This is a genomic window from Saccharopolyspora sp. NPDC050642 (assembly GCF_040654735.1).
GTDB classification, from domain to species: domain Bacteria; phylum Actinomycetota; class Actinomycetes; order Mycobacteriales; family Pseudonocardiaceae; genus Saccharopolyspora; species Saccharopolyspora elongata.
Window position 1 is genome coordinate 6,962 of record NZ_JBFAIN010000045.1, and the last position, 55,833, is coordinate 62,794.

At 69.9% G+C, this 55,833-nt stretch carries 49 protein-coding genes; 25 read left to right on the forward strand and 24 right to left on the reverse strand.

All coding sequences use genetic code 11. From position 1 onward, the window contains the following. Positions 1 to 270 precede the first annotated feature (270 nt). Together AB0H93_RS38330 and AB0H93_RS38335 are read left to right on the forward strand one after the other, a co-directional pair. Positions 271 to 870: a YbaB/EbfC family nucleoid-associated protein gene (locus tag AB0H93_RS38330; RefSeq protein WP_358580394.1), complete on the forward strand. Its 600-nt coding sequence runs from the start codon at positions 271 to 273 to the stop codon at positions 868 to 870. A gap of 45 nt (positions 871 to 915) precedes the next feature. Continuing rightward, positions 916 to 5,775, forward strand: a complete 4,860-nt coding sequence (locus AB0H93_RS38335; RefSeq protein WP_358580396.1) for a DUF6531 domain-containing protein — start codon at positions 916 to 918, stop codon at positions 5,773 to 5,775. Positions 5,776 to 5,942: 167 nt separating this feature from the next. Here AB0H93_RS38335 and AB0H93_RS38340 read toward each other — a convergent pair whose 3' ends face one another. Next, the gene (locus AB0H93_RS38340; protein WP_358580399.1) at positions 5,943 to 7,160 is read right to left on the reverse strand and encodes an ROK family transcriptional regulator; all 1,218 of its coding nucleotides are present in this window, start codon (positions 7,158 to 7,160) and stop codon (positions 5,943 to 5,945) included. A gap of 119 nt (positions 7,161 to 7,279) precedes the next feature. Here AB0H93_RS38340 and AB0H93_RS38345 point away from each other — a divergent pair, with 119 nt between their 5' ends. From AB0H93_RS38345 to AB0H93_RS38355, 3 genes are read left to right on the forward strand one after another with little or no spacing between them, the layout of a single operon-like run. Next, entirely contained in the window at positions 7,280 to 8,617 is a 1,338-nt protein-coding gene (locus AB0H93_RS38345; protein WP_358580401.1) for an extracellular solute-binding protein, read from the forward strand. An 11-nt stretch (positions 8,618 to 8,628) separates the two neighbouring features. After that, a complete protein-coding gene (locus AB0H93_RS38350; protein WP_358580403.1) occupies positions 8,629 to 9,501 on the forward strand; it encodes a sugar ABC transporter permease in 873 nt (290 codons plus the stop codon). Continuing rightward, positions 9,501 to 10,340 carry a carbohydrate ABC transporter permease gene (locus tag AB0H93_RS38355; RefSeq protein ID WP_358580405.1) on the forward strand — a complete coding sequence of 280 codons (840 nt, stop codon included), beginning with the start codon at positions 9,501 to 9,503 and terminating at the stop codon, positions 10,338 to 10,340. The genes AB0H93_RS38350 and AB0H93_RS38355 overlap by 1 nt, the downstream gene beginning before the upstream one ends. 179 nt (positions 10,341 to 10,519) lie before the next feature. On the opposite strand, the gene AB0H93_RS38360 is transcribed toward AB0H93_RS38355, so the two are convergent. The 3 genes from AB0H93_RS38360 to AB0H93_RS38370 form a co-directional block, all read right to left on the reverse strand. After that, complete coding sequence (locus AB0H93_RS38360; protein ID WP_358580407.1) at positions 10,520 to 12,343, reverse strand: alpha/beta fold hydrolase; 1,824 nt, start codon at positions 12,341 to 12,343, stop codon at positions 10,520 to 10,522. Positions 12,344 to 12,481: 138 nt separating this feature from the next. After that, complete coding sequence (locus tag AB0H93_RS38365) at positions 12,482 to 13,453, reverse strand: CU044_5270 family protein (protein WP_358580409.1); 972 nt, start codon at positions 13,451 to 13,453, stop codon at positions 12,482 to 12,484. Further along, entirely contained in the window at positions 13,450 to 14,085 is a 636-nt protein-coding gene (locus tag AB0H93_RS38370) for an RNA polymerase sigma factor (RefSeq protein WP_358580411.1), read from the reverse strand. Before AB0H93_RS38370 ends, AB0H93_RS38365 begins: the two co-directional genes overlap by 4 nt. A gap of 255 nt (positions 14,086 to 14,340) precedes the next feature. Between AB0H93_RS38370 and AB0H93_RS38375 the strand changes: the two genes are divergently transcribed. After that, complete coding sequence (locus AB0H93_RS38375; RefSeq protein WP_358580413.1) at positions 14,341 to 15,969, forward strand: alpha/beta hydrolase; 1,629 nt, start codon at positions 14,341 to 14,343, stop codon at positions 15,967 to 15,969. 94 nt (positions 15,970 to 16,063) lie between these two features. Here AB0H93_RS38375 and AB0H93_RS38380 read toward each other — a convergent pair whose 3' ends face one another. The 5 genes from AB0H93_RS38380 to AB0H93_RS38400 form a co-directional block, all read right to left on the reverse strand. Then, positions 16,064 to 16,228, reverse strand: coding sequence for a hypothetical protein (locus AB0H93_RS38380; RefSeq protein WP_358580415.1), 165 nt, complete (start codon positions 16,226 to 16,228; stop codon positions 16,064 to 16,066). A 282-nt stretch (positions 16,229 to 16,510) separates the two neighbouring features. Continuing rightward, on the reverse strand, positions 16,511 to 18,325 hold the full coding sequence (locus tag AB0H93_RS38385) for a phosphoenolpyruvate carboxykinase (GTP) (protein ID WP_358580417.1): 1,815 nt from the start codon (positions 18,323 to 18,325) through the stop codon (positions 16,511 to 16,513). Between the two features lie 396 nt (positions 18,326 to 18,721). After that, entirely contained in the window at positions 18,722 to 19,516 is a 795-nt protein-coding gene (locus AB0H93_RS38390) for a DUF6802 family protein (RefSeq protein ID WP_358580419.1), read from the reverse strand. 173 nt (positions 19,517 to 19,689) lie between these two features. Further along, complete coding sequence (locus AB0H93_RS38395) at positions 19,690 to 19,935, reverse strand: DUF397 domain-containing protein (RefSeq protein WP_358580421.1); 246 nt, start codon at positions 19,933 to 19,935, stop codon at positions 19,690 to 19,692. Next, complete coding sequence (locus tag AB0H93_RS38400; protein WP_358580423.1) at positions 19,935 to 20,786, reverse strand: helix-turn-helix transcriptional regulator; 852 nt, start codon at positions 20,784 to 20,786, stop codon at positions 19,935 to 19,937. The genes AB0H93_RS38395 and AB0H93_RS38400 overlap by 1 nt, the downstream gene beginning before the upstream one ends. A gap of 133 nt (positions 20,787 to 20,919) precedes the next feature. On the opposite strand from AB0H93_RS38400, the gene AB0H93_RS38405 reads away from it, so the two are divergent. The 3 genes from AB0H93_RS38405 to AB0H93_RS38415 all read left to right on the forward strand — a co-directional run bounded on the left by AB0H93_RS38405 (position 20,920) and on the right by AB0H93_RS38415 (position 22,456). After that, positions 20,920 to 21,126, forward strand: a complete 207-nt coding sequence (locus AB0H93_RS38405; protein ID WP_358580425.1) for a zinc finger protein — start codon at positions 20,920 to 20,922, stop codon at positions 21,124 to 21,126. A gap of 82 nt (positions 21,127 to 21,208) precedes the next feature. Continuing rightward, on the forward strand, positions 21,209 to 21,427 hold the full coding sequence (locus AB0H93_RS38410; protein WP_358395605.1) for a hypothetical protein: 219 nt from the start codon (positions 21,209 to 21,211) through the stop codon (positions 21,425 to 21,427). A 183-nt stretch (positions 21,428 to 21,610) separates the two neighbouring features. Continuing rightward, on the forward strand, positions 21,611 to 22,456 hold the full coding sequence (locus AB0H93_RS38415) for an NmrA/HSCARG family protein (protein WP_358580490.1): 846 nt from the start codon (positions 21,611 to 21,613) through the stop codon (positions 22,454 to 22,456). Between the two features lie 180 nt (positions 22,457 to 22,636). Here AB0H93_RS38415 and erm read toward each other — a convergent pair whose 3' ends face one another. Continuing rightward, a complete protein-coding gene (gene erm / locus AB0H93_RS38420; protein WP_358580427.1) occupies positions 22,637 to 23,374 on the reverse strand; it encodes a 23S ribosomal RNA methyltransferase Erm in 738 nt (245 codons plus the stop codon). A gap of 298 nt (positions 23,375 to 23,672) precedes the next feature. Here erm and AB0H93_RS38425 point away from each other — a divergent pair, with 298 nt between their 5' ends. From AB0H93_RS38425 to AB0H93_RS38455, 7 genes are all read left to right on the forward strand, one after another. Next, a complete protein-coding gene (locus AB0H93_RS38425) occupies positions 23,673 to 24,623 on the forward strand; it encodes a MerR family transcriptional regulator (RefSeq protein WP_358580429.1) in 951 nt (316 codons plus the stop codon). 52 nt (positions 24,624 to 24,675) lie between these two features. Beyond that, positions 24,676 to 25,506 (forward strand): M55 family metallopeptidase, encoded by an 831-nt coding sequence (locus AB0H93_RS38430; RefSeq protein ID WP_358580432.1) that lies wholly within the window; start codon positions 24,676 to 24,678, stop codon positions 25,504 to 25,506. Positions 25,507 to 25,673: 167 nt separating this feature from the next. Beyond that, complete coding sequence (locus AB0H93_RS38435; protein ID WP_358580435.1) at positions 25,674 to 27,737, forward strand: PhoX family phosphatase; 2,064 nt, start codon at positions 25,674 to 25,676, stop codon at positions 27,735 to 27,737. A 105-nt stretch (positions 27,738 to 27,842) separates the two neighbouring features. Further along, positions 27,843 to 28,481: a hypothetical protein gene (locus AB0H93_RS38440; RefSeq protein WP_358580437.1), complete on the forward strand. Its 639-nt coding sequence runs from the start codon at positions 27,843 to 27,845 to the stop codon at positions 28,479 to 28,481. Positions 28,482 to 28,487: 6 nt separating this feature from the next. Further along, positions 28,488 to 29,438 (forward strand): GNAT family N-acetyltransferase, encoded by a 951-nt coding sequence (locus AB0H93_RS38445; RefSeq protein ID WP_358580438.1) that lies wholly within the window; start codon positions 28,488 to 28,490, stop codon positions 29,436 to 29,438. Positions 29,439 to 29,576: 138 nt separating this feature from the next. Beyond that, complete coding sequence (locus tag AB0H93_RS38450; protein WP_358580440.1) at positions 29,577 to 30,116, forward strand: cupin domain-containing protein; 540 nt, start codon at positions 29,577 to 29,579, stop codon at positions 30,114 to 30,116. Positions 30,117 to 30,167: 51 nt separating this feature from the next. Next, positions 30,168 to 30,797: a TetR/AcrR family transcriptional regulator gene (locus AB0H93_RS38455; protein WP_358580442.1), complete on the forward strand. Its 630-nt coding sequence runs from the start codon at positions 30,168 to 30,170 to the stop codon at positions 30,795 to 30,797. A 34-nt stretch (positions 30,798 to 30,831) separates the two neighbouring features. Here the strand turns inward: AB0H93_RS38455 and AB0H93_RS38460 are convergent, their stop codons facing one another. Then, positions 30,832 to 32,181 carry an MFS transporter gene (locus tag AB0H93_RS38460; RefSeq protein WP_358580444.1) on the reverse strand — a complete coding sequence of 450 codons (1,350 nt, stop codon included), beginning with the start codon at positions 32,179 to 32,181 and terminating at the stop codon, positions 30,832 to 30,834. A gap of 101 nt (positions 32,182 to 32,282) precedes the next feature. On the opposite strand from AB0H93_RS38460, the gene AB0H93_RS38465 reads away from it, so the two are divergent. Further along, positions 32,283 to 32,966: an SDR family oxidoreductase gene (locus AB0H93_RS38465; protein WP_358580446.1), complete on the forward strand. Its 684-nt coding sequence runs from the start codon at positions 32,283 to 32,285 to the stop codon at positions 32,964 to 32,966. 248 nt (positions 32,967 to 33,214) lie between these two features. Here the strand turns inward: AB0H93_RS38465 and AB0H93_RS38470 are convergent, their stop codons facing one another. The 3 genes from AB0H93_RS38470 to AB0H93_RS38480 all read right to left on the reverse strand — a co-directional run bounded on the left by AB0H93_RS38470 (position 33,215) and on the right by AB0H93_RS38480 (position 37,402). Continuing rightward, entirely contained in the window at positions 33,215 to 34,546 is a 1,332-nt protein-coding gene (locus tag AB0H93_RS38470) for an amidohydrolase (protein WP_358580449.1), read from the reverse strand. A 403-nt stretch (positions 34,547 to 34,949) separates the two neighbouring features. Then, a complete protein-coding gene (locus tag AB0H93_RS38475) occupies positions 34,950 to 35,606 on the reverse strand; it encodes a response regulator transcription factor (RefSeq protein ID WP_358580451.1) in 657 nt (218 codons plus the stop codon). Then, positions 35,603 to 37,402, reverse strand: a complete 1,800-nt coding sequence (locus AB0H93_RS38480) for a histidine kinase (RefSeq protein ID WP_358580453.1) — start codon at positions 37,400 to 37,402, stop codon at positions 35,603 to 35,605. The genes AB0H93_RS38475 and AB0H93_RS38480 overlap by 4 nt, the downstream gene beginning before the upstream one ends. Before the next feature lie 269 nt (positions 37,403 to 37,671). On the opposite strand from AB0H93_RS38480, the gene AB0H93_RS38485 reads away from it, so the two are divergent. Further along, a complete protein-coding gene (locus tag AB0H93_RS38485) occupies positions 37,672 to 38,379 on the forward strand; it encodes an ABC transporter ATP-binding protein (protein WP_358580455.1) in 708 nt (235 codons plus the stop codon). Further along, on the forward strand, positions 38,376 to 40,601 hold the full coding sequence (locus AB0H93_RS38490) for an FtsX-like permease family protein (RefSeq protein ID WP_358580458.1): 2,226 nt from the start codon (positions 38,376 to 38,378) through the stop codon (positions 40,599 to 40,601). The genes AB0H93_RS38485 and AB0H93_RS38490 overlap by 4 nt, the downstream gene beginning before the upstream one ends. Before the next feature lie 291 nt (positions 40,602 to 40,892). On the opposite strand, the gene AB0H93_RS38495 is transcribed toward AB0H93_RS38490, so the two are convergent. Continuing rightward, the gene (locus tag AB0H93_RS38495) at positions 40,893 to 42,113 is read right to left on the reverse strand and encodes a nitric oxide synthase oxygenase (RefSeq protein WP_358580460.1); all 1,221 of its coding nucleotides are present in this window, start codon (positions 42,111 to 42,113) and stop codon (positions 40,893 to 40,895) included. Positions 42,114 to 42,363: 250 nt separating this feature from the next. On the opposite strand from AB0H93_RS38495, the gene AB0H93_RS38500 reads away from it, so the two are divergent. Both AB0H93_RS38500 and AB0H93_RS38505 read left to right on the forward strand, forming a co-directional pair. Continuing rightward, positions 42,364 to 42,795, forward strand: a complete 432-nt coding sequence (locus AB0H93_RS38500; protein WP_358580493.1) for a nuclear transport factor 2 family protein — start codon at positions 42,364 to 42,366, stop codon at positions 42,793 to 42,795. An 87-nt stretch (positions 42,796 to 42,882) separates the two neighbouring features. Next, the gene (locus tag AB0H93_RS38505) at positions 42,883 to 43,473 is read left to right on the forward strand and encodes a GNAT family protein (protein ID WP_358580463.1); all 591 of its coding nucleotides are present in this window, start codon (positions 42,883 to 42,885) and stop codon (positions 43,471 to 43,473) included. Here AB0H93_RS38505 and AB0H93_RS38510 read toward each other — a convergent pair. The 3 genes from AB0H93_RS38510 to AB0H93_RS38520 form a co-directional block, all read right to left on the reverse strand. Further along, on the reverse strand, positions 43,470 to 43,823 hold the full coding sequence (locus tag AB0H93_RS38510; RefSeq protein WP_358580465.1) for a nuclear transport factor 2 family protein: 354 nt from the start codon (positions 43,821 to 43,823) through the stop codon (positions 43,470 to 43,472). The two genes, AB0H93_RS38505 and AB0H93_RS38510, sit on opposite strands and share 4 nt — an antisense overlap. A gap of 114 nt (positions 43,824 to 43,937) precedes the next feature. Continuing rightward, positions 43,938 to 44,582, reverse strand: coding sequence for a tRNA (guanosine(46)-N7)-methyltransferase TrmB (gene trmB, locus AB0H93_RS38515; RefSeq protein WP_358580495.1), 645 nt, complete (start codon positions 44,580 to 44,582; stop codon positions 43,938 to 43,940). Between the two features lie 143 nt (positions 44,583 to 44,725). Continuing rightward, positions 44,726 to 45,298: a hypothetical protein gene (locus tag AB0H93_RS38520; RefSeq protein ID WP_358580467.1), complete on the reverse strand. Its 573-nt coding sequence runs from the start codon at positions 45,296 to 45,298 to the stop codon at positions 44,726 to 44,728. A gap of 232 nt (positions 45,299 to 45,530) precedes the next feature. Here AB0H93_RS38520 and AB0H93_RS38525 point away from each other — a divergent pair, with 232 nt between their 5' ends. Further along, on the forward strand, positions 45,531 to 45,998 hold the full coding sequence (locus AB0H93_RS38525) for a universal stress protein (RefSeq protein ID WP_358580470.1): 468 nt from the start codon (positions 45,531 to 45,533) through the stop codon (positions 45,996 to 45,998). A gap of 361 nt (positions 45,999 to 46,359) precedes the next feature. On the opposite strand, the gene AB0H93_RS38530 is transcribed toward AB0H93_RS38525, so the two are convergent. The 5 genes from AB0H93_RS38530 to AB0H93_RS38550 all read right to left on the reverse strand — a co-directional run bounded on the left by AB0H93_RS38530 (position 46,360) and on the right by AB0H93_RS38550 (position 50,964). Beyond that, complete coding sequence (locus AB0H93_RS38530; RefSeq protein ID WP_358580472.1) at positions 46,360 to 47,085, reverse strand: hypothetical protein; 726 nt, start codon at positions 47,083 to 47,085, stop codon at positions 46,360 to 46,362. Further along, the gene (locus AB0H93_RS38535) at positions 47,082 to 48,029 is read right to left on the reverse strand and encodes an ABC transporter ATP-binding protein (protein WP_358580474.1); all 948 of its coding nucleotides are present in this window, start codon (positions 48,027 to 48,029) and stop codon (positions 47,082 to 47,084) included. Before AB0H93_RS38535 ends, AB0H93_RS38530 begins: the two co-directional genes overlap by 4 nt. 168 nt (positions 48,030 to 48,197) lie before the next feature. Then, positions 48,198 to 48,998, reverse strand: coding sequence for an HAD hydrolase family protein (locus AB0H93_RS38540; protein WP_358580476.1), 801 nt, complete (start codon positions 48,996 to 48,998; stop codon positions 48,198 to 48,200). A 52-nt stretch (positions 48,999 to 49,050) separates the two neighbouring features. Continuing rightward, positions 49,051 to 49,707 carry a response regulator transcription factor gene (locus tag AB0H93_RS38545; protein ID WP_093261049.1) on the reverse strand — a complete coding sequence of 219 codons (657 nt, stop codon included), beginning with the start codon at positions 49,705 to 49,707 and terminating at the stop codon, positions 49,051 to 49,053. Positions 49,708 to 49,743: 36 nt separating this feature from the next. Next, complete coding sequence (locus AB0H93_RS38550) at positions 49,744 to 50,964, reverse strand: histidine kinase (RefSeq protein WP_358580478.1); 1,221 nt, start codon at positions 50,962 to 50,964, stop codon at positions 49,744 to 49,746. Positions 50,965 to 51,182: 218 nt separating this feature from the next. Between AB0H93_RS38550 and AB0H93_RS38555 the strand changes: the two genes are divergently transcribed. The 3 genes from AB0H93_RS38555 to AB0H93_RS38565 all read left to right on the forward strand — a co-directional run bounded on the left by AB0H93_RS38555 (position 51,183) and on the right by AB0H93_RS38565 (position 55,178). Continuing rightward, the gene (locus tag AB0H93_RS38555; protein ID WP_358580480.1) at positions 51,183 to 52,733 is read left to right on the forward strand and encodes a dynamin family protein; all 1,551 of its coding nucleotides are present in this window, start codon (positions 51,183 to 51,185) and stop codon (positions 52,731 to 52,733) included. Positions 52,734 to 52,858: 125 nt separating this feature from the next. Further along, positions 52,859 to 53,197, forward strand: coding sequence for a nucleotide exchange factor GrpE (grpE, locus tag AB0H93_RS38560; protein WP_358580482.1), 339 nt, complete (start codon positions 52,859 to 52,861; stop codon positions 53,195 to 53,197). 127 nt (positions 53,198 to 53,324) lie between these two features. After that, positions 53,325 to 55,178, forward strand: coding sequence for a dynamin family protein (locus AB0H93_RS38565; protein WP_358580485.1), 1,854 nt, complete (start codon positions 53,325 to 53,327; stop codon positions 55,176 to 55,178). Positions 55,179 to 55,407: 229 nt separating this feature from the next. Here the strand turns inward: AB0H93_RS38565 and AB0H93_RS38570 are convergent, their stop codons facing one another. Continuing rightward, positions 55,408 to 55,689: a hypothetical protein gene (locus tag AB0H93_RS38570; RefSeq protein WP_358580487.1), complete on the reverse strand. Its 282-nt coding sequence runs from the start codon at positions 55,687 to 55,689 to the stop codon at positions 55,408 to 55,410. Positions 55,690 to 55,833: the final 144 nt, after the last annotated feature.

A 55,833-nucleotide genomic window follows, 5' to 3' on the forward strand; every position in this document is an offset into this window, starting at 1 on the left:
TGGCTCGGCAGGCGCCGACAGGGTTTAGCGCGCCGGAGGGTGAGACGGTGGCTCGGCAGGCGCCGACAGGGTTTAGCGCGCCGGAGGGTGAGACGGTGGCTCGGCAGGCGCCGACAGGGTTTAGCGCGCCGGAGGGTGAGACGGCTGCTCAGCAGGCGCCGACGCGTTTTCAGCGTGGCTGAGGGCGGAACGGTGGTCGCTCCGACGCAGTGGTCGGCGGCTCAGCGCAGCAGGCAGACCGCGGAGTAGCAATTCTTTGGAGGTAGTGCGATGCCGGGCGAAAGCCGAGGCGGGTTCGCCGCGATCGGGTCCGACCCCGACGAGGCCGAGCAGCGGATCCAGCAGTGGGCGCAGGGCTTCGCCGACAAGGCGCGGCGTTACCAGGAAGTGCAGCAGCAGACCGAGCAGCTGCGGCTGACCGCCGCCAGCCCGGACGGCCGCATCAAGGTGACGGTCCGCGCCGACGGCAGCGTGACGGACCTGGAGTTCACCGACAAGGTCCGCACGATGGCGCCGTCCGAGCTGGCCGCGCAGATCCTGTCCACGATGCACCGGGCGCAGTCCGACATCGCGAGCAAGGTCGGCGAGACGATGGCCGCCCACCTCGGCGACGAGGACCTGCAGACGCGCGCGATGATGCTGGACAACCTGCGCGAACGGTTCCCCGAGCAGCCCGAGGACCCGGAACCCGAACCGTCGGAAGCCTCGTCGAAGTGGGCGCTCCCGGACGACGAGGAAGCCCCGAAGCCGCCGCCCGCACCGCCCGCACCGCCGGCGGCCGGGCCGACGCCGCCCGCCGCGCCGCCGAAGCGGCCCCGCTTCGAGGACGACGACGAGTTCGGCCCCGACTTCGATCCGCTGCGGGACTGACCTCCCGCCCTTTCCTTCCCGTTTCCTGTTACCTGGGGTGATGTCGTGACGAATCCGTTGGTTGCCCAGCGTGAGGACTCGACGCAGTCGTTCAGCGGTGTGCCGATCCTGGAGTCGGTCAACGACACGAAGAAGGCGATCGAGTCCGGGGACTGGGCGTCGGGCGTCATGGGGGCGGTGAGCACCGGCCTGGACGCGCTGGGCATGGCGATGGATCCGTTCGGCTCGATCCTCGCTGCCGGCGTGGGCTGGCTGATGGAGCACGTCGGCCCGGTCTCGGACGCGCTGGACGCCCTTACCGGCGATCCGGACGAGATCAAGGCGCACTCGGAGACGTGGAAGAACATCTCGGCGGAGCTGGGCGAGATCGGCACCGAGATGACCAACCTGGTCAACAACGACACGGGGAGCTGGATCGGCGAGGCCGGTGATGCCTACCGGAAGCGCAGCGAGGACACCGCCAACCTGATCGCGGCCGCGCAGGCGGCGGCCGACGGCGCGTCGAGCGGCATCGGCACGGCGGGCGAGGTCGTCGCGGCGGTGCGGACGCTGGTGCGCGACATCATCGCCGAGCTCGTCGGCCACCTGGTGAGCTGGGCGTTGCAGGTGCTGGCCACGCTGGGCATCGCGATGGCCTGGGTGGTGCCGCAGGTGGTCGCGGAGGTCGCCAAGGTCGCCGCCCGCATCGCCGACATCACCACGAAGCTGGTCAAGGCGATCAAGGCCCTGGCCCCGATGCTGAAGAAGCTCGGCTCCTCCTTCGGCGACGCCAAGGACGCCCTGAAGAAGATCAAGTCCGGCGACGGTTCGGCCCCGACCCCGAAGGGCCCGGCGTCGACCAAGTCGACGTCCAGCGACGGTCCGCCGACGAAGAACAGCCCCGACGGCCCGCCCCCCAAGTCGTCGCCGAACGACGGCCCGGCCTCGACGTCATCGACGTCCAGCGACGGCCCGCCGACGAAGAACAGCCCCGACGGCCCGCCGTCGAAGTCTCCGAACGACGGCCCGCCAACGAGGTCGGGGCCGGAAACGGGCCCGACGCCGAGCGGCAACTCCCCTGCTTCGACGCGGTCGAACAACAAGCCGGATGGTTCCAGCAACAAGCCGGACAACCCCAGGGACCGGTCGGTCAAGGGTGAGGACATCTGCACCGGGGGCTCCGAGCCGGTCGACCTCGCCACCGGTCACATGGTGATGACCGAGAAGGACCTGGAGATCCAGGGCCCGCTGAGCCTGGTGCTGCAGCGGATGTACGTCTCGTCGTACCGGGCGGGGCGGTGGTTCGGCCAGTCGTGGGCCTCGACGCTGGACCAGCGGCTGGAGGTCGACGCGGAGAACGTCTGCTACTTCTCCCCGGACGGGATGATCCTGGTCTACCCGCTGCCGTCGGCGGAAGCCCCGGCGCTGCCGGTCGAAGGCCCGCGGTGGCCGTTGCACCTGGACGAGGACGGCGGCTACAGCCTGGAGAACACGCAGCTGAACCAGATCCTCCGATTCGGCTCGCCGACCGGGCGCGACCCGGTGCTGCCGTTGCTGTCGGTCGAGGACGAGGACGGTCGCCGGCTCGACGTCGAGCACCGCCGGTTCGGCCCGCCCAAGGCGATCCAGCATTCCGACGGGTACCGGGTGGAGATCGACAGCGAGCAGGAGCGAATCACCGCGCTCCGCGTGGTCGACCCGGAACGCGACCTCGACGTGCTGGTGATGCGGTACGGCTACGACGCCAAGGGCCGCCTGGCCGAGGTGGTCAACTCCTCGGGCAAGGCGCTGCTGTTCCAGTACGACGGCGCGGGCAGGCTGACGGAGTGGCAGGACCGCAACGGGTTCTGGTTCCGCTACATCTACGACGAGCACGGCCGTTGCGTCCGGACGGTGGGCGACAAGGGCTTCTTCGACTCCACCTTCACCTACGACGGGTCGATCACCCGGTACACCGATTCCCTGGGCGGCGTCAAGGAATTCGAGTTCAACGACGCGAAGCAGCTCGTGCGGGAGTCCGACGCGCTCGGCAACACCACGCTGTCGACGTGGGATCGCTACGACCGGTTGCTCGACCGGACCGATCCGCTGGGCCGGACCACGTACTACCAGTACGACAGCCTGGGCAAGCCGCGGTGGATCACGCGCCCGGACGGAAGCACCGTCCGGCTGAACCTCGCCGACGACGGCACCGTCTCCTCGATCGAGGTGAAGGACGGTGAGCGCACCTGGGCGCGTGCCTACGACGGCGAGGCGTTGGACCCGTTCAGCGGAAAGGTCGGCGTAGCACCGCGACTCAGCGTCGAGAGCATCCGATCCGGACGCGCCGAGACCACCGAACCGGAACTCACCGAGCCCGATCCCCGGCTGCTGGACCTGTTCGGACGCCCCCGGGAGACGACGACGCCGGGTGGCGGGCGGATCCAGCTCGGCTGGACCGTGGAAGGCCGTCGTTCCTGGCGCGTCGACTCGTTGGGCAACAGGGTGCAGTGGCGCTACGACCCCGAGGGCAACCAGATCGCGCAGGTCGACGAGATCGGCGGGGTGACCGCCACCGAGTACGGCCCGTTCGAGGTCGAGCTGGCCAGCGTCGACCAGACCGGGGCGCGCACCACGCGCACCTTCGACACCGAGCGGAGGCTGACCTCCGTCACCAATCCGCAGGGCCAGACCTGGCGCTACGTCTACGACCTCGCGGGCAGGGTGGTCGAGGAGCACGACTTCGACGGCCGGGTGCTGCGCTACGCCTACGACCCGGCGGGACAGCTCGTGCGCTCGGTCAACGGCGCGGGCGAGGAGACCGAATACGTCTACGACGCGCTCGGCAACCTGGTCGAGTGGCGGGCTCCCTCGGGCGTCACCAAGTACGCCTATTCACCCGTCGGCCACCTGATCCGGGCGACCAACGACGACGCCGTCCTCGAGTTCGAGCGGGACGACCAGGGACGCATCACCGCGGAGACCATCAACGGCCGGTCGGTCACGTTCGCCTACGACAGCGAGAACGGCGTGATCCGGCGGCAGACGCCGTCCGGGGTGGCCAGTGCCTGGAACTACGACGCCGCCGGCCGGGCGACCGGCCTGTCCTTCGCCGGGCATTCGCTGAACTTCGGCTACGACGCCGCCGGTCAGCAGATCAACCGCTCGATCGACGGCGCGGTGACCCTGGTGCAGTCGTACGACGGCGAGCAGCGGCTCACCTCGCAGGCGGTCACGGGACGCTCGGGCCAGCAAGTGCTGCGGCGACGGTTCGTCTACCGACCCGACGGCAAGCTGATCGGCACCGACGACGGGCTCTCCGGGAGCATTCGCTACCAGATCGACCCGTCCGGCCGGGTGGTCGAAGTCATCGCACCGGACCGGCGGGAGAGCTACCGGTATGACGGGTCGGGGAACGTCGTCGCGTCCAACGGCCTCAACGATGCCGAGACCGGTCCGCGGCGCTATGCGGGCAACAGCCTGATCGCCGCGGGGGCGGTCACCTTCCAGCACGACGCGCAGGGCAGGCTGGTCCTCCGCGCCGACAACACCGGCCGGAATTGGCGCTATGCGTGGGATTCCTACGACCGGCTGGTCGCGGTGACGACCCCGGAGGGCGTCATCTGGCGGTACCGGTACGACCCGGTCGGCCGGCGGATCGCCAAGCAGCGACTCGCTCCCGACCTGTCCACGGTGGCCGAGCAGACCGACTTCGTCTGGGACGGCGGGACGCTGATCGAGCAGGTGCACACCGACGCCGGCGGCCGCCGCACGGTGACGACCTGGGCGCATCATCCGGACGACGACGCGCCCGTCGCCCAGCTCGAGCGCGGCGCGGGTGCGCAGGAGCGGTTCCACTCGGTCATCACCGACCAGGTGGGGACGGCGACCGATCTGGTCGATCCCAGCGGAATGCTCACCTGGCACGGCCGGAACAGCCTGTGGGGCAGGGAATTGCCTGCTCCGCCGGCCGCCGCCGGCACGCCGCTGCGGTTCCCCGGCCAGTACGCCGACCGCGAAAGCGGTCTGAACTACAACGTCTACCGCTACTACAACCCGGCCACCGGTCGTTACCTCAGCCAGGACCCGCTGGGACTCGCCCCGGCCCCGAACCCCGTCGCCTACGTCGGCAACCCGCACAGCGCCAAGGACCCGCTGGGGCTGATGCCGAAGAAGGGCGGCGGCGGGAAGGGCGGGCAGGGCCAGGGGGCCACCGCGGGGTCGAAGGACAAGACCGGGCGCAAGCACGGGGCCCCGAACACGCCGGAGACCGGGAACAACGGGCAAGGCCCTTCGAACCAGGGCGGCAGCAACACGGACCGGCCGGAGCCCAAGGCGCTCGAGCAGAAGCCCGTGGGGACGTACGACGTGAACGGCAAGAAGTACAACGTCGAGGTCGAAGCCCACCAGAACAAGCACCAGACCACCCACATCACCGGGATGGACAACAAGAACGTCAGCAACTCCGGCGCCAACAAGTTCCCGGAGAACGTCGGCGATCAGGCGCACAAGGACTACTTCGGCAAGAACGCCGCGGAGATCGCGGACCTCAAGCGCCAGGAGAAGCTGGAGGCCTACAAGGACGGGGGCACCGCCGACGCTCGCTTCGAGGCGAAGCGGGAGCGGGATCAGGCCTGGGAGGACCTCCGGAAGGGCGAGAAGTCCTACGCCGAGTACAAGGCTGCGAACGACCGCTACCAGGAGGCCGCGAGGAAGGACGACGCGGCGTACAAGAATCTCGAGAAAATCAGCCACGACGGCTTCAGGCGCCCGGACGGATCGATCTACGAGGGCGCCAATCCGGCGCAGAGCGTCGATGGCGTCCGCTACCAGGTGTCGGGCAACTTCAGCGGCGGTTCCAACGACGTGAGCTACCACTGCTACCCGGGCACCAAGAAGCAGTCGGTCTGGGACAACCAGTACGGCGACATGTTCAAGAAGTTCTAGTTGGAAATCAGAGCTCCGATTTCCATTGAAGTTGCGAGAGTTGTCCACAAGCGTCGGCGTGTCGGGGTGCGACACGCCGACGGTCCGCAAGTTCCATTGAAATTGAAGGTCCGATTTCCATTGAAATTGCGGGCGTCAAGTGGTTCGCCGCTGGGTCCGGGGGTCGGTCAGGAGCCGAGGAGGGTGGTCAGGCGCGGCGAATAGGCGTGGTCGAGCACCAGCGACGCCGCGCCCACCGCTCCGGCGTCGTCGCCGATCAGCGCCGTCTCGACGCGCACCGGCCGCACCTTCGGCGCCCACACCTGCGCGTCGACCACCTTCGCCACGCGGGCCCGCACCAGATCCGCCACGTGCCGGAGCGCGGGCCCGCCGAGCACCACGCGGTCGACGTCCAGCACGCTCACCACCGATGCCAACGCCTGGCCCAACCGGGTTGCCGCCACGCGCAGCACCCGGGTCGCCGTGGCGTCACCGTCGGCCGCCGAGCGGCACAGGCGCTCGTAGGTCGCCGCGACCGGTTCCCCGTTCGGCTCCTCCCGGGTCGCCGCCCGCCAGTCGGCGACGATCGCGCGCATCGAGCAGTACGCCTCCAGGCATCCCTTTCTGCCGCAATGGCATTCGCGCCCGCCGCCGCTGTGCACGTGGCCGATCTCGCCGGCGTTGTTGCTGACCCCGCGATGCACCTGATCGCCCAGCACCACGCCGATGCCGACCCCGGAACCCAGGTAGACGTAGACGAACGAGCCCGCGCGGTCCGCGCGGCCGGCCCACCGCTCGCCGATCGCCGCGGCCGTCGCGTCGTTGTCCATCACCACCGGCAGCCCGGCGCGGCCCTCGACGATGTCGGCGAGCGGAACATCCGCCCACCCGGCCAGGTTCGGCGGCCCGAGCACCCGCCGGTTCGCCGCGTCCAGCGGACCGGGCACCGCCAGTCCGACGCCGAGCACCCGGCCGTCGGCGATGCCGGAACGCCGCACCAGCTGGTGGAAGGTGCGGGCCAGCGCCGCCCCGACCGCCTCGGGCGAGGCGTCGTCGGGCACGCGGCGGCGGCTGCGCATCCGCACGCCGCCCGCCAGGTCCAGCAGGACGCCGGTGATCCGCTCCGGATCGAGGTGCAGGCCGACCGCCGAGTACGCGTCCGGCACGACCTTCAGCAGTACCCGGCGCTTTCCTCCGGTGGACGGCGCGTGGCCGTTCTCGGTGACCAGTCCGTCGTCGATCAGCGCGCGCACGATGTTGGACATCGTCTGCGCGGTCAGCCCGGTGCGCCGCGCCAGCTCCACGCGGCTGACCTCGCCGTGCTGCCGGATCGCGTCGAGCACGACCGCCCGGTTGAACCCGCCCACCCGCGGCAGATTCGTGCCCTGCCAGGACGCTTTCGCCATCGACGCTCCTCGTCTGGGGCAGCAAGATCGTTGACTTGTTCCATCGAATGGAATTATCTTGCCCAAGAGTGTGATCCGGATCTCAGGTCAGGCGCAACCACTGTCGGCGGGAGGCCGCGATGCGTCGGAACAGGGCGATGTCCGCGTTCATCACCACCACCCTGCTCGTCGTGCTGGCCGCGTGCGGCGGCGCGGCCGACGACCCGAACACGATCAGCGTGGCCTACCACCGGTACGGCAACACGTTGCAGGTCGACCAGTGGATGCAGCGGGTCAAGCAGCAGTACGAGCAGGCGCATCCGGGCAAGGTCGTGAAGCTGGATCCGGTGGTCGCGCCGGAGAGCGAGTACCTGTCGAAGCTGCAGCTGCGGATGCGCTCGCCGTCCACCGCGCCGGACGTGCTCTACGAGGACAGCTTCAACGTGAACTCCGACGTCGCGGCCGGATACCTGGCGCCGCTGGACGACCGGCTGGCGCAGTGGCCCGACTGGGACAACTACATCGACACCACCAAGCAGGCGGGCCGGGCGCAGGACGGCAAGACCTACGGCGTTCCGCTGGACACCGATACCCGCGGCCTCTGGTACAACCGCGAGCTGTTCGCCGAGGTCGGGTTGCCCGCCGAGTGGCGGCCCCGGACCTGGGACGACGTCCTCGCCGCCGCCCGGCAGGTCGAGCAGCGCCGCCCGGACGTCATCGCCCTGGACCTCGCGCTGGGCAAGGCCGAGGGCGAGTCGGTGAGCATGCAGACCGTCGAAATGCTGTTGTACGGCACCGAAACCGGCACCCTCTACGACGACCGGCAGCAGAAGTGGATCGCGCCGAGCAGCGGTTTCGCCGATGCGATGGGCTTCCTGTCCACCGCGTTGGCCGAGGGCCTGACGCAGAGCGGAGCGCAGATCGCCGACGCCCAGTACGACAAGGTGTTCCGCGATGACCTGACCCGCGAGGGCAAGGTCGCGATCCGGCTGGACGGCAGCTTCGCCTCCGGGAACTGGGTGGATTCCGGCTGGCAGGACTGGAGCCGGACGATGGCGGCGACGCCGATGCCCACCCAGCACGGGCAGCCGCCGGGCACGGTCACCCTCTCCGGCGGCTGGACGCTGGCGATCAGCTCGTCCAGCGGCAAGCAGGACGACGCGTTCGAGTTCATCAAGCAGGCGATGACCAAGGACAACGTCGTGGCCTACGCGGCGGCCAGCGGCAACCTGCCGGCCCGCGCGGACGCCGCCGCCGATCCGCGGGTGGTCGGCGCCAACCCGCTCAACCCGTTCTGGATCGGCCTGCTGGACAACACGCACTACCGGCCCGCGCTGCCGGAGTACCCGAAGGTCTCCGAGGCGATCCAGCAGTCGGTGCTCGACGTGGTGGCGGGCAAGCCGCCCGCCGAGGTCGCCGATCGCTGGTCGGAGCAGGTGTCGCGGATCGTGCAGCCGGCGAACACCCGGCCGGGCTGATGGCGGCGCGGGTGGGGCGCTGGCTGGTGCCGATGGCACCCGCGCTGCTGTTGCTCGGCCTGTTCGTCGCCGGTCCGATCCTGTGGAGCGGCTACGTCTCGCTCACCAACGCGGCTTTGACCGGGGCCGCGGCGACCGCGCCGGAGTTCGTCGGGCTGGAGAACTTCCGGCGGCTGCTCACCGATCCGGCGCTGTGGCATTCGGCCTGGCTGACGGTGGTCTTCACGGTGGGCTCGGCGGTCATCGGGCAGAACTGCCTGGGCATGTTCATCGCCGTGCTGACGCAGCACCGGAGCCGTTGGGTGCGCAGCGCGGTCGGCACGGTCGTGGTGTCGGCGTGGGTGCTGCCGGAGCTCGTCGCGGCCTTCGCCGTGTACGCGTTCCTGAACGCCGACGGCACGCTGAACCGGCTGCTCACCGGCCTCGGGCTCGGCGCGCAGGACTGGCTCTACAGCGCGCCGATGGTGGCGGTGATCCTGGGCAACGTCTGGCGGGGCACCGCGTTCTCGATGCTGGTGTACCAGGCGTCGCTGTCGGAGGTGCCGACCGATCTGGTGGAGGCCGCGGAGGTCGACGGCGCCGGGGTGTTCCGCCGGTTCTGGCACGTCACGCTGCCGATCATCCGGCGTTCGGTGCTGACCAACCTGATGCTCATCACGCTGCAGACGATCGGGTTGTTCACGATGATCTACGTGCTGACCGCCGGCGGCCCGGGCGCCGCGACGCAGACGCTGCCGCTGCTGATGTACGACTCGGCGTTCGAGTTCGACGAGATCGGCTACGGCGCCGCGATCTCCCTGGTGCTGCTGCTGATCGGCGGCATTTTCGCGGTCGTGTACGCCAAGAGCCTCAGGGAGCCGGGAAACTGGCGGGAAGGTGCCTGATGGTTTCGGTGACCTCCGCCCGGCGGCGCTCGGTGTCCACTGTGGTCAACCTGGTGCTCGCGGCCATCGCCCTGGCGTTCCTGGCTCCGCTGCTCTGGCTGGTCACGGCCGCGTTCGACGCCGATGCGCCGCTGGCGGCGCAGCTGCCCGCCGCGCTCACCCTCGACAACTTCGGCCAGGTGCTCGACTGGGAGACCAGCGTTCGTCCACTGTGGAACGGATTGCTGATGAGCGGCGGTGCGGCGCTGATCTCGGTCGTCGCCGCGGTGCTGTGCGCCTATCCGCTGTCGCGCTACCAGCTGCGGTTCCGGCGGCCCTTCCTGTACGTCGTGCTGTTCGCCTCCGGCCTGCCGATGACCGCGGTGATGGTCCCGGTGTACAGCATGTTCGTGCGGCTGGAGCTGATCGACTCGATGTTCGGCACCACCCTGTTCCTGGCGGCGACGTCGCTGCCGATCGCGATCTGGATGACGAAGAACTTCATGGACGGCGTCCCGATCGAGCTGGAGGAGGCGGCGTGGGTGGACGGCGCGTCGGCGATGCAGGCGCTGCGCGCGGTGGTGCTGCCGCTGATCGTGCCCGGCATGGCGGTGGTCGCGATCTTCACGTTCATCACCGCGTGGGGCAACTTCTTCGTGCCGTTCGTCCTGCTGCTGGACCCGGCGAAGCAGCCCGCGTCGGTGGGCGTGTTCACCTTCTTCGGCCAGGGCGGCCTGATCGCCTACGGCCAGCTGGCGGCCTACTCGATCCTCTACACGGCCCCGGCGATCGCCCTGTACCTGATCGTCGGCCGAACCCTCGGCGGCGCCTTCAACCTCGCCGGCGCCATCAAGCACTGATCCGTTCGCATTGAGCCGTTTCATCCTTGCCAGTGCTGGTGGCGGCATGCGTGTGCGGCACCCGGGGTCGTGAGTGCGCATGGTCGCTATAACGACCATCGCCACTCACGAGGCTCGTTGCAACCGAACCGTCGATTTCAAGGGAAATCGCGGGAAGGGGCGGGCGCGTGGGTGACTCGTCAAGCACCGATCCGCCGCAGGACGGCGGCGACCGCGGCGGGGTGGGTGAGCTGCGGGTTGTGCCCGGCGCCGGGGATGGTGGTGACGGTGGCCGATCCCGGGTCGTCGAGCAGCGGATCCTGTTGTCCGGCAACGATGTGGACCGCGGTGTCGCCGAGCAGGGCGCGGAGGGCGGCGCGTTCCTCGGGCCGGTTCGCGTCCCTGAGCCAGCGGGCGGTGCGGCGGGCGACGGCGGGCCGACGCAGCTGGGCGGTGGCGCTCGCAACGGCCTGGCGGGCTTCGGCGGGCGGAGCGTCGCCGAGGAGCGAAGCCGTGAGGCGCTGGACGGAGATCCGCTTGAGCAGCGGCGCGGCGAGCGCGCGGAGCAGCTTCGAGGCTTCGGCCTGGAGGAAGTAGGGCGAAACCAGGAGCACTCCCGCGATGCGGTCGGGATGCGCGGCGGCGAAGCGCAGCGCCGGCGCGGTGGCCGCCGAGTGGGCGACGATCACGGGCCGGGTTCGCACGGGTGCCAGCAGGTCCGCGAGCCAGTCCAGCGGCGTGGCCCCGGTCGGGGCCGAGCGGCCGAGGCCCGGCAGATCGGCGACCAGGGCGCGAGAGTCCCCCAGTTCGCCGAGCACGCCCCGCCAGGACTCGCCGTCGAGCGGAAGCCCGTGCAGGAGCACGAAATCGGGCGAGGTCCGGTCGCCGGCGAGGTAGGTCCGGGAGCCTGCGACGTCGTGGAAGCCGCCGGGGAGCGCGGCGGAAGTCGCGCCGAACCGGTCCGCCACGAGCCGGTCCGCCCAGCGGCGCAGCGCGGTCCCGGCGGGCGGCTGCCGGAGCCCGGCGGCCTCGGCGACCCGCTCCGCCGAAGCGGTGTCGTAGCGGTCCTCGATCAGGAAGTCCAAGGTTTCCGGGTCGGCCCCGGTCAGCGCGGTCGGGAGGCGGCGGACCAGGGACACCGGCACGCGGGTCCGCGGCACGCGCACGCCCAGGTGGTCGGCGAGCATCCGGACCACATCGGGCAGGTCCGGGGTGTCCGCGTCGAGCACCCAGTGCCGGCCGCCGGGCTCCGGATCGTGCTCGGGGACGGCGGCCATGAACCTCGCGAAGTGGTCCACGGTCACGACGGGGACGAACGTGCGCGCGGTTCCGGGCAGCGCGGGCAGCCGCCCGGTCCACAGCTGGCGGACCAGTTCGGCCAGGCCGATGTACTGACCGGCCTCGCCGGTGGCCGAGTGGCCGATCACGCTGCTGGGGTTCACCACCGTCAGCGGGACCGCCAGCCGGGCGGCGACGACCCGCACGGCCGCATCCGCCTCCAACTTGGATCCCTCGTACGCGCCCTTGTCCCGGTAGAGCGCCGCGAGTTCGGCCTCGGGGAGGGGATACCGCGCCTGCCGGTCCAGCCCAGCCCGGTAGCCCGACACGTGGACCAGCCTGCGCAGATCGCGGCGGGCGGCGGCCCAGCGCAGCACGTTGAGGGCGCCCTCGACGTTGACCGCCCTGGCCTCCTCGCGCTGCAGCCCGAACCGGTAGAGGGCGGCGGTGTTGAACACGTCCCGCACGTCGGCGAGCCGCTCGTCGTCGGCCGCGCTGAGCCCCAGGCCGGGACCACCGGTGAGGTCACCGGCGACGACCACGAGCCGGTCGTCGGCCGCGCCGCGATCGCGCAGCCACCCGCGCAATTCCGCCTCCCGGCTCATCCCGCCGCGCTCCCGGAGGACGGCCGCGACCGTCCGGCCCTGGTCCAGCAGGTGCAGCACCGTCCACCGGCCGATGAAGCCGGTCGCACCGAACACCACTGCGTCCGGTGCCCCGATGGGCCTGCCGCTCTCGATCATCATGCAGAAAAACTAGACCGGTCTACATATTTTGTCCAGCATCTGACGCCGAACTCCCTTGCCGTCGGAAGCGGCGCCGCGCCCGACGGATCTCGTGAGGGGTGGCGGCGGTTTCGCGCGAAACCGCCGCCACCGGCGCTCCTACCGCCCGCCCGGAACCTGCCCGATCCCGTCGACCACGCCCCGCTCCAGCACGGCCTTCGTCTCCACGAGCGATCCGCCCGCGCCCAAGCTGCTGTCCTCGGCGAGCACGGTCCGCTTCCCCAGGTACTCCAGGGTCTGCGGGTCGAAGATCCACTGCTTGCGCATGCTGGCGTCCTCGTCGAGGTAGCTCACCACCAGACCGGTGCGGCCCTCGGCGTCCTGCGCCTGGCCGCCCAGCTCCACGCCGGGGATCTTCGCCGCCGCCTGGTACACCGCCGCGGCCAGGTCCGGCGGCAGCAGGGCTTCCTGGATCAGGTCACCGAGCTTGTCGAACGTCCGCCGGTCCTTCGAACCGCCGCTGCCGGAGTTCTCGCGCGCCCAGGCCAGCAGTGCGTCGGGATCGGTCGGCAGCTTCTTGAGCTCCTCGTAGGTGGGCGTCTGGTCGGCGTGCTTGATCAGCTCGAACATCGGCTCGGAGCCCTCGCGGATCGCGCCGACGGGCGCGCCGGGAGCGACCTGCCGCTGCGCGAACCAGATCTCCCGCTCCTGCACCGGTCCCAGCACGAACGGCCCGCCGGTGTCGCCGTCGGCGGTGGAGTCCGCGCCGACGCTCTTGATGTAGACGTACTGGTCGGGCCGGACCTGGGGCTCGGGCTTCGCGGCGGCCGCCGCCGAGATCCGGCCCAGTTGCTCGGCCGCTGCGGCCTGACCGGCGTTCGGACCGGACTGCAGCACGAACACGCCGGCGGTGATGGCGGCGATCGTCAGCGGAACGGCGGCCAGGGCCCACCGCCTGCTCCGCGCCGGGCGGGCGTGGGTCCGGGGCTGCTGGTGGATCTCCTGCATGAGGTTCTCCCTGAGGACGGTGAACCGCTCGCCGGACAGCTCGGGCTCGGCCGGGGATGGCAGCAGGTGAGCGAGTTCGGCGCGGTCGACCTCTTCGCGCGACCCGCGTCGCATGGCCTTCATCGGTTCCTCCCTTGCGGCGAACGGGACGCCATCGGGCGTCCACCCCCTTCCTGTCCGGCTGCGGTCGCGGGTTCCGCCGCCACGCGCAGGTTCTGCATTTCGGCGTCGGCGAGCTTCTGCAGCCGCGCACGGGCGCGCGACAGCCGGGAGCGCACCGTCCCGACCGGGACGCCGAGGGCTTCCGCAGCGGCCGCGTAGTCCAGGCCGGACCAGACGCACAGCGTGAAGACCTCGCGTTCGCCGCGGCGGAGCTTGGCCAGCGCGCGTCGCGCGGCCGCGACGCGTTCGGCGTCGTCCATCCGGCCCGCCACGTCGTCGGCGAAGTCCGGGACGGTGTCCTGCGGCCGGGTCCGGGCCAGCGCGGCCTGGTGCCGCCGCGCCGCGCGGGAGACGTTGCGCTGGACGTTGGTGGCGATGCCGAGCAGCCACGGCAGCAGCGATTCGCCGTCGGCGTGCACCCGGTCCCGGATCCGCCAGGCCTCCAGGAACGTCAGCTGGGTGATGTCCTCGGCGGTGGCGTGGTCGGTGAGCCGGGCGGCGTGGCGGAAGACGGCCCGGGCGTGTTCGTCGAATAGCCGCGCGAATGCGGCCGGATCCCCGGCCCGCACCCGGCTGCGCAATGTCTCTCCCACGCCCAGTCCTGTCCGCGACGACCCCCGAGTTCCAGGTGACCTGGATCACTTTTTGAAGTCGGGGTGCGATTTCCCGAGAAATCGACGTTCATCGGGGTGAACGTACATTTCTCGATCGAGAAATTGCGTTCCGGCGGCCGAAAGCTCCTGACATTTGTCACGGATAGTTTCGACAAGCGGCAGTACCTCGCTGTTGTGTTCACCTGATCGAATGATCTTGCAGCTTTAAGTGAACGCAACGTGAGAGGGGATCCGATGCGAAAATCCTTGCGCGCGTTAGGGGTTACCGCAGCCCTGGGGGTGCTGCTGGTCGCCGCCCAGCCCGCCCTCGCCCAGCAGGCGCCACCCCAGCCGCCGTTCGAGGTGCCGGCGAAATTCGCGGAACAGCGGATCCAGTGGGCACCGTGCTTCCCGCCCGAACTCCCGCCGGACCTGCCGCCGGGATCCGAGCGCCTCCAGTGCGGCACCATGACCGCGCCGATGGACTGGCACAACCCGGACAACGGCAAGGAAATCAGCATCGCGGTCACCAGGCTGTCGCCCGCAGACGGCCCCAGCGACCGCGCACTGTTCACCAACCCCGGCGGCCCCGGCGGCGCGGGCCTCGGCATGCCGCTGGCGATGCTCACCATGGGCATTCCCGAAGTGATGGACGCCTTCGACGTCTACGGCATCGACGTGCGCGGCACCGGGAACAGCAGCACTGTCTCCTGTGGACCGCGGGAGGCGGGGCTCGGGATGGACGTCCGGGATCGCAGCCCGGAGAGCATCAGGGCGCTGATGGACATGACCCGGCAGCTCGCCGCCGACTGCCAGGAGCACAGCGGCGAGCTCGGCCGCTACGTCACCACCGAGCAGACGGTGGCCGACTTCGACCTGCTCCGCCAGGTCGAGCAGCGCGAGAAGATCAACTGGTACGGCGTCTCGGGCGGCACCTGGCTCGGCGCCTACCTGGCCACCTACTTCCCGCAGTCGGTGGACAAGGTGGTGCTCGACTCGAACACCGAGTTCACCGGCAGCTGGCAGGAGGTCTTCGGCTGGCAGCCGATGGCCTTCGAGCGCCGCTGGCGCGAGGACGCGCTGCCCTGGCTGGCCGCGCACGACGCGACCTACCACCTGGGCGCCGATCCGCAGCAGGTCCAGGCCACTGTGGACGAACTGCGCGCGGCGCTGAAGGCGGATCCGCTGCCGTCGCCGGACGGCCCGCCGGTCGACCACGCCGCGCTCGACGCCCTGGTGGTGTACAGCATGTACTCGAAGTTCGCGTTCCCGAAGCTGGGCGGCACGCTCGCGGCGCTGCGGGAGAGCGCGGGCGAGGCCGCCCCGGTGCTCGCGCAGGCGCGGGCCCGCGCCATGCCGATGCAGGCCGATCCGAACGACAGCATGGCGGCGACGTTGTACTCGATCCGCTGCAACGACACGGAGTTCCGGGGCTCCCCCGAGTCGGTGGTGGCGCGGTCCGGTGTGGAGGGGCGGCTGTTCCCGACCGTGGGCTACAACTCGATCGTGCAGCCGTGCCTGTTCTGGGAGCGCCCGGAGGTGAACCTGCCGAAGATCACGGGCAAGGGCCTCCCGCCGGTGCTGATGCTCCAGTCGGAGAACGACCCGGCGACCGCGTGGGAAGGCGCGGAGGTCGCGCACCGGAAGTTCCAGGGCTCGCGGATGATCAGCGTCCGCGGCGAAGGGGACCACGGGGTCTTCGGCATCGGCAACGCCTGCGTCGACGACGCGACCACGGCGTACCTGCTCGACGGCGTGGTGCCCGGGCGCGACCTGACCTGCCAGGGCACGCCGGCGCCGGAGCCGGCGGGGATGCGCAGCCTCGAGTCCGGCGTCCGGAGCCTGCTGGACGAGCTGGACCGGCTGTCCGGCGTGCTCGGCTGATCTCGGAAAAGGGCTTGGCGTCGCGCAAAAAGCTCGCGGGCGGGGAGTGGATTCGATCCGCTCGCCGCCCGCGGGCCGTTGAGACGCCTTGCACTCATCGCAGTTGTGGCCTCCTCCGGATCGGAATGGTGTCCCGGTGCAGCCGGTCGATCTCACCGGCCTCCGACTGCTCGTCGACTTCGGCGTCATCCCTGCGCAGCGAAACGAACACCGCAGCGACCGCGATCAGGGACAACGCCAACATGGCCAGATCAGCCATGACACACCCCCTCGTATCGGCGCGCCGTTTTCGGCGGTAATCACTGGGACGCACACAGTGTCCGCCGGGTTGCTGATCGTTTGGAATCCCCGGATCTGCTCCCCCCGGCTGCGTAGATCCACCCGTCGACGAAAACGAAAACGGCGTTTCCCCGAAAGAGCTTCAGCTCTCTTGGGGAAACGCCGCACGAATGCGCACACTGCGCGGGAGCTCCGCGCCGGACGGGTGGACGCGAAGCTTCCCACGTCGCTTCGCGAATCCACCCGTCCGGGGGTCGCTCGGTCAGTGACCGAGACGCTGTTTCAGGGCCTCCAGCTCGTCGCGCATCGAGCTCGGCAGCGATTCGCCGATGGTGTCGAACCACTCCTCGATGAGCGGCAGCTCCGCCTTCCACTCCTCGACGTCGACCTTCAGCGCCTCGTCGACGTCGGCCTGCGGCGTGTCCAGCCCGGTCAGGTCGAGCTCCTCGGCCGACGGCACCCGGCCGATCGCGGTGTCGGCGGCGGCGGCGTTGCCCTCCAGCCGGTCCACGATCCACTTGAGCACGCGCGAGTTCTCGCCGAACCCGGGCCACAGGAAGCGCTTGTCGTCACCGCGGCGGAACCAGTTCACGTAGAAGATCCGCGGCAGCTTGGTGGCGTCGGCGGACTTGCCGACGTTCACCCAGTGCTGGAAGTAGTCGCCGACGTTGTAGCCGATGAACGGCAGCATCGCCATCGGGTCGCGCCGCACGTCGCCGACCTTGCCGGCCGCCGCGGCGGTCTTCTCCGAGGACAGGGTGGCGCCCATGAACACGCCGTGCTGCCAGTCGAACGCCTCGTTCACCAGCGGGACCGTGGTCTTGCGGCGGCCGCCGAAGAGGATCGCCGAGATCGGCACGCCGTTCGGGTCGTCCCACTCCGGCGCCAGGATCGGGCACTGCGACATCGGCGTGCAGTACCGCGAGTTCGGGTGCGCGGCGTTCTCCCCGCTGTCCGGGGTCCAGTCGCGACCCTTCCAGTCGGTGAGGTGCTGCGGGTCGCCCTCGTGGTCCTCCCACCAGACGTCGCCGTCGTCGGTGAGGGCCACGTTGGTGAACAGCGAGTTGCCCTTCTCGATGGTCTCCATCGCGTGCGGGTTGGTGTTCCAGTTGGTGCCCGGCGCGACGCCGAAGAAACCGGCCTCCGGGTTCACCGCGTACAGGCGACCGTCCTCGCCGAAGCGCATCCACGCGATGTCGTCACCGAGGGTCTCGACCTTCCAGCCCGGGATGGTGGGCCGCAGCATCGCGAGGTTGGTCTTGCCGCAGGCCGACGGGAACGCGGCCGCGACGTAGTAGACCTTGTCCTCCGGCGAGATCAGCTTCAGGATCAGCATGTGCTCGGCCAGCCAGCCCTCGTCGCGGGCCATCGCCGAGGCGATGCGCAGCGAGTAGCACTTCTTGCCCAGCAGCGCGTTTCCGCCGTAGCCGGAGCCGAAGCTCCAGATCATCCGCTCTTCGGGGAAGTGGGTGATGTACTTGGTGTCGTTGCACGGCCACGGCACGTCCTGCTGCCCCGGCTCCAGCGGCGCGCCCACGGAGTGCAGCGCGGGTACGAAGTCGCCGTCCTCGCCCAGCCGCTCCAGGACCTTCGCGCCCATCCGGGTCATGATCTGCATCGACACCACGACGTACTCGGAGTCGGTGATCTCCACGCCCAGCTTCGGCGGCTCGGCGTCCAGCGGGCCCATGCAGAACGGGATCACGTACATGGTGCGACCACGCATGCAGCCCCGGTAGAGCTCCGTCATGGTCGCCTTCATCTGGTTGGGGTCCATCCAGTTGTTGGTGACCCCGGCGTCCTTCTCCTCGACCGAACAGATGTAGGTGCGCTCTTCGACGCGCGCCACGTCCGAGGGGTCCGAAGCCGCGTAGAACGAGTTCGGCTTGTTCGTCAGGCGGGTGAAGGTGCCCGCCTCGACGAGGCGATCGGTCATCCGCTGCCATTCCTGCTGCGAACCGTCGCACCACACCACCTGGTCGGGTGTGGTCAGCTCGGCGACCTCACGCACCCACGACAGCAGGCGCTCGTGCGTGGTCGGTGCCTGGTCGAGACCTGGGATGGTCAATGCGGTCATCGCTCCGCGTCTCCTGACTGGGCGCCACAGCCCGGATTCGCCGACGGGGTCTCCCGTCGGCCTTTACAGGGAAAGCTTCGCCCGCCCCGAAGACCGGGCGAAGTGAAAAAGGGATGCACCGAGGCTAACGGCGGATCGGGCGCGCAATGGAGATCAGCCATGTTCGTTCTCTCACAAGAACGATAAGGGAATCGATTCAGAAGCGACCTGAGTAGTGGTCTGGACGAAAATCTCGCCGTGCCGGGATCGCTTGGATCCAGAATTTCCGGCGAACCGGACGTGTTCGCGAACACCGGGTTACGCGCAGGCATCGACCGAATGGCGGTTGCTCCCCGCCGCGGACGTGAAAAACCCCGCCCGATGCGCATCGAGCGGGGTGGGAATCGAGTCGAGCGGTCAGCCCCAGAGCTCGTCGGAGTCGGCCTTGCCGCCCGCACCGCCGCGCTGTCCGCCGCCCATGCCGCCGGCTCCGCCGCCCGCACCACCGCCGGCTCCGCCGCCCGCACCACCGCCGGCTCCGCCGCTGTGCGTGTCGACGTTGGCGGCGTGCGGCTGGGCCGCGTCGTCGAAGGTCCAGGCCGCGTCGTCGGTCGCGCCGGTCGCCTGGTTCGGGGCGTAGTGCCCGTCGTCGGTCATCTTGCCCTGCTCGACCACGGTCCACTGGCCGTCGCCGGTGTGGTGCGAGATCGTCACGTCGCCGGTCTGGCTGATCTCCACGACCTGGTCGGCGGACCCGTCGCCGTCGACGTCGGTGACCAGCATGGTGCCGCCGGCCTCGGTCTCCACGACCGCGGTGTCGGCGATGCCGTCCTGGTTGGTGTCCTCGGTGGCCGGGCCGACCTGCATGTCGCCCTGCGGCGTGTCGATGACCATCGACCGGCCGTGCTGCTGGTCCTCCGGGTCGGCGCCGCCCGGGTGCTGCTGGGGAGCCTCGCCGGCCCACCCGCCGGTCTCCGCGTCGAAGCGGGCCTGCTCGACGACCACGCCATCGCTGTTGATCGACTGCATGAGGTCGGCCTGGCCGTCGCCGTTCTCGTCGATGTACGCGACGTAGCCGTCGTCGGTCATCACGGCGACCGTCTCGTCGATGCCATCGCCGTCGAGGTCGTAGTTGGCCTCGGCGGTGTACTCCTCGCCCTCGACGGTGACCTTGATGTCACCGTCTCCCGCGCCGGTCTCCTCGATGTACACGTCCGCAACCTCTCAGCCGCCGATCAACTGCAACGCCTAGGACGCAGGGTAGAGGCCGCGGGTTCCGCAAATGAAGGACCTGGTGCTTTCCGCGCCCGGAACGCGACGCTCGGTGTCCGCCCCGCAGCGCACCGAAGCGGGCTCCGGGGCAAAGGTGTCCCTCGCCACCCCCGCTATCGGTCGAAGGTGCCGCCCTTGACCGCGCCGATGAACCGGTGCCAACTACGCACCGGCACGGCTAAGTGCCCACCGTCCCGATCCTTGGTGTCCCGAACCCCGACGGCATCCACACCGAGGCCGACCTCGACACATGTGCCTTGCCCTTGAGAGTGGGTCGACTTCCGCCAGCCGACTTCGACGCAGTTGGTGTCAGGTCCAGAGCGGCTGGACTTCCGCCACGTTATCTCAGGTTCCAGCATCAGTCGGTCTCTCCAATCTCAGCGGCCAGTGCTTTGATCAGCTGCAACGACTCCTCAGAGCTCAGCGCTTGTTCTCGCAGTTCATCGGCCGCGCGCTGGTAGTCTGCGACCACTTTCTTGTCGTACAAGAAGACGGAAGACCTGTAGTGCTCCAGGTGGACGATGGGCAGTGCCTTCGGGAAGCTCAGGTAGACGAACGGGCCGACCAAGGACGCATTCCACTTCGAGTCCTGCGCAGGAAGCACCTGGATGTCCACATTGGCCATCTCTGTCATTGAGGACAGGTGCAGCAGTTGCTCGTGCTGAACCTGCTGGCCGCCGAACGGGCGGCGCAATGCTTCTTCGCAGATCAAGGCATGTAGCTTCACGGGATTGCGCCGGGTGAGAATCTCGCGCCGCGCCAGCCGAAGCATCAGTCTGGTCTCGGCCTCTCCGGAGCGGCTGCCGGTCATGGCCACCCGCGCGTAGTCGGCGGTCTGCAGCAAACCTGGAATCAGAAGCGGTGCGACGTCGATGATCTCCGTGGCACTTCGTTCGAAATCGATGTAACTCGCCAGCGGACGACCGCTCCCGGAGTTTCCCAGCGCCAACCAGTTCGGGTCGCCTGCCTGTCGGGCTAGATCCAGAGCGCGTTCTCGATTCTCACCCGTGATGCCGAGTTCTTGCAGGATGCTCGCCACATCCTCTGGTCTCGGGAGCCTTGCGCCGGTCTCGTAGCGCGATATCAGCGTGTGCGATGTTCCAAGCCGTCGAGCGAGCTCGCGCACTGAGAGGTTCTGTCGCTGACGCGCTTCTCTGAGTTCTGCTCCCAGGGCGCGGGCCCTGGGACTCCCGCTACTGGTGCCAGGCATGCACCAGATCCTAGAGAGAGATCCTCACCGCCCGTAAGTGTTATTGCACACAAGGTGACAGCTTCGAGATAGTGGTGCCAGCACCACATTAAGTAACTGTCACCAAAAGGCGGGGATGTTCGAAAAGGCTGGTGTGGATTGGTTTTGGCGGCCGGTGGGGGTGGGGCGGCATGCGTTCGACGTGGCCGCGAAGCGGGCCGAGCCGTATGCGTCGGTGACATCGTTCTGCGGTGTCGAGGTGGGGGCGTGGCAGGTGCAGCGGCTGCCGCGTGAGCTGGAGTGGATCAACGAGGACACCTGCATGGACTGCTGGCGCCGCATCAGCGTCCGGTGGTCGTGAGTGGCTGTGGCCGCTATGGCAGCCATTGCCACTCACGACTGATGACCAGCGGAAACGTCAACTTCAAGGCGAGGAGAAACCCATGTTCTGGCTTCAGGTGAGCACTCTGGTCCTGGTGAACGTGCTGATCGCGAGCATGTTGCTGGTCCGCGCTCCGCGCGCGCAGCACGCCGGCGCGGGCGATGGCGCGCTCAACGTGTGGCAGTTGATCGAAGAGGTCGAGGCTGAGCGACAACGGGAAGCGGAGTCCACCGGGCGGCACTGCCTGAACACCGAAACCCTCGCGCGCCTGCGCATCTGACCCCGAGACCAGGTCCGGCGAACCCCCTCCCCCTCGCCGGACCGCATGGTGGCCGGGCACCCCGCCCCCGACCCGGCGCCCGGCCACCCACCCCGGCGATCACATGTTGTGCACTGCGTCACACCGAATTGAGCTCGAGCCAGGTCGAAGTTCGAGAGTTGGGGTGATCTCGGAGGCCACGACATAGGAGTTCTCACGACCGACGGCCGGACCGCTCTCGTCACCGGTGCCACCGGGAAGCAAGGCGGCGCGACCGCCCGCCACCTGCTGGTACGCGGCTGGAGGGTGCGCGCGCTGGTGCGCGATCCGGAAAAGCCCGCAGCGCGGGAGCTCCAGGGCTCCGGCGCGGAGCTGGTCCGGGGCGATCTGGACGACGCCGATTCGCTGCGCGCGGCGATGGCCGGGGTGGACGCGGTGTTCAGCGTCCAGCCGCTGGCATTGGACGAGGCCGGCTTGGCCGCCGAAGTCCGCCAGGGCGCGACGGTTGCCGATGTCGCGCTGGAATCGGGCGTCTCGCACCTGGTCTACAGCTCGGTCGGCGGCGCCGAACGCGACTCGGGCATCGCGCACTTCGAGAGCAAGTTCGCGATCGAGGAGCACATCCGGCGCATCGGCGTGCCCGCCACCGTGCTGCGCCCGGTGTTCTTCATGGCCAACCTGGCCGGCATCACCAGCACCGGCGATGGCGGCGAGCAGGTCCTGTCGATGCCGCTGGATCCGGCGACTCCGGTGCAGATGATCGCTCCCGACGACATCGGCTTCTTCGCGGCCAACGCGCTGGACGACCCGCAGCGCTACCTCGGCGAGCAGATCGAGATCGCGGGCGACGAGCGGACCCTGCAGCAGGTCGCGGAGGCGATCCAGCGCGTCACGGGCACCCCGACCCGCTACGAACCCGCGCCGTTCGAAGGGCGGGACCGGATGTTCGAGTGGTTCGAGGAGAGCGGCTACCAGGCCGACATCCCGGCCCTGCGCCAACAGCACCCGGCGCTGCAAACCCTCGAAGAGTTCCTGCAGCGGCAGTCCTGACCCAACGCGCCCGGGAGACGAGCGTTGAAGTGAACGGCCTGTTCGCCTCGTCTATCGAGGCGAAGGGTCCGTTCACTCCAACACTGGTCGTGTGCGTGGGGTGTCGGGTGGATGGAGTGAACGGCCTGTTCGCTTCGTCTATCGGGACGAAGGGTCCGTTCACTCCGAACCGGCCTGCGGTCAGGTGGTTTCGGTGTAGAGGCGAGCCCAGCCTTCGGCCGTGAGATCCCGGGGCAGCGCGGGCAGGTCGCAGACCCGGCATCCCGTGACATTGCGGACGATCTCGCCCAGGCCCCGCCCGCGGCCGGTGAACACCGCCTCCACGAACCGCTGGTAGCGGCGGAGTTCGCCGAAGGGCACCAGCGGACCCGCGCGGCGCAGGATCCTCAGCACGCCGCCGTCGACCGCCGGCACCGGTCGGAACGAACGCGCGGAAACCTTGCCGCAGAGCCGGAATTCGTACCAAGGTGACCACTGCGCGATCAGCTGGTTGCCGCCCGCGGCTCGCTTCCGGGCGACGTCCCACTGCACCAGCAGCACCGCCTCCGACCAGTACCGCGTGCCCAGCAGCCGTCGCGTCACCGCGGTCGTGATGCCGAACGGGAGGTTGCCGACCACTGCGTGCGGCGCGTCGGGGAAGCGGAATTCGAGCATGTCGCCCGTGATCACGTGCACCCGAGGCCACTTCCCGCGGAGCTCGTCGGCCCAGTGCGGGTCGAGCTCCACGGCCGTGATCGGCCGTCCGGTGCGGGCCAATTCGCGGGTGATGGCCCCGCGTCCCGCGCCGAGCTCCACCACGGGAACCGGCGACGGATCGAGCAGATCGGCCATGCGGCGGGCGACGCCGCGGTCGATCAAGAAGTTCTGGCCGAGTTCGCGGCGCGCACGATCGCGCGCCGAATTCCGGCGGTAAGGCATGTTGGCTGCTCCTGCGTTCGCGGACCGGTCGGAACCGGGCCCTCGCGAGCGCAGGTCAGCGTGGAATCACCGCACGACGAACCGCGCGTCGGGAAACGAGAGCCCGGACGCGGAAGGCGACGCGAAAATGGATCCGGCGCCGCCTAAGCGGAACGCAGCCGGATGAAGAAGGCACAAGCAGCAGGACAAGCCATGCGGGAGAACGTAGCAACGCGCGTACCGCCGGCGACACCGATTTTCCCGCTCGGGTTGACCTTGCCCCCAGGGGCGGGGTTTAGCGTTCGTCGAGGTGACAGGAATGCGGATCAGCGAACTGGCCCGGCGGGCAGGCGTGACGACCAAAGCGGTGCGCTACTACGAATCGCTGGGGTTGATCGCACCCGAACGGCTGCCCAACGGCTACCGGGATTACGACGAGGCCGACGTGCGGCTGGTTCGGGAGGTCAAGGCCCTCAGCAACCTGGGCATCCCCGTCGAGCGCACCCGGCCGTTCCTCGACTGCCTCGCGGCCGGGCGGCAGCACGCGGACGACTGCCCGGCCTCGCTCGCCGGGTACCGGGAGGCGATCGACGAGCTCACCGAGCGGATCGAGGCGCTCACCTCCCGTCGTGCGGTGCTGATCGCGCACCTGCAAGAAGCCGCCCACCGCAACAGCTGCGCGACCAGCGGAGAGGACCCGATGAACGACTACCTGAACCTGCCCGCAGACCTGCCCGTGCCCGAGGACGACGGCGCGGCGGACCACCTGCCCGGGATGCGGATGCCGCACCTGGAACTCCCGAGCACAGCAGGCGAGACCGTCCGCGTCGACGCGCTCGGTCCGGGCCGCGCGGTGCTCTACATCTACCCGCTCACCGGTCGTCCCGGCACCGACCTCCCGGAAGGCTGGGACTCGATCCCCGGAGCGCGTGGCTGCACCCCCGAGGCGTGCAGCTTCCGGGACCACCACGAGGACCTGCACAACGCCGGCGCGACCCGCGTGTTCGGCCTGTCCAGCCAGTCCACCGACTACCAGCGCGAGGTCGTCGAGCGGCTCCACCTGCCGTTCCAGATGCTGTCCGACCCCGCGCTGAGCCTGGCCGGCGCGCTCGAACTGCCCACGTTCGAGGCCGGCGGGATGACGCTCTACAAGCGGCTGACGCTGATCATCCGCGACGGCGTGATCGAGCACGTCCACTACCCGATCTTCCCGACCAACGAGCACGCCGAGCAGGTTCTGGCCTGGCTGCGGGCCAATCCTCTTCGCTGAGCACCGGTCGCCGTGAAACCATGCGGTGACCGGTGATCTTCGGAGGTGGCGGATGCGGATCTACCTGAGCGTCGACATGGAAGGCGTCACCGGCCTCGTCGACGCCCAAGACGTCCAGCCCGCCGGGCGCGACTACGAGCACGGTCGGCAGATGATGGCCGAGGACGTCAACGCGGCGATCCGCGGCGCGATCGCCGCGGGGGCCACCGAGGTCACCGTCAACGACGCGCATGGACCGATGCGCAACCTGCGCTCCGACATGCTGCACCCGTCGGCTCGGCTGATCCGCGGCAAGCCCAAGAACATGGGCATGCTCGAAGGGCTCGACGCCACCTTCGACGCCGCGCTCTGCATCGGCTACCACTCGCGCGCAGGCACGTCGGGCGTGCTCAGCCACAGCTTCATGGGCCACGAGATCGAGGACATGTGGCTCGACGACCGCCCCACCGGCGAGATCGGCCTCACCCACGCCACCGCCGCCGCGCTCGGTGTCCCGGTGGTGCTGCTCTCCGGCGACGACACCGCGTGCGCGGAGATGGCCGAATGGGATTCCGGCGTGCGAACCGCAGCGGTGAAGTACGCGCGCGGCCGCTTCGCCGCCGAGCTGCTGCCACTCGCCGAGGCTCGCGATGCCATCGAAACCGCGACCGCCGCAGCCCTGACCGGCGAGCTCCCGGCTCCGCAGCCCGCGCCGGAAACCACGACGCTCGCGGTGCGCTGGCAGTCGGCTTCGGTGGCCGACACGCTGCTGAACCTCCCCGGCGTCACCGGCCGCGACGACCGCACCGTCGCGATCAGCGGCCCCGTTCCGGAGGTCTACCGGCAGTTCCGGGTGTGGCTGAACGTGGCCGCCTCGCTCACCGACCAGCGGCCCTATTGCTGATGATCCGTGTTCGTCCGGATACGCTGCGTTGGGCCTTTTCGGTTGCCCCGGCGCCGTTTTGATAACTCTGCGTCGCTTGTTCAGGCCTCGTTCACCTTCGCGTCCAGGAACCATCGCCTGATCGACCTAACTTCCAGATGTTCCCCGACGAGCACCTGGAGGTCCGCTTGCCTTCCCGACCGGACAGCGGGCGGGTAATCCCGCTCCCCCTGCTTTCCCACCACTCCGCGAACCGCGCCTCGGTCACCTGCAAGTACCGCTGCGGCAACGCATGCGCGCACGAGGCCCCGAACACCTCGGCCAACGCCTACTTCGGCGACATCGTCGAGAGCGTGCTCAGCCGCCGGTCCGCCCTGAAGGCAAGCGGCGTGATCGCGCTGGCCGTCGGTGGCGCAGCGGCGCTCACCGGAACCGCGACCGCAGCCCCGGCGCCGATGCCCCGCCCCGGCAGCGGAAACGTCCCGGGCACCGACTTCACCCCGGTCGCCCCGAACACCGAAGACCTCGTGGTCACCGCCGAGGGCTACGACCAGGGCATCGTGATCCGCTGGGGCGACCCGGTGGTGGCGGGCGCGCCGGAGTTCGACTTCGGCAACCAGACCGCGGCGGCGCAGGAAAAGCAGTTCGGCTACAACAACGACTTCGCCGAACTGGTCCCGCTGGACGGCAGCGGCAAGCAGAACCTGCTGGTGGTCAACCACGAGTACACCACCGAAACGCACATGTTCGTCGGCTACGACGAGAACAACCCGACCGAGGAGCAGGTGCGCATCGCCTGGGCCGCGCACGGCCTTTCGGTGGTGTACGTGGAGCGGGAGCGGGGCGGCGGGCTCAAGCCGAAGCCGAGCCGGTACAACCGGCGCATCACCCTGAACACGCCGTTCGAGCTGCGCGGCCCGGCTGCGGGCAGCGACCACCTCAAGACGTCGGTCGATCCGACCGGCACCAAGGTCTTCGGCACGCAGAACAACTGCGCGGGCAGCCTGACGCCGTGGGGCACGATCCTCTCCGGCGAGGAGAACTTCAACCAGTACTTCGCCAACGCCGACTCGGTCACCGACCCGGCGACCAAGGCGCGCTACGCCCGCTACGGCATCAAGGGCACCGCGAGCACCCGCAAGTGGGAGAAGTTCGACAAGCGCTGGGACCTCGCGCAGGAGCCCAACGAGGCCAACCGCTTCGGCTGGATCGTCGAGATCGACCCGCACGACCCGGACTCCACGCCGGTCAAGCACACCGCGCTCGGCCGGTTCAAGCACGAGGGCGCGGCGGTCAAGATCGCCGACGACGGCCGGGTGGTCGCCTACTCCGGCGACGACGAGCGCTTCGACTACATCTACAAGTTCGTGTCGAACGGCAAGGTGAAGGGGGGCAACAGCGCCCACGCCCGCCGGCACAACATGACGCTGCTCGACGACGGCACCCTGTACGTCGCGCGGTTCGCCGGCAACAGCCCGGCGAGCGAGATCGACGGCACCGGCAAGCTGCCGTCGGACGGCGCCTTCGACGGCACCGGCGAGTGGATTCCGCTGGCCAGCGGCAAGAAGTCGTTCGTGCCCGGCTTCACCGCCGAAGAGGTCTACATCTTCACCCGCCTCGCCGCCGACAAGGTCGGCGCGACGAAGATGGACCGGCCGGAGGACATCCAGCCGAACCCGGTCAACGGCCGCATCTACTGCGCGCTGACCAACAACTCCAACCGCGGCTCGACCGGCAACGCGGCGCCGGACGAGGCCAACCCGCGGGTCGGCAACAAGCACGGCCACGTGCTGGAGGTCGACGACGACGCGACGGGCACCAAGTTCCGCTGGGACCTGCTGCTGGTGTGCGGCGACCCGAACGACGCGGGCACCTACTTCGGCGGGTTCGACAAGTCGCAGGTCAGCCCGATCTCGTGCCCGGACAACGTGGCGTTCGACCGGCACGGCAACCTGTGGATCTCCACCGACGGCAACGCGCTGAAGAGCAACGACGGCCTGTTCGCGGTGCCGGTCGACGGCCCGGAGCGCGGTCGGGTCAAGCAGTTCCTGACGGTGCCGCACGGCGCGGAGACCTGCGGCCCGGTGGTCCGGGACACCGTGGTGACCGTGTGCGTGCAGCACCCGGGCGAGCTCGACGGGGCGAGCGCGGACAAGCCGGCCTCGCACTGGCCGGACGGCGGCAACTCGCAGCCGCGTCCGTCGGTCGTGGCGGTCTGGCGCAAGGACGGCGGTGAGATCGGCCGACGCTGATCCACCTTGCGAGCGCGGGGGTCTCCGGCAAGTCCGGAGGCCCTCGTTGCGTTGTGCGGGATTTCGCCCGGTCGCGGGATCACCAGCACGGCTAACCTCGTTGCTGTGGCGGTGTTTTCGAACCAGCGCGCTTTCGCCGCGGCGATCAGCCGCGCGCTCGCCGATGCGATGCCGGGCTCGCGGGTGTCGTTGATCGGGTCGCTGGGGGCCGGAACCGACGACGAGTACAGCGATATCGACCTCGCGTGGGTGGTGCCGGACGGCGCGGTGTCGAGTGCAGCCGATCGGCTGGGCGCGGCGCTCGGTGCGGTCGCCGAGGTCGCGTCCGTGCGGTCGGCTCCGGAGTTCCAGCGATCCGCGTTGCACCGGTTGGTCTTCGCGCGGTTTCGCGGCGTGCCGTTGTTCTGGCGGCTCGACCTGCAGATCTGGGCCGCCTCGCACGCCTTCGACGCCGACGTTCCGCGGGCGAGCGGCACCGACTGGTCGCTTCCGGAAAGCGCGGCGATGAACGCGATCGGGGCGTGCAAAGCAGTGCTGCGCGGTCGGTCCGAGATGGCGGAAGGCTTGCTGTCGCGGGGTTTTCACCGCATCGGTGAGCCGGATCCGGCCGGTGGGTGGGCACAGCGCATCGACGCGCTCGTCGATGCGGCCGCCGCTCGGGAACCGCGACTGCACGAGCTCGCTTCGGACGTCCATGCGCTGCTTCGCAGGTACGGCAACGACTTTCGGCTGTCGGCGGGGTGAGGCCGGGTGGATCTGGAGATCGTGCCGTTCGACGGCCGTTTCACCGGGCAGGCCGCGCGACTGATCGCCGGTGACCACGCATCGACGGGGACGGACCTCGCCGAGGCGGATGTGGCCGAACGCCTCGTGGCGCAGTGGCAGGGCGACGGGCCGGCCGTGGCCGCCGTGGCCCGCGGCGAACTCGCCGGTTTCATGGCGGCATCGGCACCGGCATCTCCGGGAGGCCAGCTGGCCAGGATCCGCCTCCAGCAACACGCCTCGGTGCCGGAGGGAAGGCGCGAGATCTACCGCCGCCTTTACGGGGCGCTGTCCGGGCAGCTCACCGCGGTGGGCGCCTTCGAGCATTCGGTGGTGGTCGCGGCCGCGCACCGACCCGTCATCAGCTGCCTGTTCGAGCTGGGTTTCGGCATCGACCAGGTCAAGGGCCTTCGGCAGGTGGAGCCGATCGGTGCCGCCGGGGCGGTCGAGGTGCGCGAGGCCGATGCGGAGGATCTCGCGGAACTGCTGGATCTCACCGTGGAACTGCAGCGGTTCCACGCCGCACCGCCGATCCTGCGCCCCGCGCTCCTGGACCTCCGGGCTATCCGGGACGACCTCCGGGCGTCCCTCGTCGACGCCGACCGGGTGGTCCTCGTCGCGGCGGAGCGCGACCGGCCGATCGGGATGATCCAGGCGGGCCGTGACAACCGCTTCCCGGCCACGGCCACGATCGGCCTCGCCGTGGTGACCGCCGACGCGCGATCCGGGGGAGTGGGCACGGCGCTGGTGTCCGGCGTCCTCGGCTGGGCGTCCCGCCGCGGCTTCCGCAGCTGTGGTGCGGAGTGGTCGTCGGCGAATCCGGTCAGCGACGCCTTCTGGCGCGGCCGGGGCTTCGTGCCCGCGCGCTACACGCTCACCCGGCTGATCGACGCCCGCGTCGCCTGGGCCGCCACCGGCCTGAGCTATCGCTATTTCTGAGCCACGTTGGGAAAACGCGCGGCTCGCACCAGCGATCATCGTGCTCCGGTCCGGTCGTCAGGAAGTAAACTACACGGTGCAGTTGAGATGGTGAACTGGTGAGTGTAATTTCGTGGTGAGACCCAGAGGAGGATCACCATGTCCTACCCACCAGACCGGTACCGGGGCGACGCCGGCGAGATCAGCGCTTCCTTCCGCCCGGCGGACGCCGATCCGGAGCTGGTCAACCCGTCCGGCACCAGGACCTACTACCTGGCCACGGGGAAACCGACCGGCCGAACCCACGACATCGCCACCGACGGCGAATTCGGGCTCTACCACGTGGTCGACCTGGCTCCCGGCGCCGGGACCGGCACCCACTTCCACAAGGCGATGTCCGAATCGTTCTTCGTCACCGACGGATCGCTGCAGGTCTACGACGGGGCGAAGTGGCGCGAAGCGACCAAGGGCGACTTCCTCTACGTGCCCCCGGGCGGACTGCACTCCTTCTACAACAGGTCCGACGAGCCGGCGTCGTTCCTCATGCTGTTCGCGCCGGGCGCCCCGCGCGAGGAGTACTTCGAAGGCGTCGGCCACATCGCGGCGCTGAGCGACGCCGAGCGAGAGCGGTTCTTCGTGGAGCACGACAGCTACTTCACCGACCTGCGGTCCGGCCCCAAGAGCGGCAACTCCCGGTGAGGCCCGACGTAGACTGCACGGAGTAGTGCAGTTCGTTGGAAGGGGGCTCCGGTGTCACCGACCGGCCGACCGGAGAAGCGCCGCGCCATCGAGCAGGCGGCGCGCAAGGTGTTCGGCCGCGAGGGCTACACACGGGCCAGCGTGGACGCGATCGCCGCAGAAGCGCAGGTGTCCAAGCGCACCATCTACAACCACTTCGCCGACAAGGAACAGCTCTTCCTGTCGGTCGCGCTGGACGGGGCGCACGAGGTCACCGACGCCATCGCGCGGCTGATGGAGCTGCACCTGCGGAAGATCGTCGACCTCGAGGAAGACCTCGTCGCCTTCTGCCGGGACCGGGTCGCGGCGGTGGCGGAGTTCCCGGACCACTTCGCGCTCGTCCGGACGCTGGAAGCTGAGGTGACCCGGATTCCCCCGGCGGTGCTGGAGAAGTGGCTGGCCGCGGGCCCGCAGTCGGCGCACGAGCGGCTCGCGCCGTACCTCCGGAAGATCGCCGACAACGGCCTGCTCGAATTCGACGATGCGGAGCGGGCCGCCTTGCACCTCAACCTGCTCACCATCACCGCCGTGCTCCAGCGGACGTTCTACGGCTCGATGCCGATTCCGCAGTCCGAGGCCGACGAGCTCATCGTGAGCGGTGTGCGGGCGTTCTTGCGGCTGTACGCCGCTGCTCGCTCCTGAAGCACGCTGCTGCGTCCACTTTGGATGCCGTGCGTCAGCTTTCGGATCGGCTGCCGGTCGATTCCCGCTGCTCCCCGCGTGGCGCGGCGCGGAGGGCGACCACCGTGATCGCCGCCGTGACCATCACGATGCCCACCACCCACAGGCCGGTCTTTTGCGAGCCGGTCGCGTCCTTGAGCGCTCCCGTGATGTAGGGCGCCGCGAACCCGCTGATGTTGCCCAGCGAGTTGATCAGCGCGATACCGCCCGCCGCCGCCGCGCCCGCCAGGAAGTTGCTCGGCAACGCCCAGAAGGTGGGCAGCGCCGCGCAGACACCGACGGCGCAGATCGTCACGGCGACCATCGCGCTGAACGGATTGCCCAGGTACAGCGCGATCGGGATGGAGATGCCGCCGAGCAGCATCGGCAGCGCGACGTGCCACACGCGCTCCCGCGTCCGGTCGCCGTGCGCGGCCCAGAGCACCATGGCCACCGCGCCGATCACGTACGGCACCGCCGTGATCAACCCCGTTTCCATCGTCGACAGGTCGGTGCCGTACTGCTGCTCGAAGCCCTTGATGATGGTGGGCAGGAAGAAGCCCAGCGCGTACAGCCCGTACGCGATGCCGAAGTACACGAACGCCAGCGCCAGGATCCGCGGGTGGGTCAGCGCCTTCCGCAGCGGCCAGCCGTGCGCCGTCTCGGTCTGCGCGCGCTCGGCCTCCAGCTGCTCGGTCAGCCACGCGCGCTCCTGCGGCGACAGCCACTTCGCCTGGGACGGCCGGTCGGTCAGGTAGAACCAGGTCACCACCGCCAGCAGCATCGCCGGGATGCCCTCGACGAGGAACATGAACCGCCAGCCGGACAGGCCGAAGATCCCGTGCCCGGTGCTGATCAGCGCGCTCGACACGGTGGCGCCGATGGCGCTGGACACCGGGACCGCGGTCATGAACAGCGCGACCGCCTTCGCCCGCTGCACCGCCGGGAACCAGTAGGTCAGGTACAGGATGATGCCCGGGAAGAACCCCGCCTCGGCCACGCCGAGCAGGAACCGCAGCACGATCAGCGCGGTGGGGCTCGGCACGAAAGCCATCACCGTCGCGACCACGCCCCAGGTGATCATGATGCGGGCGAGCCACTTCCGCGCCCCGAAGCGGTGCAGGGCGAGGTTGCTCGGCACCTCCAGCACCAGGTAGCCGATGAAGAAGATGCCCGACGCGAAACCGAACGCGGTCGCGGTCAGCCCCAGCTCGTCGTTCATGCCGTTCGGGCCGGCGAAGCCGATGTTGACCCGGTCCAGGTAGTTCACGAAGTAGAGCAAGATCAGGAAGGGCATCAACCGCACCGCGACCTTGCGCAGGATGCGGTTCTGGGCACCCGCAGGGGCGGCGTCGACACTGCTCACTCGGGTGACCTAAGCCTCATACCCCCAATGGGTCAAGGGGTAGTCCGCTGATTGGGACGGCCGGTCGCCGGGCCGAAACCGTACGGCGATACCGTTAGGACATGCCCGAACGCCCAATTGCCCTGGTCACCGGCGCCTCGCGAGGCATCGGTGCCGCCGTCGCCCGCTCGCTTTCCGACACGCACGACCTGCTGTTGGGCGGGCGCGACGCCAACGCGCTGCAGGAGCTCGTCGACGAGCTCCCCGGTGCCAAATCGTGGCCCGTGGAACTCACCGACCACGACGCCGTGGCCACTGCGGTCGCCGACATCGAACGGCTCGACGTGGTGGTGCACAGCGCCGGCCTGGTCGAGCTGGCCTCGGTCGCCGAAGCCTCCAGCGACTCCTGGCGGCGCACCTTCGAGCTGAACCTCTTCGCCGTCACCGAGCTGACGCGCCTGCTGCTGCCCGCGCTGCGCGCAGTGAAGGGCCACGTGGTGCTGGTCAACTCCGGCGCCGGCCTGTCCGCGAAGCCGAACTGGGGTTCGTACGCCGCGAGCAAGTTCGCGCTGCGCGCCTTCGCCGACGTGCTCCGCGCCGAGGAAGCCGGGCACGGCGTGCGGGTCACCTCGGTGTTCCCGGGGCGCACCGCCACCGACATGCAGCGCACCGTCCGCGACCAGGAGGGCGGGGCGTTCGAGCCGGACCACTACCTGCGCCCCGAGTCGGTCGCCGCGCCGATCGTGTCCGCGGTGCGGGCCACCGGCGACGCACACCTCACAGAGATCGTCATCCGGCCGTCCTGAGGCCCGTTCCGCAAGGGCCGACCCGCATGTGCCCCCGCGGGTACCTAGGCCCTTTGCGGGAGCCGCAGTCTCGCTGTGGCCGCTCCGGCGTGGCGAAAGCCCTGGTCGCTACGTCGGAGCCGTCCCAGCCGGACGACCTCACCGCAGTCCGAGCAGCACCGCATGCCGCAAGCGGCTGACGCCGCCTCGCGAAGCGCGCCCTGCCCCAGGGCCGGCCGAAGCATCCGGCCGGAACAGGTGGGCCGGGTTCAGCCCCGGATGTGCTGCGCGGACTTGCGTGCCGTGGCCTGCACGGTGCGCCGGTCCACCCGCGTGGGCTCGCGCTCGTGCAGCACTTCTTCACCCGCGACCCAGACGTCCCGCACGCACCGGGAACCGGCGGCCCACACCACGTTGGCCAGCACCTGATCGTCCGGCGCGTCCAGGCCCGTGGCGAACGCCGGGTTGTCGATGTCGAGGTGCATGATGTCGGCCCAGCGCCCGGGTTCCAGCGCACCGATGTCGTCGCGGTGCAGCGCCTCGGCCCCGCCTCGCGTCGCCGCGAGCAGCGCCGCCCGCGAGCTCAGCGCCGTCGCATCGCCCGTGACCGTCCGTGCGAACAGTCCTGCCAACTGCACCTCCTCCCACAGATCCAGATCGTCGTTGCTGGACGGCCCGTCGGTGCCCAGTCCCACCGGAATGCCGGCGGCCAGCATGTCGACCAGCCGTGCGGTCCCCGACGCGAGCTTCGCGTTGGATCCCGGACAGTGCGCCACGCCCACCCCGCGGCGCGCGAACAACTCGATGTCGTCGTCCGACAGGTGCACGCCGTGCGCGGCGAGCACCCGGCCGTCGAGCACGCCGAGCTTCTCCAACAATGCGGGCACCGAACCGAACTGCTTGCGCTGCTCGGCGTCTTCGGCGGCGCTCTCCGCCACGTGCGTGTGGACCAGGGCGGCACGCTGTTGCGCGGACTCGCCGATGGTCTGCAGCGCCTCCGGCGGCAGCGTGTAAGCCGAATGCGGCCCGTACGCCAGCTCCACCCGGTCACCGGGGCCGAACCGAAGGCCGTCGGAGTCGATCCACCGGTTGATCCCGTCGACCATGCCCTGCCAGCCGCCGAGCTTCTCCAGCGCCGGCGTGGAGATCACCGCCGATGCGAACACCACGCGCGAACCGACCGCCAGGGTGGCCTCCACCACCGACTCGCCCATGAAGTACATCTCGGCGCTCGTCGTGACGCCGGCCCGCAGCATCTCGACGCACCCGAGCTCCATCCCGGCGCGGACGTCCGCCGGACGCAGCCGAGCCTCGGCGGGCCAGATCACCTCGTGCAGCCAACGCAGCAGCGGCAGGTCTCCACCCATCCCCCGCAGCAGTGTCATCGGGCTGTGCGCGTGCGCGTTGATCAGGCCCGGCAGCAGGATTCCGCTGCATTCCCGGACGGTCGCGTCGTTCGGGCGTTCCGGCGCCCCGGCCCGCGGCCCGCAGTACACGATGCGACCCTCGCCGTCGACGTCCACCACGGCGTCCCGGATCACCGAGCAGCCGGGATCGCAGGGCAGAACCATCGGTGCGTGCAGGCGCAGTGCGATCGACATGCCCGCATTCTGCCCGACGCTCATCCGCCGCCCGCCGTGCTTATGACAAGCAACATGATCACCCCCGCCAGCCCCGCGATACCGCCCAGCACCGCCATGAAAAAGATGTCTTGCGTGCGCCTCGTCATGACTCCAGAATCGCCGGATTCCGGCCCCTGGACCTCGGCTGATCGGCCCGTCGACCTCGTTCGATCGGTCAGTCCCAGCCGACCGTTCGACCGACCCCGAACGGGTAGGCGCAGCAGGCGGGTTCGGCCGTGCAGCAGTGCCGGTGCAGCAGCGCCGCGGCTCGCCGGGCAATGCTGTTACACCGCAAGAAACCAACGGCGTGGCACACAAACGCGGCGCACGCGCCGACAGGAATCGGCCGGCTAAGCCGCGCCAACGCGCGCCACGGCGAAGATCATTCGTCCATGAGCCCGCTGCGCCAGGCCCAAGCCGCGGTCTCCACCCGGTTGCGGGCCTTGATCTTGCCCTGCGCGGAGGCGAGGTGCGTCTTCACCGTCGACAGCGACATGAACAGCTCCTGGCCGATCTCGCCGTTGGTCAGGCCGCGCGCGGTCGCCCGCACGACGTCGAGCTCGCGTTCGGTCAGGTCCACGCTCGGCGCCTGCACCGCGCGACGTTGCACCTGGGGCTGGGAGAAGTGCTTGAGCAGGCGCACCGTGATCTGCGGCGAGACCAGCGCATCGCCGCGCTCCGCCGCCCGGATCGCCTCCAGCAGCAGCGTCGGTCCGGCGTCCTTGAGCAGGAAGCCGCTCGCCCCGTTCCGCAACGCGCTGTCGACGTATTCGTCGAGATCGAAGGTGGTCACGACGACCACCTTGATCGGGTCGGTGACATCGGGGCCGGCCAGCTGCTTGGTGGCCTCCAGCCCGTCGATCCCGGGCATCCGGATGTCCATCAGGCACACGTCCGGCCGCTTCTCCCGCGCGACCCGGACCGCGTCCACGCCGTTCGCGACGTCCGCCACCACTTCGATGTCGTCCTGGGATTCCAGGATCATCCGGAAACCGGCGCGCACCAGCTCCTGGTCGTCGGCGATCAACACCCGGATCATCGCTGTCCCACTTCCCCGCTCTGCTCCGCCAACGGCAGAACTGCTTCGACGCACCAACCGATGTGGTCTCCGGGACCGGCCCGGAACCGGCCGCCCAGCAGCTCGATCCGCTCCCGCATCCCCACCAAACCGTATCCGCCCGAGCCGCCGACCGGTTGCTGGCGTACCGCCGTGCCGTCATCGGTGATCCGCGCGTAGATGTTCACCGGGTCGGCGTGGACGTCGATCTGCACGTAACTCGCGTCTAGCGCGTGCTTTTCGGCGTTGGTCAGGGATTCCTGCACCACGCGGAGGGTGGACCGGGCGACCTCCGGCGGGATCTCCCGGCCGAGGTCGATGCGCAGGTCCACAGTGGTCGGCCGGTGATCGCCGACCGGAACCCGCCGGGTGGCGTTCACGAGGGCTTCGAGGTCCGCTTCGAGGTCGGTGGTGGCCTGCTCGGTGGCCGTCGACGCGCCGGCCGGCTCCGCGCCGCGCATGCTCGCGACCAGCCGGCGCATCGCGGTCAGCGCCTCGGTGCCGCTGTCGGCGATGCGGGCCAACGCGTCGGTCGCCGCCTTCGGGTTCTTCTCCGCGACCATCTGGGCTGCTTGGGCCTGCACCACGATGCCGGTGACGTGGTGCGCCACCACGTCGTGCAGTTCCCGCGCCAAGGCCATCCGCTCGGCCTGCTGCGCATCCGACACCGCGCTGCGCACGGTCTTCGCGCGCTCCGTGTCCCGCGCGCGGAAGTACAGCCCGGTGCCGACGGAGATGACCAGCAGCAACCCGCCCATGAAGACCGGTTGCAGGTAGTCGTTGAATTCGTTGAGCGACGACGATTCGACCGGGATGACGAACAGGGCGAACAGCGCTGAACCGACCAGCGAGACGCCCGCCAGCAACGCGCGCTGCGGCTCCGCGTGCCTGGTGGCGTAGGTCATCAGCAGCATTCCCGCTCCGGTGGAGGCGAACGGGATTCCGCCGATCATGCTGACGTCGGCCGCGAGCCCCCAGAAGCGCATCATCAACGCGGTCAGCGCCAGCGCCGTGGCTCCGAGCACCGCCGCTTCGAACGGCCGGACCGGCCCGACGACGGCCAGCACCGACATCACGACACCGCACAGCAGCAAGACCACGCCGCTGAGCAGCGAGTCGTACCCGGTCTTCGTGAATTCCAGGAAGACCAGCGCGCCCAGCACCGCGATCACCGGCCACTGCCGGCGCACCAGCGCGCGCAACGGGGTGTCCCGGGATTCTTCCGGCGCGGACCGCCGGCTGCGCAGGTAGATGCCGGTGCCCGCGGTGAGCATCAGCTGGAGGAAGCCGAAGCTCAGCGTCTGGCCGAACACCATCCCCGGGTAGGCCCACGACGAGTCGAGGCGCACCAGCACCGATGCGACGCAGGCCACCACCAGCGCCGCGGTGACGGGAATGGCCTTGCGCAGCGGGCGGAACCGGAACAGGTAGAGCACCAGCAGCAGGCCCGCCAGGTTCTCGGTCGGGGTGATCTTCTCCAGCCCCAGGGAGTGGAAGTACGCGCCATTCAGCCGGCCGACCACCGTGTTGCCGCACAGCACGGCCGTGGCCGCGAGCCCGCACCAGACTGGCGCGCGGCGACCGAGGATCGCCAGCAGCGCCATCGCGGTGATCCCTGGGATCAGCACGATGTCGTCTTCGAACAACCCCAGCGTGTTCCCCAGCCAGATCAACCCGAGCAGCCCGGCGAAGATCCACTGCTCGCGCAGGAGATCACCGAGCCGCCGCCACCACGGGGCGGTCGGCCCGGGTCCGGGGCTCGTCGCGATGTTGCTCACGGCTCGACCGTAACCGGTGGCCCGATTCGAACACCTTGGCCGAATGGTTCGAATGCCCTGACCGATCGGCCGACCCTCGCGCGTCGATCAGCGGCCCCGAGGCCGATCCGGAATCCGGCGCCGACCGCCAATCTCGAATCCAGCAGGTCCCGCACCGGTGGGGCCCCGAGATCCGGACCGCAGCCCGAACACAACCGCAGGCACGGCGAGCACGGGCCAGCACGGCGACGAACGGCGTTAGCGGCGCGAAACGAGCAGGAGGAAGGAAGATGTCGGCTTCAATCGTCGACCGGCGGCCCGGGGAGCCGTTCCTGGTGGGGCGCGGATTGGTCAAGAACTACGGCTCCTACCGGGCGCTGGCCGGGGTGGACCTCGCGATCCGCACGGGCGAGGTGATGGCGATCGTCGGGCCGTCGGGCTCCGGCAAGACGACGCTGCTGCACGTCCTGGCCGGGATCCTGCGCCCGGACGGCGGCGAGGTGCTCCTCGACGGGCACCGCATCGACCAGCTCGGCGAGGCGAAGCGCAGCGCGCTGCGGCGCCACGAGTTCGGCTTCGTCTTCCAGCAGGGCATGCTGGTCGGCGAGCTGACGGCGGAGGAGAACACGGCGCTGCCGCTGCTGCTGGCCGGTGCCAACCGGAAGCAGGCGCTGGAGGGCGCGCGGGACTGGCTGGGCCGGCTCGGTCTCGGCGGGCTGGAGAAGCGGCTGCCCGGCGAGCTCTCCGGCGGTCAGGCGCAGCGGGTGGCGATCGCGCGGGCGCTCGCGCACCGCCCCAAGGTGATCTTCGCCGATGAGCCGACTGGCGCCCTGGACACCCGCACCGGCGAGGAGACCACGCAGGCGCTGTTCGCCGCCGCTGCGGCGACCCAGGCGGCCGTGGTCATCGTGACGCACGACCGGGAACTGGCCGCCAAGACGGGGCGGATCGTGGAGATCCGCGACGGCTTGATCGCGGGCGGGGTGATGGTCGGATGAATCCCGTGCAGCTGGCGCTGCGGGTGCTGCGCGTCGACTCGCGCAGCCGCCTGTCGGCGCTGCTCACCGCCGCCGGGGTCGCGGTCGCCACCGCGCTGGTCCTGTTCCTGGCGACCCTGCCGAACGCGACGGACGCTCGAATGGATCGGGCGGCCTGGATGCGCGGTGCCGCCGATCCCTCCGGGGCGGTTTCGCAGGCGAGCCTGGACTTCTTCGAGAACGAGAAGATCATCCGGCTCGACGTGTCGGGAGAACGGCCCGCGGTGGACGGCGCGCCGAGCTTCCCCGGTGCCGGCGAGGTCCTGCTGTCGCCGCGGTTGGCCGAGCTGGCGAAGCAGCGCCCGCCTGAAGAGCTCGCCAACCGCTTCGACGGCAACGTCGTCGGAGTTCTGGACGAGACCTCGCTGAAGTTCCCGGAGCAGCTCGTCGCGGTGGTCGGGCACCAGCCGGGCACGCTGGACGCCGTCAAGGCCGAGGAATCGGGCTGGATCGCGGCCGGTACCGACGATTTCCTGCTGAAGTTCCTGTCCGGGGTGGGGATCGTGCTGCTCGCGATTCCCAGCCTGGTGCTCGTCGCGTCGGCGGCCAGGCTGACCGCCGCCAGACGGGAGCGCAGGCTCGCGGCCCTGCGGCTGGCCGGTGCGACGCCGGGGCAGGTGGTCGGCACCGTCGCCGCCGAGACCACCATCTCCGCTGCGGCGGGAACCGTCGTCGGTCTCCTGCTGAGCTGGCCGCTGCGGTTCGTGGGGGCGCAGGTCCCGTGGGGTGGCGGCACCTGGTTGCCGAGCGACTTCACGCCGTCGGTGCCGACGGTCGTCGCGGTGGCGGTCGTGATTCCGCTGCTGGTCGTGCTGGCTGCGGTGCTGGGTCTGCGCCGCGTCGTGCAGGCACCGGTCGGCGCGGCGATGAACCAGTCGCGGAAGGCGCCCAAGGCGTGGCGGCTGCTCGCGTTGCCCGCGGCAGCGGGGTTCTTCGCGTTCGGGCTCTCCACGGCCGAGGAGACCGGCGGCCTGACGTTCATGCTCGCGGCGCTCGCGGCGGTTCTGCTGTCCGCCTCGATCGTCGGTCCGTGGTTGACCGGCGCGCTCGGCAAGCTGTTCGCCACCACGTGGCGACGGCCTGCGATGCTGCTCGCGGGCCGGCGGCTGCGCAGCGACCCGAAGGCCGCCTACCGGTCCGTGTCCGGCATCGTCCTCGCGGTGTTCGTCGGGTCGATGGCTCTGACGCTGCTGCCCAGCTTCGAGGCATTCGCGGGCGGCGGGCGTTCCTTCAAGGACTCCGTGCTGTACCTGGACGTTCCGTCCGCGACGGTGGCCGACCAGAAGAAGCGCGTCGTCGGCGAGCTGGAGCGCCGTGGCGCGAACGCCACCGTCGTGAGCGCGAACCAGGTCACCCTCGAGACCTCCGAGGGCGGCGAGTACGCCGGCCTGGTGATCAGTTGCCCGGAAGCGGCGGCGGTGACCCGGATGGCCGTCGGCGTGTGCGCGGGACCGCCGGCGATCCGCGCTGATCCGGCCACCGGGCTGCCGGACTCGGGGCTGCGCATCCGGGCCTACGCGGCCCGGGACTCCAACGAGGAGCCGGCGACGTTCGGGTTGCCCGCCAACGTCGTGACGCGGCCGCTCGGCGGCCAGGATCCCGAGTTGAGCTCTTCGGTGCTGATCGACCCCGAGCTGGTGCCCGAGGTCGCGAACGTCGGGGAGTCGACGCTGGTGGTGAACCCGGCGACCGACGCCGACCGGGAGAAGGTGCGGACCGCGCTCGCCGCGGCACTGCCCGCCGAGAGCTTCATGAGCCGCGAGCTGCGGCTGGAGGACCAGCAGACGATGCTGGGCGACCTCAAGCGGGTGACCGCCATCGGCCTGGGACTCGCCGCCCTGCTCGCGGGCAGCAGCGCCGCGATCACGGCCGCGTCGTCGGTGGTCGATCGCCGACGCACCTTCGGCGCGTTGATCGCGGCCGGAACCCCGGTGCGCATGCTTGGGCGCGCTCTGCGGACCGAGGCGGCGCTGCCCGCGCTGGTCGCGACGCTGACCGCCGGTGCGGGCGGTATCGCGATCGGGGTCTCGATGCTGACCCTGTTCGGGGATGACGCCCCGATGGTGATCAGCGGCTGGATCCTCGCCCCGGTCGTGATCGGCGTGGCCGTCGCGGTGCTCGCCGCCTCCAGCAGCGGCCCGATGCTGCGCAGGATCAGCAGCGAACCCATCGCCGACGAGTAGTGGGCGAGCGCCCTGTCAGCAACCATCCGGCCAGTTCCGCCCGCGCGGGACTGGCCGGATGGCCATCCGGGGCCGACCACATGACCGATCCGCCGGACCTGTCCCGAACGTGATGCTTGAAGAGTCGGAAGGAAAGACCAGGGAGGTCAGAGATGCTCGCCAACATCGTTTCCGGAATCGGAGCCTTCATCGCCCTCGCGGTGCTGCTGCTCATGTCCCTCAGCGCGGTTCTCCCCGAGATCATGGACCGCTTCGCGGCCCGGCGCGGTGCGTCGACGGCCGGTGCGCGGGTCAGTCCTCGGGCAGGCCGGTTCCCAGGCAACGCCGGTTCATCCGGGCCAGCACGTCGTACCGCGGCCGGCTCGGTTCGGGGGACCGGAAGCCACTCGGTGCTCCCTGCCGGGCACGCCGGGTCGCTTCCTTGGTGACGGTGAACATCGGCCGGGAGGCATCGGTCCGGGGCTCGGAACGCAACCAGGCCAGCCGGTGCAGTGCCTCGCTGTGGTGGTCGGTGATCGTGACGCGCGCGGAGTCGAACGAGAACAGCACGGCCCGGTTGATCTCGACGATCGCCCGGTCCCGCCAGAGGGTTCGTTCGGTGGAGGTGTCCATGCCCAGCCGTTCGGCCACGTGCCGGGTGACGCCGTACGCGTTCTCGTCGGCCAGGCCGCGGGTGCCGATCTCGGTCCCCACGAACCAGGTGTTGAACGGCGCGGCCGGGTACCGGATGCCGCCGATGAGCAGCTGCATGTTGCTGATCAGGGGCACCGTGTGCCAACGGAGGCCCAGCTCGACGAACCACGGGAACTCCGGGTGCTCCAACGGGACTTCCTGCACGACGTCGCGCGGCACGGCCACCGGCTTGGGGCCTTCGTGGGCGGTCTCCACCACCAGCGGCAGGTGGTCGAAGCGCCCGCGCTGGGTCGGCGGTTTCCAGCCGAGGCGCTGGGCTTCGGCGGTGAACCCGCTGTACCGGGCGTCGCCGAGCACGCCGCCGTCGGACAACGCGTAGCCCGCGTACCGGACGACCTGTTCGTTCCAGATGCACGGGCCGGGACCATCCGGCGAGTCTGGGGCGAAAACCGTGATCAGCGGCTGGATCTGGCCCGCATTGGTGGCCAGCCGGAGATGTTCGAAGCATTCGCTGGCGATCGCTGAGGCGTTGCGCAGGCCGCGAAGATCGCGGACCTTCAGCCGGCGCCATGACACACCGCTCGTGCACCACCCGCTGTCGCGCAGCGCGACGCGCGCGCCGTAGGCGAGTTCCTCGCTCGTGTGGCGGTAGGTACCGGTGTCGGCGAACTCCTGGCGCACCTCGGCTAGACGCTGGGACAGGGAGCCTGCCTCGGGATGAGCGTCGTGGAAGGCCCGCAGGAACTGCTCGGCCGCCGAGATATCCGTGGTCGGTTCGGACCGATCGGCGACGAGTCGGCTCGTGCCCGTGGCGTATTCGCCACCGATGTCCGGCGGGCGCTGCTGGGTCGGGATGACTTCATCACGGATATCCGTCACGGGCCGGAAGGTAGTCGCGATCGCCGCTCACTCGTCACTACATGAGCATTCTTCTTTTCGGTGAATTCACACCACCACGATCGCGCGACAACCCACTCATCGTGACTTCCATCGACGCGCAGGTCACGGCGCTTAATCGCCCAATTGAGTGAACATCTTGCTGTTCGTCGTGGATGGCCAGACCCAGTGCGGTGTCTGATCACCGCCAGCACCCGGCCTCCCGCGCGGCAAAGCTGGACGCGTGACGGCGATGAAAACGAAGATGCAGGTGTTGGAAGGCATGTACGCGGCGGAGGCCGAGTACCTGGCGGCCGGCGGGCCCGGCGAAGCGAGCTTCGAACCGCTCGCCGAGTTCTTCTCGCCGCAGGTCGTCCTGCACCAGGCAGAGGCGCTGCCCTACGGCGGGAGCTGGCGGGGCCACCAGGGCATGGAACGGTTCTTCCTCGAGATGAGCCGAACCTGGGAATCGTTCGAGATGCTGGCGCAGGACTTCCTGACGCCGAGCGACACGACCGGGCCGCTGGTGGTGCTCACCCAGGTCCGAGCGCGCTCCCGGGCGACCGGCCGCGGGCTCGAATTCCCCATCCTGCAGACGATCGAGATCCAGGACGGGCAGATCGTCGACATCCGCCCGTTCTACTGGGACACCGCAGAGATCGCGGAAGCTTGCACGAACGCGTGACCAGCGCTCGTCCGAGCCGGTTGACATTGCGCGCGGAGAGCGGAAAAGCCTTGGACGCGAGGGCGAAACGCTTGCTGGGATAGCCGGATGAGTTCCTTCTGGACGGGCCGGCTCGTTCGGCTGCGTGGCATCGAGCCCGAGGACTGGCGAGCGTTCATGCGGATGGACTCGCACTCCGAGCACCAGCGATCGGCGGACACGCTCTACCCGCCGCGCTCGGCCGACGGATACCGCGCGTGGACGGCCGAGCAGTCCGCCGCGCAACCGGTCGGCGACTCGCTCCGCCTGGTGATCGAGGCGCTGGACAGCGGTGCGCTGGTCGGGTCCGTCTCGACCCATGACGCGGATCCGCGCACCGGCCGGTTCTCCCACGGCGTGGCGATCGACGACCAGTACCAACGGCGTGGCTATGCGGCCGAAGCGGTCGTGCTCCTGCTGCGCTTCATGTTCGGCGAGCGCCGGTACCACAAGTGCGAGGCGCAGATCTACGCCGACAACGAGGCGTCGCTCGCGCTGCACCGCACGCTCGGCTTCATCGAGGAAGGCCTGCTGCGCGAACACGAATTCTTCGCCGGTCGTCACCACGACCTGGTGGTCATGGGCGTGACGGCCCCGGAGTTCGAGGAGCGGCACGGTCTCGGCGAAGCGCCTTCCGGCGATCGGCGCGACGAGGCCTAGCCGAGCAGGTTGGGCTGGTCGATCACCCAGAGCCAGGTGCCGTCGGGCTGACGGCGGGCCACCTCGACGGTGACGCCGCCGTCGGCCAGCCGCACGGAGGTGAGCGCCAGGTCGCCGTTGCGGATCGCGGGCTGCGTCTCGCCGGGCGCGAACTCGGGCTTGGCCGCCACGAGCTGCTCGTACGCCGCGCGGATCTCCCGGTGCCCGACAACCCGGCCGGTCGGGACGATCAGCACGGCGTCGGGCTCGTACAGCGCCACCAGTCCGTCGACGTCGCCGGCGTTGAGCCGTTCCAGCACGAACCGGTTGAGGTCCTCCGGCTGCGCTGCGCGCTGGCGGTCGCTGGTCATCGCGCTCGTCCCCTCTGCTCAGGCAACTCGTTCCGAGCACACGATGGCAGCAAGGTCCGACACGACAACCGATCCCGGGCGGCAGCAGCTCGCCGAGGTCTACCGCGGAACCGCTTAGACGCGCTCGAAGATCAGGTCGTGGATTTCGCGGCCCTCTTCGTGCGCCCGGTTCTCGAACTTCGTGATCGGTCGCCACTCCGGCCGTGGCGCCCAACCGCCAGGCTCGCCGGCGTACCGGTTGCGCAGCTGCGGTTCCGCCTGGCAGACCTCCAGCATCTGCTCGGCGTAGTTCTCCCAGTCCGTCGCGAGGTGCAGCACGCCGCCGGGCGCGAGCCGGGATGCGATCAGCCGGACCGAGTCGGGCTGCACGAGACGGCGCTTGTGGTGGCGCTTCTTCGGCCACGGGTCGGGGAAGTAGATGCGCACCTCGGCCAGCGACGCGGGCTCGATGTGGTCGCGAAGCAGCACGATCGCATCGCCGCGCAGCAACCGGAGGTTGGTGATCTCCAGCTTCTCGGCCCGCAGCATCAGCTGGGCCAGCCCAGGCTTGTAGACCTCGACCGCCACGTAGTTGGCGTCGGGCTGGGCGGCGACGAGCTGCGCGGTCGTTTCGCCCATGCCGGAGCCGATCTCCAGCACCGTCGGCGCGGAGCGGCCGAACCAGGCCGCGAGGTCCAGCGGGCCCTCGGGCAGCGCGGTCACCTCGGAACCCAGCTCGGGCCAGTGGCGATCCCAGGCGCGCTGCTGGCCCACCGTCATCCGCTCGCCGCGCTGGACGTAGCTGACGACGGTACGACGAAACGGAACCTGCTGGTCAGAGGCATTCACGGGGACTCAGTATCGCAAACCGGTGCCGGGCCCCGACGACCGAACCCACTCGTCCGGGCGGCGGGGCCGGTGGATCACCAGGATTCGATCTGGCCCAGCATCGACACCAGGCCGGTGGACCGCTTGACCGGCACCGGAACCGGCTCGGTCTCGCCGTGCGCCGGGACCACGTTCAGCCAGCCCCGGTGCTCGTCGGTCAGCACCACGGTGGTCGGCATCCGCATCGGCGCCCGGTCCGACGGCGCGAACTCCCAGTACCCGGCCTCGCCGATGCCGGCCCAGGGCACGAAGACCCAGCCCGGTCGCGTGCCGAGCACCGCGTGCGCCTCGTCCTCGATCTCGAACGCCGCTTTCCGCGATTCGATCTCGCCGCGATCCAGCGCCCGCAGCCACCACGGGGCGGGGAGCCGCCGCTTGGCGCCGTGCAGCTTGCGGAACAGTTCGAGCACCTGGTGCTCGGGCGCGGTGTGGATCCAGCTCCGCCGCAGCGATGCCGGTGTCGCCGCCTCCAGCGCGGGCGGGTGTGCTTCGGTGGCCAGCGACCATTCGAGCCTGGGCACCGGTTCCAGCTGGACGTCGTCCGTCGAACGAACTCGCGCACCGTCCTGCTGCGCCGGAACTGCCGGGATTTCCTTCGATTGCACCATCGGCCCACCCTTCTGCTGTTGAGAAAGTTGCGAGCCACGAACTCGCCCTCGGCCAGCGCATGCCCCCAAGCGACGCTGGTTCGGGACATCCCTTACTCATGCCTTACCACAACGAATGCAAAGAATGACGCGAGCATATCGATTGTGTCAAAAGTCACATGTTTACAACGTGTTCGGCCCATCCACCGCAGGTCGACTCGACAAGTCACCCCGATGCGGTTGGAGTGGGGGGGTGCCAGACCAGACGATCCAACAGGTGGAGATCGACGGCGGTGTCGTCGTCGGCGTGGACAGTTCCGCATCGTCGCTGCGCGCCTTGATCGTGGCGGCCGAGGAGGCCCGGCGCCGCAGCGTCCCCTTGCACGTCGTGCGGGCCTGGAGCTTCCGGACCGCGCCACGACCGGCGGACTGCCCGCCGAACGTCGTGCCGAGCATGGACGAGTTTCAGCAGTCGGTCCAAGCGGACACGGAACGCATCGTGGTCAACAAGCTCGGCGAACACCCCGATCTCCCGGTCCACATACACGTCGTCCACTCGCCGTCGCCGCAGGCGCTGCTGTCGGCATCGCGGGGAGCGGACCTGCTGGTCGTCGGCCATCGCGGGCGTGGTGGGTTCGCGGGCCTGATGCTGGGCTCGGTCGCCGAGCAATGCGTCCGGCACGCGGCCTGCCCGGTCCTGGTGGTCCGCCCCAGCGTCTGACGCGGGACGCCGCGCGAGGTCCGCTGCGGTAATCCGGAAAGCACAGGGCCCGGGCCATCCCCCGAATGACAGCCCGGGCCCTCCCCCGTCCCGACCGCCGGCGCCCCCGAGCGCTTTGCAGTCGGTCGAATTCGGTTGTGCTAGTCGGCCCCGTCGTCAGCCTCGCGCGGTGTCCACAGCGGACCCTGCGGTGCCGCACGCACCGGGAGGCGACGTCTGCGGCTCGATCTTGCCGCTGATCCTATCGGTTGACGTGATCAGACTCTCGGCCGGGCCGGGTAACGTTTTGCTATCCCGCGCCCAACTGGGCATTTCTATAGTTGATCATGAAAGGTTCCACAGCCGCTTCGGTTCTCGCTGGTCAGGCGTCGCGGCGTCGAACGATGATCAAAGCGATCACCCACAGGACCACCGCGACGGCCGCGAAGTAGGCCAGCGCGCCCCACGGGCCGAACGGCATGTCGCCCACCCCGTCGGTGCCCGAGAGGAAGTGGCCGGCGGCGTTGAACGGCATCCACTTCTGCACGTCGGCGCCGATCTTCGGGATCAGTCCGACCAGGCTCTCCACCAGCAGCGGCCAGAGCAGCAGCAGGGCGACGGCACCGGCCGTCTGCCGCAGCATGGCGCCGACCGCGACCGCCAGCACCGCGCCGATCGCGAACACCAGGCCGACCCCGGCGACCTGGCGCCAGTCGTCGCCCGTGGCGAAGGCGAGATCCGCGCCCGGTGCCAGCAGCTTCGCGACTCCCCACGAGCCGAATGCGGCCACCTCGCCGATGATCAGCGCCACCAGCGCGACGACGACCGTCTTGGCCAGCAGCGCGGCGGTCCGGTTCGGCACCGCCTGGAAGGTCGCCCGGATCGTGCCGAACCGGTACTCGGTGGTGATCGACAACGCGGCGAGCACGAGGACCACCATCAGGCCGAACTGGTAGCCGACCTGCGTCATCGACAGCGACATCTCGTTCTCGAGCTGGGACGCGAACAGCGTGGTGAAGCCGATGGTCAAGGCCAGCGCGAGGAAGGTGCACCACCACGGCGACCGGGTGGAGAAGAGCTTGATGCGTTCGACGGCGAGCAGGGTCATCGGGCCACCCCCGAGGTGTTCAGCGCGGACGCGGCGGCGCCGAGATTGGTCTGGTATTCAACGGCGTTGCCGGTCATCTGCATGAAGGCCTCCTCCAGCGAGCTCCGCTGCGCGGTGAGCTCGTGCAGGACGATCCCGTGCTGTGCGGCGAGTTCGCCGATCTGCTCGGTCTCGGCCTCGTCGACGACCAGCGTGTCCTGGGCCGTCGACCGCACGCTCAGTCCCTGCGCGCTCAGGAGCTGCTGCAGCTGCGCTGCCCCCGGCGAGCGCACCAGCGCGCCCTGGGTGCCTGCGTTGTCCACGAACTGCTGGGTGCTGCACTGCGCGATCAGCTCGCCGCGGCCGATCACCACGAGTTCCTCGGCCGTCAGGGCCATTTCGGAAAGCAGGTGGCTGGAGACGAACACGGCGCGCCCCTCGGCGGCCAGGCTCTGCATGAACCGCCGGATCCAGTGGATGCCCTCCGGGTCCAGCCCGTTCACCGGCTCGTCGAACAACAGGATCTTCGGGTCGCCGAGCAGGGCGGTCGCGATCCCGAGCCGCTGCGACATGCCCAGCGAGAAGCCGCCCGCCTTGCGGTTCGCGACCTCCTCCAGGCCGACCATGCCGAGGACCTCGTCGACGCGCTTCGCGGGCAGGCCGTTGGACTTCGCCATCCACAGCAGGTGGGTGCGCGCCGACCTGTTGGGGTGCACCCACTTCGCGTCGAGCAGCGCGCCCACGGTGCGCAGCGGGTTCTTCAGCTCGCGGTAGGGCTTGCCGTCGATGCGCACCTCACCGGACGTCGGCCGGTCCAGGCCGAGCATCATGCGCATGGTGGTGGACTTGCCTGCCCCGTTGGGGCCGAGGAAACCAGTGACCCGGCCGGGCTTCACGGTGAACGACAGGTTGTTCACCGCGACTTTCGGTCCGTAGCGCTTGGTGAGGCCGATCGCCTCGATCATGATCACTCCTGTAAGCCGACAATGCCGCGGCCCAACCGGGCCACACCACAAAGCGTGCCTGGTCGACCCGTGCGCCTGCATCGACCCAGCGTCTGGACCTCGGGTCAGACCTGAGTCGTAGTCGGCCCCGTCCTGCGGGATGACAGCCTCAGGGATGTCCCGGAGATCTCACCGGAACCAGCGGTCCAGGACCGCCGCCAGCCCGTCCTCGGCGACCGGCCCGGTGACCTCGTCGGCCGCGGCGCGCACGATCTCCGCAGCCTGCCCCATCGCGACGCCGTGCGCCGCCCAGCGCAGCATCTCGATGTCGTTGTCCCCGTCACCTGCGGCGAAGGTGTCCTCGCTCGCGATGCCCAGTTCGGCGCGCAGCTTCTCCAGCGCCGCGCCCTTGGTCACGCCTTCCGGCACCACGGTGACCCACGGCTCGTAGTGGTCCACGGTGCAGGTGCAGTTGGGCAGCCGGACCCCGGCCATCGCCGCGATGAGCTCGGCGGGCTCGTGATCCACCCAGTTCGCGATCAGTCGCGGCACCGGGTGGTCGACGAGTTCGTCCAAGGTGGCCAGCTGCTGCGGTCCGTGCAGCTCGTCCTCGGGGAACTTGCTGGTCACCAGGCTGCCGGCGCCGACGTCCTCGCTCGCGAAGATCGCCCCGGGCAGCCGCCTGGTCAGTTCGGCGAGCACCGGCCCCGGTTCGAACGTCTCGATCGACACGGGCTCCCGCGCCGCCACGTCGACCCGCACCGCTCCGTTGGAGCACAACGCGACTCCGCTGGTCAGCTCCAGCTCGTCCAGGATCGGCAGGGTGCCGAGCATGCTCCGGCCGGTCGACACCACGACCTGGGTGCCCGCTTCGACGACGCGGCGCACCGCGGCCTTGACCTCGGCGGAAATCGCTTGGGTGGCGGGGTCGAGCAGGGTTCCGTCGATGTCGAGGGCGATGAGTCGGGGTTTCCACGCGGCGTCGCTCACCACCGCAGGCTAGCCGTCCACCAGCGCGTTCGTGGGTGGCTGGAGGCGCAATTCACGCCTCGCCCGGTTTGACCAGACCGGTTTCGTAGGCGAGCACCACGGCCTGCACTCGGTCCCGAACGTCCAATTTGGACAGAATTCGGCCGAGGTGGGTCTTCACGGTGGCCTCGGACAGGAACAGCGTGCCTGCGATCTCGGCGTTCGACAGTCCTTTCGCGACCAGCACCAGCACCTCGCGCTCCCGCTCGGTCAGCACGTCGAGCACCGACGCGTCCCGCAGCTGGCCGCCGCGCTCGCCGAGGAACCGGTCGAGCAGCCGCTTGGTGACGCTGGGCGCGACCACCGCGTCGCCGCTGGCCACCGAGCGCACCGCTGTGACCAGGCTCTCCGGCGGGGCGTCCTTGAGCAGGAAACCGCTGGCTCCGTTGCGCAGCGCGGAAAGCGCGTACTCGTCCAGGTCGAAGGTGGTCATCACCAGGACCTTCGCGCTGTCCGCCGCGACGATCCGGCGGGTCGCCTCGACGCCGTCGAGCACCGGCATCCGGACGTCCATCAGCACCACGTCCGGCCGCAGCCGCTCGGCGAGCTCGATCGCCTCCTCGCCGTTGCCCGCCTCGCCGACGACCTCCAGGTCATCCTGCGCGTCGAGCACCATCCGGAAGCCCATGCGCATCAGTTCCTGGTCGTCCACCAGCAGCACCCGCACCATGCCGTACACCCTATCCGAGCTGGGGTTTCGGGTTTCTCAGCGACCTTTCTCGGCCGATGCCCCAGGCTGCGCGCCCGGATCGAGCGGCAGCACCGCGTGCACCCGCCAGCCGCCCTCGGGTCGCGGACCGGCCTCCAGCGTGCCGCCGTAGACCGCGGCGCGTTCCCGCATGCCGATGATCCCGTTGCCGCCCGAGGCCAGCCCGGACGGCTCCTTCCGGATGCCGTCGTCCAGCACCTCGATCTCGATGCGCTGCCCGTCGTTGTCCACCCGGACCGAGGCCGTGGTGCCCGTGCCGCCGTGCTTGAGCACGTTGGTCAGCGACTCCTGCACGATCCGGTAGACGCTGAGCCCGATCCTGGTCGGCAGCCCGGCGAAATCGCCGGTCAGCTCCATCGACACGGCGAGCCCGAGGCCGCGCACCCGGTTCACCAGGTCGCTGAGGTCCGCGGCGGTGGGCTGCGGGATGCGGCCGGGGTCTTGCTCGTCGCTGTCGCGCAGGACGCCGAGCAGGCTCCGCAGTTCGCCGAGGGCCTCGCGGCCGGTGCTGCCGATCGCCTGCAACGCGCGCTCGGCGAGATCTGGGTTGCTGCGCAGGGCGTATCCGGCGCCGTCGGCCTGTGTCACCATCACGCTGACCGAATGCGCCAGCACGTCGTGGATTTCCCGGGCGATCCGGTTGCGCTCCTCGGCGACCGCGATGCGCGCCTGCTGATCGCGTTCGAACTCCAGGTTGCGCAGCCGTCTCTCCACCTCGGCGTGGTAGGCGCGGCGGGCGCCGATGAACTCGCCCAGCACCCAGCAGAAACCGGCCAGCATGACGAAGAAGAGCACCTGGACGAAGATCAGCTCGGCCAGGTTCCCTTCCCGCTGGCCGCCCGTGAACAGCCGCGCCAGGTAGAAAGCGCCGGTCAGCGCGGTGTAGAGCGCCGCGATCCGGCGTCCCTCGCAGGCGACCAGGGTGTAGATCATCATGCACGGCGCGATGAGGGCCACGGTCGAGCCCGGGCCGGTGTTGACGACCGACATGATCGCCATGCCGAGCAGCGCGACGTACGCCGACGGCACCGGCCAGATGCGTCGCACCGCCAGCGGCACGGTCAGCAGCACCCCGGCCACGACGTACAGCCAGGCGGGCATGCCGATCGAAGGCTTGCCCTCGTCGAGCTCTCCAAGGTGTACGAGCAGCATGAAGGTGGCGATCCCGCTGTCGCCGACCAACGGGCGCGCCCGCAACCAGAGGCTCAGTTTCCGCACTTGGCGAGGTTATGCGCCGCATACGTGGTCCGGCGTCATCCCACGGGCTCGACCCGGGTCAGCCTCAGGTCGCACCCGCGCGGAGGTGCTTCGTCGTGGGCGGGGATCCGACCGCGGCCTGCTGGGCCGGTCCGTGATCGCGCGCACTTGGTCCGGTTCGGTGCGGGTGCGTGGCAGGATGTAGCGCGCAGCGAGTCGCACGATCGGGAAGGTCGGACTTGAGTACGGCAACCGAGCAGCAGCACTGGCCTGGCCCGCTATCCGCGGCGGTCGCCCGGCTGTGCACCGGGTTGCAGCCGCAGGTGTCCGAGCGGACCGCGGCCGGCTTCGCCGAGGTGCTGCGCAGGCTCTCCGCGCCGCTGCAGGTGGCCGTCGCGGGCCGGATCAAGTCCGGCAAGTCCACACTGGTCAACGCGCTGATCGGACGCCGGGTCGCGCCCACCGACGTGGGCGAGTGCACCCGGCTGGTCACCCGCTTCCAGTACGGCACCGTGGACCGCGTCGAGGTCGTCTTCCACGACGGCAAGAAGCAGGCCGTGCCCTTCGACGCCGACGGCGGCATCCCGGCCGACCTGGGCGTGGACATCGACGAGGTCTCGCACCTGGAGGCCTACCTGACCAACGCGGTGCTGCGCGACCTGACGGTGATCGACACCCCCGGGCTCGGTTCGCTGGACGCCGCGTCCGTGGCGCGCACCGAAGAACTGCTGGGCACCCGCAAGGAGGACGCCGACGACGCCGACTCCGATCTCGATCCGGTGTCGCGCAACGCGGTCGCGGGCGCCGAGGCCGTCCTCTACGTCGTGACGCAGGGCGTCCGGGCCGACGACGAGCAGGCCCTGGCCGCGTTCACCGCCGCCACCGCCAGCCGCGAGGCCGGGCCGGTCAACGCGATCGCGGTGCTGAACAAGGCGGACACCATCGAGCCGAGCTCGGTCGAGGACTCGGGCGGCGAGGTGTGGAAGGCCGCGTCGCTGCTCGCGGAGAAGCAGGCCCAGCTGCTCAAGCCCAAGGTCGCCGACGTGCTGCCGGTGATCGGCCTGCTCGCGGAGACCGCCGAATCCGGCGAGTTCACCGCCGCCGACGCGGAGGCGCTGCGCGGCCTCGCCCAGCTGGACGAGGCGACCCGCGAAACCCTGCTGCTGTCCGCGGACCTGTTCACCAGCTGGGAGTGCGACGTGCCTGCCGGCACCCGCAACCGGTTGCTGGAGCGGATGGACCTCTTCGGGATCCGGAGCGCGCTGGAGGCGATCGACGCGGACCCGGAGATCACCGCGGGCGCGCTTCGGCGGCGACTGCTGGATTCCTCCGGGCTGGCTTCGGTGCTGAACCGGCTGGACACGGTGTTCCGGGCGCGGGCCGACGGGATCAAGGCCGCGGCAGCGCTGGCCTCGGTGACCGCGCTCGCGCACGCCTCCGGCGACCAGGGCGAGCGGCAGCGGGTGCACGACGCGATCGAGGTGCTGCTGGCCAAGCCGGAGGCGCACCAGCTCCGGGTGCTGGAGGCGTTGACGCTGGTCGCGGCCGGTGCGGTGGCGATGCCCGTGGACCTGGCCGAGGAAGTGATGCGGGTCGGCAGCAGCAACGACCTCGGCGAGCAGCTCGGCCTGCCCGGTCGGCCCCGCAACGAGCTGACCGATTACGCGCTGGAGCGGGCGAACTGGTGGCGCTCGTTCTCGTCGTTCGGCGCCACGCCCGCGCAGAGCCGCATCGCGCACGTGGTGCACCGGGCGTACTTCCTGATCTGGCAGCAGTTGCGGTCCGGGTGATGGCGATGCGGGGCTGGCGACGCAAGAATTCACCTGAAAGTGGAACCGGTGGTGTTCCCGAGGCGTCCGATCCGGACGAGGGCACGGCAGTTGCCCCGGACGCCGACGCAGAGGTGGGAACCGACATGACCGCCGTGACCAGCGATGTCGTCACGGATCAGCTGGATCGCGCGCTGACCGAGCGGGCGACGCTGATCCAGCTGTGCATGTACGCGATGGACCGGGCGCGCAGCGCGGGAGTGGTGGAGCGGCTGTCCGAGGGGCTCAGCGGCATCGGCGTTTCGGCGCTGCGGCCGGACGGCACCCGCTTCGACCCGGCGCACCACGAGGCCGGTGGCATCACGCCCACCGACGACCCGGCCCTGGACGGCGTGATCGCCGAGACCGAGGTGCTGGGCTTCGCCGATCGGGACCGCGTGCTGCGCGCCCCGGTGGTGACCGTCTACCAGCTGCGGCAGCAGTGACCGCCACGGGAGCCGCGGGCATGGTTCGGTTGGTGGCAGTTTCAATTGAAACTGCCACCAACCGAACGCGTGAAATCGGCGGTCGCGCCGAGGGCGAGCATGGCGGGGTTCGAGAGGAGCGAGGCGCATGACGGCACCGGGCGTCGCGGTCACCGTGGGCCTGCCGCAGCAGGTCAAGCAGGCCAGGGAGAAGCTGCACGGGTTCCTGCGGGAGGCCGACCCGACCGCCGCGGAGTGGGTCGAGCAGGTTCGGCGCGGCCGCCAGAAGACGCCCAGCGTCGTGGTGGTCGGGGAGACCAACCGGGGCAAGAGCTCGCTGGTCAACGCCCTGCTGGAGCACCCGGGACTGTCCCCTGTGGACGCCCAGGTGGCCACCACCACGTACCTGGAGTTCACCCACGGCGAGCAGTGGGCGGCGCACGCCTGCTACCCCGGCCAGCAGGAGCCGGTGCCGTTCGACCTGGCGGAGCTGCCGAACTGGGCCAGCGCGGGCCGCGAACTGCCCGAAGGTCAGCTGCCGCCGCGCTACGTGCAGATCACCGCGCCGGTCGACGCGCTGGCCCGGGTGACCGTGGTGGACACCCCGGGGGTCGGCGGGCTGGACGCCCTGCACGGCGAGCTCGCGATGGAGGCGGCGGCCTCGGCGACGGCGCTGCTGTTCGTCGTCGACGCGTCGGCCCCGTTCACCCGGGGCGAGCTGGAATTCCTGCAGAAGGTCGCCGAGCGCGTCGAGACCGTCGTGTTCGCGCTGGCCAAGACCGATCAGCACCGCGGCTGGCGGCAGGTCTTGGAAGCGGACCGGAAGCTGCTGGCGGAGCACGCGCCGCGGTTCGCCGACATGCCGATCTTCCCGGTGTCCGCCCGGATGCAGGAGCTGGCCGGGAAGGCGCCCAGCGAGCAGGCCGCGGACATGCTGCGCGAGAAGTCCGGCATCGTCGAGCTGCGCACCGAGCTGGAGCGGCTGATCGGCGGGCGGGCCGCGATGCTCGGCGAGGCCAACACGATGCGGGCACTGTCCACTGTGCTCGGTGAGCTGGTCGCGAAGCTGTCGGCGGAGAAGCGCGCGCTGACCGTCGGCGAGGACGAGGCGGAGTCGCTGCGCGCGCGGCGCGACGAGCTGTCCACCGCGCGGCGGTCGTCGACGCGCGGGTGGCAGGTGAAGCTGCGCGGCGAGATCCAGCGGACCCGCGTCGAGACCAGCCACGAGGTGGCCCGCCAGGTGCGGGAGGTGCAGAACTGGTTCCGTCGGGCCATCGACAGCGCCGACCGCAACCAGCTGGCCGAGCTGCCCCGCCACGTCGACGCGGCGTTGCAGATGGCGTCGACCCGGGTGGCGGCGACGCTGTCGGCGCGGCTGGCGGCGGTCGCCGAGCAGTCGTTGAAGGAGCTGTTCTCCGCCGAGGAACTCGACGTGATCCGCTCGCAGTTCGCGCGCGGAGCGCAGGCGCCGATCGCGTTGCGCCCGCCGGACAAGCGGCCGCCGACCGCGGAGGACAAGCTCCTGGTGTTCATGGGCGTCTCCGGCGGGCTCGGCGTCGGCCGGGCGGCCGCGATGCCGCTGGCGGGCCTGGGCATCGCGGCGCTGAACCCGGTGGTGCTGCCGGTGACGATCGTGCTCGGGCTCGGGGCCGGCTGGTGGATGGCGCGGACCCGCAAGCACGCGGCGGACAAGCAGCACCTGAAGCAGTGGCTGACCGAGGCCATCGCGGATGCCCGCTCGGCGCTGGACCAGCTCGTGGCGGAGCAGCTGATCGAGGCGGAGCAGCAGCTGTCGCTGGCCCTGGACGACGCCCTGACCAGGCGGATCGAGGCCATCGAGGGTGAGCTGCGCGAGGTGGACAAGGCGCTGAAGATGGACGCCGCGGAGCGCAGCCGGCAGCTGCAGACGGTCAACCGGCGCCTCACCGAGGCCACCGCCGGGCGGGAACGCGCCGAGAACCTCCTGGGCAGCATCCGGAATCTCCGCGACACCGCCTCCTGAGCCGGGCCGTGGCGCGGCCTGCGGGAACGGCTCAAGTGATCTGAACGCACGACCGAGCCTGAAACGTCGTTGCGGCGCCGGTGACCGGGCGCGTGGGGTCGGGGGCATCGCGCCCGGTCACCGGGGTGGGCCGGTGCGGGTGGGGGTTGGGGGAGGTCGCCGCACCGACCCTGCTCGGGGTTCGTGAGCGGTTCGGATTGCTATAGCGATCCAAAGCACTCACGACCTGTTACGGGCGCAGGTGGTGCCGCCCGGTCGGCTCATCGGGGTCGGTGGTGGGGAATTCCGGTGGTATGCGGGGATGTTCGTGTTCCGGCCCGTGCTCGTCTGCCGCTTTGCGGGTTTCGGCTTCGATGTCGGCTATGAGGTGCCAGACCGTGTAGGCGCCTTCGCCGCCTCCGGCGTGCTGGCCTGTGGTGAAGGCGATGGCGCGGGCGGGGATCTGGGTGGTGAGCATGGCGAGGATCAGCAGGTTGAACAGGACGAACGTGCTGAGCTGGATCCAGAACATGGTTTTCTCCCTATTGTTGATGTTTCCGCTGGTCAGTAGTCGTGAGTGGTTGTGGCTGCTCTAGCGGCCACACGCACATCCTGGACGCCGACCAGCCATTGACCGGAATCGACCAGGCCAATGGCAAGGAGGTCGAGTTCTACG

Excerpts from the sequence above, each read along its gene's own strand:
- AB0H93_RS38330 (WP_358580394.1), top strand. The coding sequence starts at position 271 with ATGCCGGGCGAAAGCCGAGGCGGGTTCGCCGCGATCGGGTCCGACCCC.
- AB0H93_RS38340 (WP_358580399.1), bottom strand. The coding sequence starts at position 7,160 with ATGGCGAAAGCGTCCTGGCAGGGCACGAATCTGCCGCGGGTGGGCGGG.
- AB0H93_RS38345 (WP_358580401.1), top strand. The coding sequence starts at position 7,280 with ATGCGTCGGAACAGGGCGATGTCCGCGTTCATCACCACCACCCTGCTC.
- AB0H93_RS38355 (WP_358580405.1), top strand. The coding sequence starts at position 9,501 with ATGGTTTCGGTGACCTCCGCCCGGCGGCGCTCGGTGTCCACTGTGGTC.
- AB0H93_RS38360 (WP_358580407.1), bottom strand. The coding sequence starts at position 12,343 with ATGATGATCGAGAGCGGCAGGCCCATCGGGGCACCGGACGCAGTGGTG.
- AB0H93_RS38365 (WP_358580409.1), bottom strand. The coding sequence starts at position 13,453 with ATGAAGGCCATGCGACGCGGGTCGCGCGAAGAGGTCGACCGCGCCGAA.
- AB0H93_RS38375 (WP_358580413.1), top strand. The coding sequence starts at position 14,341 with ATGCGAAAATCCTTGCGCGCGTTAGGGGTTACCGCAGCCCTGGGGGTG.
- AB0H93_RS38380 (WP_358580415.1), bottom strand. The coding sequence starts at position 16,228 with ATGGCTGATCTGGCCATGTTGGCGTTGTCCCTGATCGCGGTCGCTGCG.
- AB0H93_RS38385 (WP_358580417.1), bottom strand. The coding sequence starts at position 18,325 with ATGACCGCATTGACCATCCCAGGTCTCGACCAGGCACCGACCACGCAC.
- AB0H93_RS38395 (WP_358580421.1), bottom strand. The coding sequence starts at position 19,935 with ATGCTGGAACCTGAGATAACGTGGCGGAAGTCCAGCCGCTCTGGACCT.
- AB0H93_RS38400 (WP_358580423.1), bottom strand. The coding sequence starts at position 20,786 with ATGCCTGGCACCAGTAGCGGGAGTCCCAGGGCCCGCGCCCTGGGAGCA.
- AB0H93_RS38410 (WP_358395605.1), top strand. The coding sequence starts at position 21,209 with ATGTTCTGGCTTCAGGTGAGCACTCTGGTCCTGGTGAACGTGCTGATC.
- erm (WP_358580427.1), bottom strand. The coding sequence starts at position 23,374 with ATGCCTTACCGCCGGAATTCGGCGCGCGATCGTGCGCGCCGCGAACTC.
- AB0H93_RS38425 (WP_358580429.1), top strand. The coding sequence starts at position 23,673 with ATGCGGATCAGCGAACTGGCCCGGCGGGCAGGCGTGACGACCAAAGCG.
- AB0H93_RS38430 (WP_358580432.1), top strand. The coding sequence starts at position 24,676 with ATGCGGATCTACCTGAGCGTCGACATGGAAGGCGTCACCGGCCTCGTC.
- AB0H93_RS38450 (WP_358580440.1), top strand. The coding sequence starts at position 29,577 with ATGTCCTACCCACCAGACCGGTACCGGGGCGACGCCGGCGAGATCAGC.
- AB0H93_RS38465 (WP_358580446.1), top strand. The coding sequence starts at position 32,283 with ATGCCCGAACGCCCAATTGCCCTGGTCACCGGCGCCTCGCGAGGCATC.
- AB0H93_RS38470 (WP_358580449.1), bottom strand. The coding sequence starts at position 34,546 with ATGTCGATCGCACTGCGCCTGCACGCACCGATGGTTCTGCCCTGCGAT.
- AB0H93_RS38475 (WP_358580451.1), bottom strand. The coding sequence starts at position 35,606 with ATGATCCGGGTGTTGATCGCCGACGACCAGGAGCTGGTGCGCGCCGGT.
- AB0H93_RS38485 (WP_358580455.1), top strand. The coding sequence starts at position 37,672 with ATGTCGGCTTCAATCGTCGACCGGCGGCCCGGGGAGCCGTTCCTGGTG.
- AB0H93_RS38490 (WP_358580458.1), top strand. The coding sequence starts at position 38,376 with ATGAATCCCGTGCAGCTGGCGCTGCGGGTGCTGCGCGTCGACTCGCGC.
- AB0H93_RS38500 (WP_358580493.1), top strand. The coding sequence starts at position 42,364 with ATGAAAACGAAGATGCAGGTGTTGGAAGGCATGTACGCGGCGGAGGCC.
- AB0H93_RS38505 (WP_358580463.1), top strand. The coding sequence starts at position 42,883 with ATGAGTTCCTTCTGGACGGGCCGGCTCGTTCGGCTGCGTGGCATCGAG.
- AB0H93_RS38510 (WP_358580465.1), bottom strand. The coding sequence starts at position 43,823 with ATGACCAGCGACCGCCAGCGCGCAGCGCAGCCGGAGGACCTCAACCGG.
- trmB (WP_358580495.1), bottom strand. The coding sequence starts at position 44,582 with ATGACGGTGGGCCAGCAGCGCGCCTGGGATCGCCACTGGCCCGAGCTG.
- AB0H93_RS38520 (WP_358580467.1), bottom strand. The coding sequence starts at position 45,298 with ATGGTGCAATCGAAGGAAATCCCGGCAGTTCCGGCGCAGCAGGACGGT.
- AB0H93_RS38530 (WP_358580472.1), bottom strand. The coding sequence starts at position 47,085 with ATGACCCTGCTCGCCGTCGAACGCATCAAGCTCTTCTCCACCCGGTCG.
- AB0H93_RS38535 (WP_358580474.1), bottom strand. The coding sequence starts at position 48,029 with ATGATCGAGGCGATCGGCCTCACCAAGCGCTACGGACCGAAAGTCGCG.
- AB0H93_RS38545 (WP_093261049.1), bottom strand. The coding sequence starts at position 49,707 with ATGGTGCGGGTGCTGCTGGTGGACGACCAGGAACTGATGCGCATGGGC.
- grpE (WP_358580482.1), top strand. The coding sequence starts at position 52,859 with ATGACCGCCGTGACCAGCGATGTCGTCACGGATCAGCTGGATCGCGCG.
- AB0H93_RS38565 (WP_358580485.1), top strand. The coding sequence starts at position 53,325 with ATGACGGCACCGGGCGTCGCGGTCACCGTGGGCCTGCCGCAGCAGGTC.
- AB0H93_RS38570 (WP_358580487.1), bottom strand. The coding sequence starts at position 55,689 with ATGTTCTGGATCCAGCTCAGCACGTTCGTCCTGTTCAACCTGCTGATC.